The organism is Micromonospora sp. LOL_024, assembly GCF_048060415.1.
Taxonomy (GTDB): domain Bacteria; phylum Actinomycetota; class Actinomycetes; order Mycobacteriales; family Micromonosporaceae; genus Micromonospora.
Genome location: NZ_JBHMIS010000004.1, coordinates 1 through 53,793 on the forward strand (window position 1 = coordinate 1; position 53,793 = coordinate 53,793).

At 70.9% G+C, this 53,793-nt stretch carries 60 protein-coding genes, 1 tRNA gene, 1 pseudogene and 2 riboswitches; of the genes and pseudogenes, 40 read left to right on the forward strand and 22 right to left on the reverse strand.

Annotation, left to right across the window (positions count from 1 at the left end; translation table 11 throughout):
• Positions 1–483 precede the first annotated feature (483 nt).
• From fdh to ACFHWY_RS07105, 8 genes are all read left to right on the forward strand, one after another.
• A complete protein-coding gene (gene fdh, locus ACFHWY_RS07070) occupies positions 484–3,786 on the forward strand; it encodes a formate dehydrogenase (protein WP_416579302.1) in 3,303 nt (1,100 codons plus the stop codon).
• A gap of 116 nt (positions 3,787–3,902) precedes the next feature.
• Positions 3,903–4,745: a 4Fe-4S dicluster domain-containing protein gene (locus tag ACFHWY_RS07075; protein WP_416579539.1), complete on the forward strand. Its 843-nt coding sequence runs from the start codon at positions 3,903–3,905 to the stop codon at positions 4,743–4,745.
• Complete coding sequence (gene nrfD, locus ACFHWY_RS07080) at positions 4,742–5,875, forward strand: NrfD/PsrC family molybdoenzyme membrane anchor subunit (RefSeq protein ID WP_416579303.1); 1,134 nt, start codon at positions 4,742–4,744, stop codon at positions 5,873–5,875. The genes ACFHWY_RS07075 and nrfD overlap by 4 nt, the downstream gene beginning before the upstream one ends.
• 54 nt (positions 5,876–5,929) lie before the next feature.
• A tRNA-Sec gene (locus ACFHWY_RS07085) sits at positions 5,930–6,025 on the forward strand.
• A 20-nt stretch (positions 6,026–6,045) separates the two neighbouring features.
• On the forward strand, positions 6,046–7,347 hold the full coding sequence (selA, locus tag ACFHWY_RS07090; RefSeq protein ID WP_416579304.1) for an L-seryl-tRNA(Sec) selenium transferase: 1,302 nt from the start codon (positions 6,046–6,048) through the stop codon (positions 7,345–7,347).
• 2 nt (positions 7,348–7,349) lie between these two features.
• Positions 7,350–9,107 carry a selenocysteine-specific translation elongation factor gene (selB, locus tag ACFHWY_RS07095; protein WP_416579305.1) on the forward strand — a complete coding sequence of 586 codons (1,758 nt, stop codon included), beginning with the start codon at positions 7,350–7,352 and terminating at the stop codon, positions 9,105–9,107.
• A 61-nt stretch (positions 9,108–9,168) separates the two neighbouring features.
• Positions 9,169–9,366, forward strand: coding sequence for a hypothetical protein (locus ACFHWY_RS07100; RefSeq protein WP_416579306.1), 198 nt, complete (start codon positions 9,169–9,171; stop codon positions 9,364–9,366).
• A 71-nt stretch (positions 9,367–9,437) separates the two neighbouring features.
• Positions 9,438–9,623 (forward strand): hypothetical protein, encoded by a 186-nt coding sequence (locus tag ACFHWY_RS07105; protein WP_416579552.1) that lies wholly within the window; start codon positions 9,438–9,440, stop codon positions 9,621–9,623.
• 6 nt (positions 9,624–9,629) lie between these two features.
• Here ACFHWY_RS07105 and ACFHWY_RS07110 read toward each other — a convergent pair whose 3' ends face one another.
• Complete coding sequence (locus ACFHWY_RS07110) at positions 9,630–10,277, reverse strand: hypothetical protein (protein WP_416579307.1); 648 nt, start codon at positions 10,275–10,277, stop codon at positions 9,630–9,632.
• 127 nt (positions 10,278–10,404) lie between these two features.
• Here ACFHWY_RS07110 and ACFHWY_RS07115 point away from each other — a divergent pair, with 127 nt between their 5' ends.
• Positions 10,405–10,608 (forward strand): hypothetical protein, encoded by a 204-nt coding sequence (locus ACFHWY_RS07115; protein WP_416579308.1) that lies wholly within the window; start codon positions 10,405–10,407, stop codon positions 10,606–10,608.
• On the opposite strand, the gene ACFHWY_RS07120 is transcribed toward ACFHWY_RS07115, so the two are convergent.
• From ACFHWY_RS07120 to ACFHWY_RS07130, 3 genes are read right to left on the reverse strand one after another with little or no spacing between them, the layout of a single operon-like run.
• Entirely contained in the window at positions 10,605–11,090 is a 486-nt protein-coding gene (locus tag ACFHWY_RS07120; RefSeq protein ID WP_416579309.1) for a hypothetical protein, read from the reverse strand. The two genes, ACFHWY_RS07115 and ACFHWY_RS07120, sit on opposite strands and share 4 nt — an antisense overlap.
• The gene (locus tag ACFHWY_RS07125; RefSeq protein ID WP_416579310.1) at positions 11,087–11,302 is read right to left on the reverse strand and encodes a phosphatidylethanolamine-binding protein; all 216 of its coding nucleotides are present in this window, start codon (positions 11,300–11,302) and stop codon (positions 11,087–11,089) included. Before ACFHWY_RS07125 ends, ACFHWY_RS07120 begins: the two co-directional genes overlap by 4 nt.
• A 42-nt stretch (positions 11,303–11,344) precedes the next feature.
• The gene (locus ACFHWY_RS07130; protein WP_416579311.1) at positions 11,345–12,250 is read right to left on the reverse strand and encodes a universal stress protein; all 906 of its coding nucleotides are present in this window, start codon (positions 12,248–12,250) and stop codon (positions 11,345–11,347) included.
• Positions 12,251–12,271: 21 nt separating this feature from the next.
• Here ACFHWY_RS07130 and ACFHWY_RS07135 point away from each other — a divergent pair, with 21 nt between their 5' ends.
• From ACFHWY_RS07135 to gcvP, 15 genes are all read left to right on the forward strand, one after another.
• Complete coding sequence (locus ACFHWY_RS07135; protein WP_416579312.1) at positions 12,272–12,670, forward strand: hypothetical protein; 399 nt, start codon at positions 12,272–12,274, stop codon at positions 12,668–12,670.
• Positions 12,640–13,095 (forward strand): MarR family winged helix-turn-helix transcriptional regulator, encoded by a 456-nt coding sequence (locus tag ACFHWY_RS07140; RefSeq protein ID WP_416579313.1) that lies wholly within the window; start codon positions 12,640–12,642, stop codon positions 13,093–13,095. Before ACFHWY_RS07135 ends, ACFHWY_RS07140 begins: the two co-directional genes overlap by 31 nt.
• Before the next feature lie 287 nt (positions 13,096–13,382).
• On the forward strand, positions 13,383–14,018 hold the full coding sequence (locus ACFHWY_RS07145; protein ID WP_416579314.1) for a CDP-alcohol phosphatidyltransferase family protein: 636 nt from the start codon (positions 13,383–13,385) through the stop codon (positions 14,016–14,018).
• Positions 14,011–14,928 (forward strand): DUF881 domain-containing protein, encoded by a 918-nt coding sequence (locus ACFHWY_RS07150; RefSeq protein WP_416579315.1) that lies wholly within the window; start codon positions 14,011–14,013, stop codon positions 14,926–14,928. Before ACFHWY_RS07145 ends, ACFHWY_RS07150 begins: the two co-directional genes overlap by 8 nt.
• Positions 14,928–15,260, forward strand: coding sequence for a small basic family protein (locus tag ACFHWY_RS07155; protein ID WP_416579316.1), 333 nt, complete (start codon positions 14,928–14,930; stop codon positions 15,258–15,260). The genes ACFHWY_RS07150 and ACFHWY_RS07155 overlap by 1 nt, the downstream gene beginning before the upstream one ends.
• A gap of 9 nt (positions 15,261–15,269) precedes the next feature.
• Positions 15,270–16,214 (forward strand): DUF881 domain-containing protein, encoded by a 945-nt coding sequence (locus ACFHWY_RS07160; protein WP_416579317.1) that lies wholly within the window; start codon positions 15,270–15,272, stop codon positions 16,212–16,214.
• 59 nt (positions 16,215–16,273) lie between these two features.
• Positions 16,274–16,654 (forward strand): glycine cleavage system protein GcvH, encoded by a 381-nt coding sequence (gene gcvH, locus ACFHWY_RS07165; protein ID WP_416579318.1) that lies wholly within the window; start codon positions 16,274–16,276, stop codon positions 16,652–16,654.
• Between the two features lie 215 nt (positions 16,655–16,869).
• Positions 16,870–17,322 carry an FHA domain-containing protein gene (locus ACFHWY_RS07170; RefSeq protein WP_013733916.1) on the forward strand — a complete coding sequence of 151 codons (453 nt, stop codon included), beginning with the start codon at positions 16,870–16,872 and terminating at the stop codon, positions 17,320–17,322.
• Positions 17,323–17,372: 50 nt separating this feature from the next.
• Complete coding sequence (locus ACFHWY_RS07175; RefSeq protein ID WP_416579540.1) at positions 17,373–18,068, forward strand: MerR family transcriptional regulator; 696 nt, start codon at positions 17,373–17,375, stop codon at positions 18,066–18,068.
• Positions 18,069–18,261: 193 nt separating this feature from the next.
• Positions 18,262–18,726: a bifunctional nuclease family protein gene (locus tag ACFHWY_RS07180; RefSeq protein ID WP_416579319.1), complete on the forward strand. Its 465-nt coding sequence runs from the start codon at positions 18,262–18,264 to the stop codon at positions 18,724–18,726.
• 177 nt (positions 18,727–18,903) lie between these two features.
• Positions 18,904–19,500: a MerR family transcriptional regulator gene (locus ACFHWY_RS07185; protein ID WP_416579320.1), complete on the forward strand. Its 597-nt coding sequence runs from the start codon at positions 18,904–18,906 to the stop codon at positions 19,498–19,500.
• A gap of 294 nt (positions 19,501–19,794) precedes the next feature.
• The gene (locus ACFHWY_RS07190; RefSeq protein WP_416579321.1) at positions 19,795–20,292 is read left to right on the forward strand and encodes a globin domain-containing protein; all 498 of its coding nucleotides are present in this window, start codon (positions 19,795–19,797) and stop codon (positions 20,290–20,292) included.
• 177 nt (positions 20,293–20,469) lie between these two features.
• Positions 20,470–21,195: a DivIVA domain-containing protein gene (locus ACFHWY_RS07195; RefSeq protein WP_416579322.1), complete on the forward strand. Its 726-nt coding sequence runs from the start codon at positions 20,470–20,472 to the stop codon at positions 21,193–21,195.
• Positions 21,196–21,308: 113 nt separating this feature from the next.
• On the forward strand, positions 21,309–22,196 hold the full coding sequence (locus ACFHWY_RS07200; protein WP_416579323.1) for an NAD-dependent protein deacetylase: 888 nt from the start codon (positions 21,309–21,311) through the stop codon (positions 22,194–22,196).
• A gap of 55 nt (positions 22,197–22,251) precedes the next feature.
• Positions 22,252–22,349: riboswitch (glycine riboswitch) on the forward strand.
• Positions 22,350–22,427: 78 nt separating this feature from the next.
• On the forward strand, positions 22,428–25,250 hold the full coding sequence (gene gcvP, locus ACFHWY_RS07205; protein ID WP_416579324.1) for an aminomethyl-transferring glycine dehydrogenase: 2,823 nt from the start codon (positions 22,428–22,430) through the stop codon (positions 25,248–25,250).
• A gap of 118 nt (positions 25,251–25,368) precedes the next feature.
• On the opposite strand, the gene ACFHWY_RS07210 is transcribed toward gcvP, so the two are convergent.
• The gene (locus ACFHWY_RS07210) at positions 25,369–25,569 is read right to left on the reverse strand and encodes a DUF5999 family protein (RefSeq protein WP_416579325.1); all 201 of its coding nucleotides are present in this window, start codon (positions 25,567–25,569) and stop codon (positions 25,369–25,371) included.
• A 122-nt stretch (positions 25,570–25,691) separates the two neighbouring features.
• On the opposite strand from ACFHWY_RS07210, the gene ACFHWY_RS07215 reads away from it, so the two are divergent.
• Together ACFHWY_RS07215 and def are read left to right on the forward strand one after the other, a co-directional pair.
• Positions 25,692–26,927 (forward strand): chorismate-binding protein, encoded by a 1,236-nt coding sequence (locus ACFHWY_RS07215; protein ID WP_416579326.1) that lies wholly within the window; start codon positions 25,692–25,694, stop codon positions 26,925–26,927.
• 164 nt (positions 26,928–27,091) lie between these two features.
• Positions 27,092–27,598, forward strand: coding sequence for a peptide deformylase (gene def, locus ACFHWY_RS07220; protein WP_416579327.1), 507 nt, complete (start codon positions 27,092–27,094; stop codon positions 27,596–27,598).
• Positions 27,599–27,675: 77 nt separating this feature from the next.
• On the opposite strand, the gene ACFHWY_RS07225 is transcribed toward def, so the two are convergent.
• Positions 27,676–28,428: a sulfite exporter TauE/SafE family protein gene (locus tag ACFHWY_RS07225; protein ID WP_416579541.1), complete on the reverse strand. Its 753-nt coding sequence runs from the start codon at positions 28,426–28,428 to the stop codon at positions 27,676–27,678.
• A 204-nt stretch (positions 28,429–28,632) separates the two neighbouring features.
• Between ACFHWY_RS07225 and ACFHWY_RS07230 the strand changes: the two genes are divergently transcribed.
• On the forward strand, positions 28,633–29,412 hold the full coding sequence (locus ACFHWY_RS07230) for an endonuclease/exonuclease/phosphatase family protein (RefSeq protein ID WP_416579328.1): 780 nt from the start codon (positions 28,633–28,635) through the stop codon (positions 29,410–29,412).
• 42 nt (positions 29,413–29,454) lie between these two features.
• On the opposite strand, the gene ACFHWY_RS07235 is transcribed toward ACFHWY_RS07230, so the two are convergent.
• Positions 29,455–30,330: a bifunctional 5,10-methylenetetrahydrofolate dehydrogenase/5,10-methenyltetrahydrofolate cyclohydrolase gene (locus tag ACFHWY_RS07235; RefSeq protein WP_416579329.1), complete on the reverse strand. Its 876-nt coding sequence runs from the start codon at positions 30,328–30,330 to the stop codon at positions 29,455–29,457.
• A 25-nt stretch (positions 30,331–30,355) separates the two neighbouring features.
• A riboswitch (ZMP/ZTP riboswitch) is annotated at positions 30,356–30,440 on the reverse strand.
• 117 nt (positions 30,441–30,557) lie between these two features.
• Between ACFHWY_RS07235 and ACFHWY_RS07240 the strand changes: the two genes are divergently transcribed.
• Positions 30,558–31,013, forward strand: a complete 456-nt coding sequence (locus tag ACFHWY_RS07240; RefSeq protein WP_416579330.1) for a DUF1801 domain-containing protein — start codon at positions 30,558–30,560, stop codon at positions 31,011–31,013.
• Here ACFHWY_RS07240 and ACFHWY_RS07245 read toward each other — a convergent pair.
• The 4 genes from ACFHWY_RS07245 to ACFHWY_RS07260 all read right to left on the reverse strand — a co-directional run bounded on the left by ACFHWY_RS07245 (position 31,006) and on the right by ACFHWY_RS07260 (position 36,162).
• The gene (locus ACFHWY_RS07245) at positions 31,006–32,004 is read right to left on the reverse strand and encodes a tyrosine-type recombinase/integrase (RefSeq protein ID WP_416579331.1); all 999 of its coding nucleotides are present in this window, start codon (positions 32,002–32,004) and stop codon (positions 31,006–31,008) included. The genes ACFHWY_RS07240 and ACFHWY_RS07245 overlap by 8 nt on opposite strands.
• Before the next feature lie 437 nt (positions 32,005–32,441).
• Positions 32,442–33,221 (reverse strand): glucose 1-dehydrogenase, encoded by a 780-nt coding sequence (locus ACFHWY_RS07250; protein ID WP_416579332.1) that lies wholly within the window; start codon positions 33,219–33,221, stop codon positions 32,442–32,444.
• Positions 33,218–35,068 carry a glycoside hydrolase family 15 protein gene (locus ACFHWY_RS07255; protein WP_416579333.1) on the reverse strand — a complete coding sequence of 617 codons (1,851 nt, stop codon included), beginning with the start codon at positions 35,066–35,068 and terminating at the stop codon, positions 33,218–33,220. Before ACFHWY_RS07255 ends, ACFHWY_RS07250 begins: the two co-directional genes overlap by 4 nt.
• Before the next feature lie 365 nt (positions 35,069–35,433).
• Positions 35,434–36,162 (reverse strand): SDR family NAD(P)-dependent oxidoreductase, encoded by a 729-nt coding sequence (locus ACFHWY_RS07260; protein WP_416579334.1) that lies wholly within the window; start codon positions 36,160–36,162, stop codon positions 35,434–35,436.
• Between the two features lie 148 nt (positions 36,163–36,310).
• On the opposite strand from ACFHWY_RS07260, the gene ACFHWY_RS07265 reads away from it, so the two are divergent.
• Complete coding sequence (locus ACFHWY_RS07265) at positions 36,311–36,772, forward strand: peroxiredoxin (protein ID WP_416579335.1); 462 nt, start codon at positions 36,311–36,313, stop codon at positions 36,770–36,772.
• Positions 36,773–36,844: 72 nt separating this feature from the next.
• Positions 36,845–37,549, forward strand: a complete 705-nt coding sequence (locus ACFHWY_RS07270; protein ID WP_416579336.1) for a hypothetical protein — start codon at positions 36,845–36,847, stop codon at positions 37,547–37,549.
• Positions 37,550–37,619: 70 nt separating this feature from the next.
• Here the strand turns inward: ACFHWY_RS07270 and ACFHWY_RS07275 are convergent, their stop codons facing one another.
• Both ACFHWY_RS07275 and ACFHWY_RS07280 read right to left on the reverse strand, forming a co-directional pair.
• Positions 37,620–38,093 (reverse strand): OsmC family protein, encoded by a 474-nt coding sequence (locus ACFHWY_RS07275; RefSeq protein ID WP_416579337.1) that lies wholly within the window; start codon positions 38,091–38,093, stop codon positions 37,620–37,622.
• On the reverse strand, positions 38,090–38,557 hold the full coding sequence (locus tag ACFHWY_RS07280) for a MarR family winged helix-turn-helix transcriptional regulator (protein WP_416579338.1): 468 nt from the start codon (positions 38,555–38,557) through the stop codon (positions 38,090–38,092). The genes ACFHWY_RS07275 and ACFHWY_RS07280 overlap by 4 nt, the downstream gene beginning before the upstream one ends.
• 93 nt (positions 38,558–38,650) lie before the next feature.
• Between ACFHWY_RS07280 and ACFHWY_RS07285 the strand changes: the two genes are divergently transcribed.
• Positions 38,651–39,091, forward strand: coding sequence for a hypothetical protein (locus tag ACFHWY_RS07285; RefSeq protein WP_416579339.1), 441 nt, complete (start codon positions 38,651–38,653; stop codon positions 39,089–39,091).
• Positions 39,092–39,115: 24 nt separating this feature from the next.
• Here the strand turns inward: ACFHWY_RS07285 and cydB are convergent, their stop codons facing one another.
• Both cydB and ACFHWY_RS07295 read right to left on the reverse strand, forming a co-directional pair.
• Positions 39,116–40,114: a cytochrome d ubiquinol oxidase subunit II gene (gene cydB / locus ACFHWY_RS07290; RefSeq protein ID WP_416579340.1), complete on the reverse strand. Its 999-nt coding sequence runs from the start codon at positions 40,112–40,114 to the stop codon at positions 39,116–39,118.
• A 16-nt stretch (positions 40,115–40,130) separates the two neighbouring features.
• Positions 40,131–41,534, reverse strand: coding sequence for a cytochrome ubiquinol oxidase subunit I (locus tag ACFHWY_RS07295; protein WP_416579341.1), 1,404 nt, complete (start codon positions 41,532–41,534; stop codon positions 40,131–40,133).
• A gap of 175 nt (positions 41,535–41,709) precedes the next feature.
• On the opposite strand from ACFHWY_RS07295, the gene ACFHWY_RS07300 reads away from it, so the two are divergent.
• The 4 genes from ACFHWY_RS07300 (at position 41,710) to ACFHWY_RS07315 (ending at position 45,721) form a co-directional block, all read left to right on the forward strand.
• On the forward strand, positions 41,710–42,489 hold the full coding sequence (locus ACFHWY_RS07300) for a lysophospholipid acyltransferase family protein (RefSeq protein WP_416579342.1): 780 nt from the start codon (positions 41,710–41,712) through the stop codon (positions 42,487–42,489).
• Between the two features lie 208 nt (positions 42,490–42,697).
• A complete protein-coding gene (locus tag ACFHWY_RS07305; protein ID WP_416579343.1) occupies positions 42,698–43,468 on the forward strand; it encodes a glycerophosphodiester phosphodiesterase in 771 nt (256 codons plus the stop codon).
• 24 nt (positions 43,469–43,492) lie between these two features.
• Positions 43,493–44,887, forward strand: a complete 1,395-nt coding sequence (locus ACFHWY_RS07310) for an MFS transporter (RefSeq protein WP_416579344.1) — start codon at positions 43,493–43,495, stop codon at positions 44,885–44,887.
• Between the two features lie 123 nt (positions 44,888–45,010).
• Positions 45,011–45,721 (forward strand): thymidine kinase, encoded by a 711-nt coding sequence (locus ACFHWY_RS07315; RefSeq protein ID WP_416579542.1) that lies wholly within the window; start codon positions 45,011–45,013, stop codon positions 45,719–45,721.
• A 178-nt stretch (positions 45,722–45,899) separates the two neighbouring features.
• On the opposite strand, the gene ACFHWY_RS07320 is transcribed toward ACFHWY_RS07315, so the two are convergent.
• The 3 genes from ACFHWY_RS07320 to ACFHWY_RS07330 all read right to left on the reverse strand — a co-directional run bounded on the left by ACFHWY_RS07320 (position 45,900) and on the right by ACFHWY_RS07330 (position 47,436).
• Positions 45,900–46,358 (reverse strand): hypothetical protein, encoded by a 459-nt coding sequence (locus tag ACFHWY_RS07320; protein WP_416579345.1) that lies wholly within the window; start codon positions 46,356–46,358, stop codon positions 45,900–45,902.
• A gap of 106 nt (positions 46,359–46,464) precedes the next feature.
• Positions 46,465–46,884 (reverse strand): DUF6069 family protein, encoded by a 420-nt coding sequence (locus ACFHWY_RS07325; protein ID WP_416579346.1) that lies wholly within the window; start codon positions 46,882–46,884, stop codon positions 46,465–46,467.
• Positions 46,885–46,965: 81 nt separating this feature from the next.
• Complete coding sequence (locus tag ACFHWY_RS07330; RefSeq protein WP_416579347.1) at positions 46,966–47,436, reverse strand: MarR family winged helix-turn-helix transcriptional regulator; 471 nt, start codon at positions 47,434–47,436, stop codon at positions 46,966–46,968.
• 143 nt (positions 47,437–47,579) lie between these two features.
• Here ACFHWY_RS07330 and ACFHWY_RS07335 point away from each other — a divergent pair, with 143 nt between their 5' ends.
• Positions 47,580–48,359, forward strand: a complete 780-nt coding sequence (locus ACFHWY_RS07335) for an FkbM family methyltransferase (RefSeq protein ID WP_416579348.1) — start codon at positions 47,580–47,582, stop codon at positions 48,357–48,359.
• Between the two features lie 41 nt (positions 48,360–48,400).
• Here the strand turns inward: ACFHWY_RS07335 and ACFHWY_RS07340 are convergent, their stop codons facing one another.
• Complete coding sequence (locus ACFHWY_RS07340) at positions 48,401–48,826, reverse strand: Hsp20/alpha crystallin family protein (protein WP_416579349.1); 426 nt, start codon at positions 48,824–48,826, stop codon at positions 48,401–48,403.
• A 125-nt stretch (positions 48,827–48,951) separates the two neighbouring features.
• On the reverse strand, positions 48,952–49,950 hold the full coding sequence (locus ACFHWY_RS07345; RefSeq protein ID WP_416579350.1) for a tyrosine-type recombinase/integrase: 999 nt from the start codon (positions 49,948–49,950) through the stop codon (positions 48,952–48,954).
• Positions 49,951–50,041: 91 nt separating this feature from the next.
• Between ACFHWY_RS07345 and ACFHWY_RS07350 the strand changes: the two genes are divergently transcribed.
• The gene (locus ACFHWY_RS07350; protein ID WP_416579351.1) at positions 50,042–50,674 is read left to right on the forward strand and encodes an HNH endonuclease; all 633 of its coding nucleotides are present in this window, start codon (positions 50,042–50,044) and stop codon (positions 50,672–50,674) included.
• Between the two features lie 159 nt (positions 50,675–50,833).
• A pseudogene (locus tag ACFHWY_RS07355) lies at positions 50,834–50,986 on the forward strand (class I SAM-dependent methyltransferase); the annotation flags it as partial.
• Positions 50,987–51,051: 65 nt separating this feature from the next.
• Here ACFHWY_RS07355 and ACFHWY_RS07360 read toward each other — a convergent pair.
• Complete coding sequence (locus tag ACFHWY_RS07360) at positions 51,052–51,618, reverse strand: DUF6817 domain-containing protein (RefSeq protein ID WP_416579352.1); 567 nt, start codon at positions 51,616–51,618, stop codon at positions 51,052–51,054.
• 109 nt (positions 51,619–51,727) lie between these two features.
• Here ACFHWY_RS07360 and ACFHWY_RS07365 point away from each other — a divergent pair, with 109 nt between their 5' ends.
• Both ACFHWY_RS07365 and coaD read left to right on the forward strand, forming a co-directional pair.
• A complete protein-coding gene (locus tag ACFHWY_RS07365; RefSeq protein WP_416579353.1) occupies positions 51,728–52,123 on the forward strand; it encodes a class I SAM-dependent methyltransferase in 396 nt (131 codons plus the stop codon).
• A 280-nt stretch (positions 52,124–52,403) separates the two neighbouring features.
• On the forward strand, positions 52,404–53,009 hold the full coding sequence (gene coaD / locus ACFHWY_RS07370) for a pantetheine-phosphate adenylyltransferase (protein ID WP_416579354.1): 606 nt from the start codon (positions 52,404–52,406) through the stop codon (positions 53,007–53,009).
• 48 nt (positions 53,010–53,057) lie between these two features.
• On the opposite strand, the gene lexA is transcribed toward coaD, so the two are convergent.
• The gene (gene lexA / locus ACFHWY_RS07375; protein ID WP_416579355.1) at positions 53,058–53,702 is read right to left on the reverse strand and encodes a transcriptional repressor LexA; all 645 of its coding nucleotides are present in this window, start codon (positions 53,700–53,702) and stop codon (positions 53,058–53,060) included.
• Positions 53,703–53,793 lie beyond the last annotated feature (91 nt).

Here is a 53,793-nt window from a genome sequence, read left to right on the forward strand (position 1 = left end):
GGGAGCAGCAGGCCGCCGACCTCGTCGCCGAGCACTGGAACAGCTGACCCGAGCACCCCGCTGACCCAACAGACACTGCTGGCCGGCACCCACGAGTGCCGGCCAGCAGCGTGTCCCCGTACCACACCAGCTACCCGGCCGGTCGCGGCCGACATCGGCCGGGTGCATGTTGAGAAGGGGGCCCTTCCTTGCGCATGGTCGTGTGCTGGCGGTCACGGTGGGGGTAGGAATAGGCGAAGCGGGTAACCTGTTGACTCGGATGTCGGTGTGAACCAGTGTCCCCGGGCCTCACCTAAATTGCCTTCGCGGAATACCGTTCGGCTGGAGCCGCGTTGCGCCACTCGCCGAGAGGCGACCTGCACACCGACGTCCGCCGCCTCCGCGCCCGATTCGGGCGCGGAGGCGGCGTCTTGTGCGACTTGGGCCGAGGTGGGTCGCCGAGCGGGGCCGGCTGCCCTAAGGTCGAGACCGGAGGTGTCGAGCATGCGGCTGCGGGAGGTGCTGCTGGGCTGGCCGGTCTACCGGCAGCTTACCGGCGGCGATCCGTTGGGCCGGGGTGCGGCGGCGCGGTCCGCCCGGACGGCGGGGTTGACCTCGCGTACCGGGGACGCCGATCGGGTGGCCCGCTCGGTCTGCCCGTACTGTGCGGTCGGTTGCGGTCAGCGGATTTTCGTGACCGACAACCAGGTCACCCAGATCGAGGGCGACCCGGACAGTCCGATCTCCCGAGGCCGGCTCTGCCCGAAGGGGGCGGCCAGTAAGAGCCTGGTCACCAGCCCGCTGCGGCAGACCACGGTGCGCTACCGGCGGCCGTACGGGACCGAGTGGGAGGACCTCGATCTCGACACCGCGCTCGACATGATCGCCGACCGGGTGCTGGCCGCTCGGGCGCAGACCTGGGAGGACGTCGACGCGCAGGGGCGACCGCTCAACCGCACCCTGGGCATTTCGAGCCTGGGCGGGGCCACGCTGGACAACGAGGAGAACTACCTCATCAAGAAGTTGTTCACCGCGATGGGGGCGCTCCAGATCGAGAACCAGGCCCGTATTTGACACTCCGCCACCGTCCCCGGTCTGGGGGCCAGCTTCGGTCGCGGTGGCGCGACGGATTTCCAGCAGGACGTGGCGAACGCCGACGTGATCGTCATCCAGGGTTCGAACATGGCCGAGGCCCATCCGGTGGGCTTCAGCTGGGTGATGGAGGCGAAGCGGCGGGGGGCCAGGGTTTTCCACGTGGACCCGCGGTTCACCCGCACCAGCGCGGTGGCTGACGCGTACCTGCCGATTCGCGCGGGGACGGACATCGCGTTGCTCGGCGGGGTGGTGAACCACATCCTCGCCAACGAGTTGGACTTCCGGGAGTACGTGCTGGCGTACACCAACGCGGCCACGATCGTGAGCGACGACTTCGTCGACGCCGAGGACGCCGATGGCCTGTTCTCCGGGTTCGATGCGGCGACCGGCAGCTACGTGCAGGACAGCTGGCAGTACGCCGGCCACGAGCGGGACTCCGGCAGCGGTCACACGGCCGACGAGCGCGACACCGCCGCCGGTCTGCGTCACGAGTCGCACGGTGCGCCGGTGGCCGGCCAGGCGGACCGGGACGAGACTCTGCGGCATCCGCGCTGCGTCTACCAGATCCTGAAGCGGCACTTCGCCCGCTACACGCCGGAGATGGTGGAGCGGGTCTGTGGTGTGCCTCGGGAGAGGTTTCTGGAGTTGGCGCGGGCGTGGACGGAGAATTCCGGTCGGGAGCGCACCGGCTGCCTGATCTATTCGGTGGGCTGGACGCAGCACACGGTCGGGGTGCAGTACATCCGCACCGGGGCGATCATCCAGCTGTTGTTGGGCAACGTGGGTCGGCCGGGTGGCGGGGTGCTGGCGTTGCGCGGGCACGCCAGCATCCAGGGGTCGACGGACATCCCGACGCTGTTCAACCTGCTGCCCGGCTACCTGCCGATGCCGCATCACGCCCAGCATCCCGACTTCGACGCCTGGGTGGACAGCATTCGGCATCCGGGCCAGAAGGGCTTCTGGGGCAATGCCCGCGCCTACGCCGCCAGCCTGTTGAAGGCGTACTGGGGGGACGCGGCCACGCCGGACAACGACTTCTGCTACGGCTACCTGCCCCGGCTGACCGGCGATCACGGCACCTACCAGCAGGTTCTCGACATGATCGACGGCAGGATCAAGGGCTACTTCCTGCTCGGCCAGAATCCGGCGGTCGGTTCGGCTCACGGCCGCGCGCAACGGTTGGGTATGGCCAACGTGGACTGGTTGGTGGTCCGCGACCTATTCATGATCGAAAGCGCGACGTTCTGGCAGCGCGGCCCCGAGGTGGCCACGGGTGAGATCGTCCCCGAGCAGTGCCGTACCGAGGTGTTCTTCCTACCGGCCGCCTCCCACGTGGAGAAGGAGGGCACCTTCACCCAGACCCAGCGGTTGTTGCAGTGGCGGGAGAAGGCGGTCGACCCGCCCGGTGACGCCCGCTCCGAGCTGTGGTTCTTCTACCACCTTGGGCGGAGGCTGCGGGAGCGGCTGGCCGGCTCGGCGTTGCGCCGCGATCGGGCGCTGCTGGATTTGGTCTGGGAATATCCCACACACGGTCCGTACGCCGAGCCCGACGCCGAGGCGGTGCTGCGTGAGATCAACGGGTACGACACGAGCACCGGCCGCCCGCTGTCCGCGTTCACCCAGGCGCGTGACGACGGTACGACCGCCGTCGGCTGCTGGATCTACACCGGCGTGTACGCGGACGGGGTCAACCAGGCGGCCCGGCGTCGACCCGGGCAGGAGCAGGACTGGGTGGCCGCCGAGTGGGGCTGGGCGTGGCCGGCGAACCGCCGCATGCTCTACAACCGCGCCTCCGCCGACCCGCAGGGCCGGCCGTGGAGTGAGCGCAAGCGTTACGTGTGGTGGGACGAGCGGGCCGGGCGGTGGACCGGTCGCGACGTGCCGGACTTCGAGGTGACGAAACCGCCGTCGTACCGGCCTGCGGAGGGTGCGACGGGCCCGGCCGCGTTGGCCGGTGACGACCCGTTCGTCATGCAGTCCGACGGTAAGGGCTGGCTGTTCGCGCCGAGCGGTGTGCTGGACGGGCCGCTGCCCACCCACTACGAGCCGGCCGAGTCACCGGTACGCAATCCGCTCTACGCCCAGCAGGCCAACCCGACCCGCAAGATGTACGCGCATCCGGTCAACTCGACAAACCCGAGTCCGCCGCAGGAGCACAGTCAGGTCTTCCCGTACGTGTTCACGGTCAGCCGGCTCACCGAGCACCACACCGCCGGCGGGATGAGCCGTACGGTGGCGCCGTTGGCGGAGCTGCAGCCGGAGATGTTCGTCGAGGTGTCGCCGGAGTTGGCCGGGTTGGCCGGGTTGACCCGGCTGGGCTGGGCGCATCTGGTCAGTGCCCGGGCGGTAGTCGAGGCGAGGGTGCTGGTCACCGACCGGCTCAGGCCGCTGAGGGTGGACGGGCGGGTGATCCACCAGTTGTGGCTGCCGTACCACTTCGGGTTCGAGGGGCTGGTCACCGGTGATTCTGCCAACGATTTGTTCGGCATCACCCTCGATCCGAACGTGTTGATCCAGGAAAGCAAGATCGGCACCTGTGACGTCCGGCCGGGTCGCCGGCCCACCGGTGGTGCCCTGCGCGTGCTGGTGGAGGATTACCGCACCCGGGCCGGCATTGTGCCGGGTACCACGCCGCCGGCGCTCACCTGCGGCGTGCCGCAGGCTCCGGCCGATGCCGATGCCGATGCCGGCGATGGGAAGGGGGACCGGTGACGGTCGATCCGCAGGACCGGGTGACGTTGGTGTCCACCGACCCGAGCGGCGTCGGTGATCCGGCGTCTGGTGGTGATCCGGTGTCGGCCGCCGGCTGGGTCGACGCGCCACCGAGGATGGGTTTCTTCACCGACACCAGCGTCTGTATCGGCTGCAAGGCGTGCGAGGTGGCCTGCAAGGAGTGGAACGGGGTGCCCACCTCCGGCTTGGACCTGCTCGGCATGTCGTACGACAACACCGGCGCGCTCACCGCGAACTCCTGGCGGCACGTCGCGTTCGTCGAGCAGCCGGGCCCGGCTGCTCAGCATCCCGCCACCCCGGGCTCGGCGGAGTTCCTCGGCATGCCGGCCGCGGGACCGCCCGGGCGTACCGGCAGCGCGCAGGGACGCGGCGACTTCCGCTGGCTGATGATGTCCGATGTGTGCAAGCACTGCACCCGGGCCGGCTGCCTGGACGTCTGTCCGACGGGTGCGTTGTTCCGCACCGAGTTCGGCACCGTCGTGGTGCAGGAGGATATCTGCAATGGCTGCGGCTACTGCGTGTCGGCCTGCCCGTACGGTGTGATCGACCGGCGGGCCGGTGACGGGCGGGTGTGGAAGTGCACGCTCTGCTACGACCGCATCGGCGCCGGGCTCACCCCGGCGTGCGCGCAGGCCTGCCCGACCGAGTCCATTCAGTATGGTCTGCTGGACGAGCTGCGGGAACGGGCTGCCAGCCGGGTCGCCGTCCTGCACGAGCGGGGGGAGTCACAGGCGCGGCTCTACGGCCACGACGCGGATGACGGTGTTGGCGGCGACGGCGCGTTCTTCCTGCTGCTCGACGAGCCCGAGGTGTACGGCCTGCCGCCCGATCCGCAGGTCCCCACCCATGATCTGCCGAGGATGTGGCGACGTGCGGGGCTGGCGGCCCTGGCCATGACGGCCGCGGCCGTCGGCGCGTTCCTCGGTGGCCGGCGGTGAATCCGGACCGGCCGGCCGCGGGCGAGCGGTTCCGCCGCTTCCGTGACCGCCTGCGGGCGGGCACCGGCGGAGGAGATGTTCTCTTTCAGCGGGCCGGGCCGGGCGCTGCGCCTGCCGCACCGGTCGGGGCGAGGACGCCCACGGCCCGGGGTGGGCGGCGTGGGCGCGGTGGTGAGGAACTGGCCGTGCCTCGGGCGGAGTTCTCCTCCTACCACGGGCGGCCGATCCTCAAGCCACCGGTGTGGACCTGGGAGATCGCCGGCTACCTGTTCACCGGTGGACTCGCGGCTGGCTCGTCGCTGCTCGCGGCGGGTGGGCAGCTCACCGGTCGGGCCGCGGTGCGCCGCACCGGTCGGGTGGCCGCGCTGGCCGCCGTCGGCGCCAGCGCCGTCCTGCTGGTGAAGGACCTGGGCCGGCCGGAGCGGTTCCACCACATGCTGCGGGTGGCGAAGCCGACCTCGCCGATGTCGGTGGGTACCTGGATTCTCGGTGCCTACGGCCCGGCCGCCGGGTTCGCGGCCGTCGCCGAGGTGGCGCCGCTGCTGCCCGAGTGGGGTCCGCTCGGGCTGGCTCGCCGGGTGTTGCCACCGGTGGGGCGCTTCGCCGGGCTGGCGGCCGCGGCGGGCGCGCCGGCGCTGGGCACGTACACGGCGGTGTTGCTGGCGGACACGGCCGTCCCGTCGTGGCACGAGGCGTACCCCCATCTGCCGTTCGTCTTCGCGGGCAGTGCCCTGGCCAGCGGCGCGGGCGTGGGGCTGCTGGCCGTGCCGCCGGCCGAGGCCGGGCCGGCCCGCCGGTTGGCGGTCCTCGGCGCCGGCCTGGAACTGTTCGGCGCGCATCGGGTGGAGACGCGTCTGGGTCTGCTCGGCGAGCCGTACCGCACCGGTCGGCCCGGCCGCCTGTTGCGGGCCGGCCGGGCCCTGACCGTCGTGGGGGTGGCCGGCGCGGTGCTGGGCCGGCGTAGCCGGGTCGCCTCGGCGCTGTCCGGTGTGGCGTTGCTGGCCGCGTCGGTGGCCACCCGGTTCGGTGTCTTCCAGGCCGGCGTCGCCTCGACACGGGACCCGAAGTACACCGTGTTGCCGCAGCGGGAACGTCTCGACCGGCGGCGGTCGGCCGGAGCCGACGGGTAGGCGCGGTCCGGCTCGGCCGCACGGCCGGCGCCGAGCTGTGATCCAATGCTCGGTGGAGGCGTTCAGGCGGCTGGTGCCCCTCCCGGTCTTCAACACCGGTGTGGTCCGGGACCCGGGCCAGGCGGGTTCGATTCCCGTCCGTCTCCGCCAGGCTGCGAGAAGAGGACGCGATGGGTGATGGCGGCGACCCGCGGCGTCGGGTTCCGCGTACCGACGCGCTGTTGGCGCGGCCGCGGCTGGTGGCGGCCGCTGTCCACCTGGGTCGCGACCGGGTCAAGGCCGTTGTTCGGCAGGCCCAGGACCGGGCCCGCCGCGGTGAGATCACTCCCGACGAGGTACCCGAGGTGGCGTTGGCCGCCCTGCCGTCGGCCGGGCCGCGGGCGGTGCTCAACGCCACCGGCGTGGTGCTGCACACGAACCTCGGCCGGGCCGTGCTCTCCGACGCGGCGATAGCGGCGGTCACCACCGCCGCCGGGCACACCGACGTAGAGCTGGACCTGAGCACCGGGCGGCGGGCCCGTCGAGGCCGGGACACGATGGCCGCCCTCGCCGCCGCCGTACCGGCGGCCGAGGCGGTGCACGTGGTCAACAACGGTGCCGCCGCCCTGGTGCTCGCGGCCACCGCGCTCGCCGCCGACGCGGAGATCGTGGTCAGCCGGGGCGAGTTGGTGGAGATCGGTGACGGTTTCCGTCTGCCTGATCTGCTGATCAGCACCGGTGCGCGGCTGCGGGAGGTCGGCACCACCAATCGGACGAGCGTGTCCGACTACGCCGCCGCTGTCGGTCCCCGCACCGGTTTCGTCCTCAAGGTGCACCCGTCGAACTTCCGGGTCACCGGGTTCACCTCCGCGGTGCCGGTGCGGCGGCTCGCCGCGCTCGGTGCGCCGGTGGTCGCCGACATCGGTTCCGGGCTGCTCGTCCCCGACCCGCTGCTGCCCGACGAGCCGGACGCGGCGAGCACCCTGCGCGACGGTGCAGCCCTGGTCACCGCCAGCGGCGACAAGCTGCTCGGCGGTCCGCAGGCCGGGTTGTTGCTGGGCGCCGCCGAGTTGGTCGATCGGCTGCGCCGGCATCCACTGGCCCGGGCGTTGCGGGTGGACAAGTTGACCCTGGCCGCCCTGGCCGGCACCCTCGGTGATCGGGCCACCCCGACCCGGTGGGCCCTGCACGTCGACGCGGCGGCGCTGCGTGAGCGCACCGAACGGCTGCGCGACGCGCTTGTCGCCGACGGTCGAAAGGTTGAGGTGGTGCCGTCTGTGGCGGTGGTCGGCGGTGGCGGTGCCCCCGGCGTCGAACTGGACTCGTGGGCGCTGAGCCTGCCCGAGCGGTACGCCGTGCCGCTGCGCACCGGTGAGCCTCCGGTGCTGGGCAGGGTGGTTCGCGGCCGGCTGCTGCTGGACCTGCGCTGTGTGCCGGAGCGCGCCGACGAGGGTGTGCGCGCCGCGGTGCTGGCTGTGCCGGGAGACGACTGACGATGCTGGTGGTGGCGACCGCCGGACACGTCGACCACGGCAAGTCCACGCTGGTGCGGGCGCTGACCGGGATGGAACCGGACCGGTGGGCGGAGGAACGGATCCGGGGCATGACCATCGATCTGGGATTCGCCTGGACGGCGCTGCCCTCGGGCGGCACCGTCGCGTTCGTCGATGTGCCGGGGCACCAGCGGTTCGTGCCGAACATGCTCGCCGGCGTGGGGCCGGTGCCCGCCGCCATGGTGGTGGTGGCGGCCGACGAGGGCTGGATGCCGCAGTCCGCCGAGCACGTGGCGGCGTTGGACGCGCTTGGCGTCGGGTACGGCCTGCTGGTGGTGACCCGCGCGGACCTGGCCGATCCGGGGCCGGCGCTGGCCGGTGCCCGGGCGCGGCTCGCGACGACCTCGCTGGGCGCGGCGGAGGCAGTCGCGGTCAGCGCGGTCACTGGCGTGGGTCTGCCCGAGCTCCGTGGCGCTCTCGACCGGCTGGCCGCCCGGCTGCCGGCCCCGGCGGTCGACGGGCCGGTCCGGCTCTGGGTCGATCGCAGCTTCACGGTTCGTGGCAGCGGCACGGTGGTCACCGGCACCCTTGGTGCCGGCCGGCTGCGGGTCGGCGACGAACTGGAGGTGGCCGGCGCAGGTGAACCGGTCCGGGTGCGGGGCCTGCATCGGCTGGGCGCGCCCTGCGGCGAAGCCGGGTCGGTCGCCCGGGTGGCGGTCAACCTGCGTGGCGTGCCCCGGGATCGGGTCCGCCGCGGTGACGCGCTGCTGAGCCCGGGCCGGTTCCGGGCGACGGACCTGGTCGACGTGCGGCTGGCCGGCGATCCGGTGGCCGACCTGCCGGCGACACTGACCCTGCACGTGGGTTCCGCCGCCGTGTCGGCACGGGTGCGTCCGCTGGGCGTGGACACCGCCCGGCTGCGGCTCGGTCGGCCGCTGCCGCTGCTGGTGGGGGACCGGGCGTTGCTGCGTGACCCGGGCAGCCGTCGGCTGGTCGGCGGGGTCACGATGCTGGACGTGTTGCCGCCGCCGCTGGGTCGCCGGGGCGCGGCGGCGGCCCGGGCGGATGTGCTGGCCGGCTTGGACGGCCGCCCCGACCTGACCGGCGAGTTGCGCCGCCGGGGTCTGGTGCGGGCCGGGGACCTGGTTCGGGCGGGCGTGCCGGTGACTCTCGCCCCGGTGGTGGGGGACTGGCTGGCAGATCCGGAGCACTGGCGGCGGCTGGCCGAGCGGCTCTCCGTCGCCGTCGCCGATCACGCCCGCCGGCATCCGCTGGAGCCGGGCATCCCAGTCGAGGTGTTACGTCAGCATCTGGGCCTGCCGGTGCGGGCGCTGGTGGAGGCGCTGGTACGGCCGCCGTTGTCGCTGTCCGTCGGTCGGGTGGTGGCCGCCGGGGCCGATCCGTTGCCCGAGCCGGTGGCCCGCGCGCTCGCCCTGGTCGGTGACGACTTCGCGGCACATCCGTTCCGTGCCCCGGACGTCGACCGGCTCGCCGCCGTCGGGCTGGGTACCCGGGAGATCGGTGCGGCGGTCCGCGCCGGTGTGCTGCTGCGGCTGACCGGCAACGTGTTGTTGCTGCCCGGTGCGCCGCGGCAGGCGGCGCGGGTGCTGGCCGGCCTGCCGCAACCGTTCACGCTCAGCGCCGCGCGGCAGGCCCTGGACACCACTCGCCGGGTGGCGGTGCCGCTGCTGGAGCTGCTGGACCGCCGCGGGTTGACCCGCCGGCTGCCCGACGACGCCCGGACGGTGGTCACGGACTGAACCCGGCACGGATCGGGCGCATCGCGGGTGCGGGGCGGTGGTGGACGCCTACCGTGACCTCATGGACCCTTCCGCCATCTGGCGGGACAAGCAGCACCGGTGGCGGATCGAGGCGTACCGGGCACCGGATCTCCGGTTCGCCGTCTTCGCCACCAACGGCACCACCGAGTCGGCGCCGCTGTGGCTGTTCGGCATGTCGGCGTTGGCCCGCTGGCTGATGAGCCACAAGATTTCGCTGGACGATTTGGAGGTCGACTGAGGTGTCGCCCGGACGGGGGACATTGTGGTGGTCGGCCGAGATGGCCGCGCGGGCGCCCTACGGTACGAGCTGTGAAGGACCAAGGCATCCGGAAGGTCGTCGCGGTGCTGGCCGGCCTTGCCGTGATCTATTTCGGGACCACCGGTCGTTCGTCGGAGGAGGGCAGCGGAATCTCCGGCGGGCTGGTGGTCTTGGCGCTGCTCGCCGCCCTGCTGGTCTGGCACCTGACCAGGCCCGGTGGTAACGCGGCGAAGTGACGACGTTCAGCGGGCCGACCCGGCACGGCTGTTCTGCCCCGCCGGCTCCTCGCCGAGCGCCACCCGGACCAGCGCCGTGGCGAGCCGCCCGAAGTCGGCCTCGTCGACCAGCCCGGCCAACCGGTCGGTGGCGGTGTTCAGGCCCAGCCGCTTCGCGCCGGCGACGGCCCGACGGTCGACGTACGGGCGCAGGTCCGGCCAGACCGCCTGTACCTCGCGCAGGAAGATGTCGGCGCCGGTGGGACCGATGCCGGGGAACTCCGTCAGCAGGCGACGCAGCGCCGGCTGCTGCCCGCCCGCTTCCCGGTGCAGCCGTCGCAGGTCGCCGCGCCAGCGCTCCAGGCAAATCCGGGCACCGGTGCCGAGCATTGTCGCGGTCCGCTCGTCGTAGCGTCGGTAGTGTGCGCGTCCCAGCGCGTCGACCCGCTGCTGCCAGCTCGCCGCCTCCATCGCCTGCGGGGTGCCGTAGCCGGTTGCGAAGAGTTCCCGTGCCGCCGTCACTCCCAGCTGTGCCCGGATCCGGGTGCTGAGCAGGGTGACGAGGACCAGCAGCTGGTACAGCGGCGCGGGCCGGTCGGCGAGCGTGATGCCAGCCTCCTCGGCGTACGTGCGGCGGGTCAGCAGATTTCGTACCACCGTCTGTTGGTCGCCCATCGGGTGGGTGTACCCGCACCGGGACCAGCTATGACCGCCGCACCGGAATGGGGCCCTCGGCGGTGGGTAAGCAGCCGGTGGACGCGGCGGCTGCCGCGTTGGCCGTAACCGGCGATGGGAGACGACCGTGACGAACCCGCAGCAGCAGGAGCTTCGGCGTAACGCGCAGGGTGCCACGAGCCAGGACAGCAAGGGTCCCGGACCCACGGGCCATCCCCGCAACCGCGGCACCTCGTCCGGAGACTCCGGCCGCCCGGTTCCCCGCGGGCAGGTGTCGCCGTTCGGCCCGGCCGCCCCGCCGGTGGCCGAGGACGACAGCGAGCGCCGCTAGTCCCTGGTGGTGTCTGGTCGCCCTGACGGTCGCAGCCGGTTCCAGGTGGTTGCGGCCGCCAGGCCGTACACGATGTGTGGGACCAGGTCGGCGACCCAGTCGGTCCGCCGCCAGGTCCGCGGGTCGGTGACGCCGAGCAGCGTCAGCGAGCCGTCGGTCAGGGTCATCACGCCGCCGCCGAGCAGCGCGGCGGCCCGCAGCAGCGGCTGCCGTCGACCGCGGGTCAGCATCGCGAAGCCGACCGTCGCGGCCATGCCGAGCCCGTAGCCCATCAATGCGCCGAGGCCGGAGCGACGACTTGCCGCCTGTTCGCTCGACCCCAGGTTGACATGGGCGGCACTGGCCAGCTTGTCGGCAATCTCGTCCGGTGTCTGGCTGGCCGGGCGAGCCCGGGCGGTGATGTCCAGGTAGGTCACGATGTTGAGGGCCGTGGTGCCGACCGCCCCGGCGATGAGGCCGTCGGTCAGGTCGGCGGCTTTCACTTCTTCGGGTCTCCCGGTTCACGGTTGCCCTTGGGGCCGTAGGTGCGTTCGCCCCGCACGATGCCGCGCTGGCCCCGATCGCCCTGCAGGATCCGGTTGGCGGCCTCGTCGGCCTTCTGGTCCGGCACCCGCCGGCCGGAGCCGTCGATCGCGTTGCGGAGTCGGGCGCGCTGCTTGTCGTAGGCGTTGCTGCCCGGTCGAGGTCCTGACATCACTGTCTCCCCTGGTCGTCGCCGGTGTCGTCCGCGGCCCGTCTACCCGCCTGGGCCGTCGCCAACCCCGCCGTCAGCGCCGCGAGGTGGGCGCACCACCGCGACCGGACAGTGGCTGTGGTGCAGCAGCGACTGGCTCACCGACCCCAGCAGCAGCCCGGTCAGTTCGCCGCGCCCCTGACCCCCCAGTACCAGCAGCTGCGCCTGCGCGGAGGCGTCGGTGAGCACCTTCGCGGCCCGGCCGCGCACGGAGCGCCGGGTGATCGGCGTCTGCGGGTACCGCTCGGTCAACCCGGCGATGGACTCGGCGACCGTCCGGTCCTCCTCGGCCCGCAGCTGCGACTCGTCGTACACCAGCGGCTGCATGTCGCCCGGTCCGGTGGAGACCGGATGCCGGTAGGCGTGCAGCGCGATCACCTCGGCGCCGCGGTGCGCCGCGGTCCGTACGGCGAAGTCGACGGCGTGTCGGGACAGCTCGGAGCCGTCCACACCGACCACGACCGGGCCGTCGGGCTGCTGCGCGCCGCGAGCGACCAGCACCGGGCAGTCGGCGTACGCGGCCAGTTTCACCGCGACCGAGCCGACCACCAGCGCGGTGAATCCGCCCAGACCTCGGTCACCGATCACGATGAGTTCCGCGCCGGGCGCCTGGTCGAGCAGCAGCGCTGCGGGTTCGCCGTCGATGATTTCGCCGGTGACCCGCAGCCCGGGTGCGATCGTCTCCGCCTCGTCCACCGCGTCGGCGACCAGTTGTTCGGCCTGCCCGCGCAGCCCGCCGTCGGTGGCCGGCCGGATCGGGGAGTGCAGCAGGGGCCAGATGAACGCGTGGATCACCCGCAGCGGCCGGTGTCGCCGGGCCGCTTCCGCTGCGGCGAGCCGGACGGCGGCGAGCGCCGGCCCGGAGCCGTCCACACCGACAACCACCGCCGCGCCGCTGGCCGAGTTCACCGCCACCTCCGCTGTGGGCCGATGTCGAGACCGGTTTGGGTCAGTATCGCCGCCGGTGGTGGTCAGCGGGGCGATACCGGCGAGCGGGGCGATGTCGGTTCGTTGGCGGCGGCCGCGTTCGCCGGGTTGCTCGGCCGTTGGGAGCCCACGGCGGAAGGGCGTCGCACCAACGTGGCGACCCTGCTGCTCGAACTGGAGGGCGTGACCGGCCGGCGGACCGACGGGGAGCGGGCGATGGTCCGGTCGATGCGGGCCACGCGGTTGCGGTCGCCGACCGACGCGGTTGGTACGGTGGTGCGCGAGTTGCAGGCCTTCCACGCCGACGCCGATCTGCGTGACGACGCGGTCGTGGTCTGTCTGGACTGGCGGGGTCTCGCCCGGACAGTCCGATGGGTGACGAGCGGCGGAGCGCTCGGGTAGAGATCAGCGGGACGAGCGCAGGGGATGTCGAGCACACCGCTGTCTCCCGGCACCGGCTCTCGGTCTCGCCGACGCAGCTCCGGGTCCTGTCGCTGCTCAAGGACCGCCCCGAGATCAACGTCAATGGACTGGCGGAGCTGTTGGACGTGGTGCCCTCCTCGGCCAGCCGGCTCTGTGACCGGTTGGAGGCGATCGGTCTGGTGCGCCGGATGGCTGAGCCCAGCGATCGGCGCGAGGTGCGCCTGACGCCGACCGCCGCGGCGGAGTCGCTGCTGGGGGAGGTGCGGTCGCGGCGGCACGAGGCGGTGCAGGCCGTGCTTGACCGGATGCCCGCACGAGTGCAGCAGGACCTGTTACGGGCGTTGCAGGCGTTCGCGCAGGCGTCGGCGAGCGCTGGAACGGACGCCTCGGCGCGCAGCGCCTGAGCCCTCCTGCCCCAGTCATCCTAGGACGGGCTACGAGTCGTAAGGCCCGTCACGTCCGTCGACCTCGACACTTTGGCACACCCATCGCCGGACACCGCAGGTACGCAGTCGGCCCGTATAGTGGCAGCGCATCCGGCGGCCCTCGTGATCATCGACGGTGGACGACGGGCCGGGGAGGTCCCAGATCGGGATCCGGGGGTTGCCGGCGTCAGCCGGCTGGACAGCGCGCACGACGCTGCTTGGCGGACCAGGGCCGCGGTGGCCGAGCGTGTCGCGGAGGAGGTTCGGTGTCGCGTCGGGCGGAGCAACCGCAGGCCCGTGACGGCATTGCTCAGCAGCCCGCCGACCGGGTGCTCACCTGGCCCAACCTGATCAGCTTCTTCCGCCTGCTGGGCGTCCCGGTCTTCCTCTACCTGTTCCTGGTGGCACGCGCCGACGTGGCCGCTGTCGTGGTCCTGGCCGTCGGTGGCACCAGCGACTGGATTGACGGCTGGATCGCCCGACGGATGCGACAGGTCAGCCGCCTCGGCGAGCTGCTCGACCCGCTCGCCGACCGGCTCTACATCCTGGCCACCCTGGTCGCGTTCACCGCCCGCGACGTGGTGCCCTGGCAGTTCACCGTCGCGCTACTGGCGCGGGAGCTGCTGCTGCTTGGCTCACTCGCCGTGCTGCGCCGGCACGGCTACGGGCCGCCGCCGGTGCACTACGTTGGCAAAACCGCCACGTTCCTGCTACTGGCCGCGTTTCCGATCCTGCTGCTCGCCGCTGCCGTACCCACCGTCTCGGCTGGCGCCGAGGCCGTGGGTTGGGCGCTGGCGTGGTGGGGTCTGGTGCTCTACTGGGCCGCCGGGGCGCTCTACGTGATCCAGGCACGTCGGCTGGTGCGGGCGGTACGCGGTCGCGAAGGAGGCCGGCATGAGTAGCGAGTCGGGCGAGGGCCGGCGCAGCGCACGGGCGTTCACCCCCGATTTCCTCACCGAGTTGTTCCATAACCCGTTGGATCCGGGTTATGCCGACGCCGCAGCCCACCGGGCGAAGACGGGGCGTCCGGCGCGGCCGGGCTGGTCGGTCGGTCCGATCGGCGTCGCCGTGATCGTGTTGCTCGGCTTCCTGTGCGCGGTGGCGTACCGGCAGACCATGGCCGAGGAACCGGGGCGCGCGCAGGCGCGTTCCGGCCTGGTGGCCCAGATCAAGCAGCGGCAGGACGAGACGGACGCGTTGTCGGCGCGGGCTGACGAGCTGCGGGCGGAGGTCAGCCGGCAGCGGGAGGCGGCGCTGGGTGGTTCCCAGGCCGCGCGGCTGCGGGACCTGGAGGCGAGCACTGGTCTGGGACGGGTCCGGGGAGACGGCGTGGTGGTTCGCCTGGCGGACGCCCCGAAGGGCCACGATGTCGTTGTCGGTGCCAACGTCGGTCCGCCGCAGGTCCTCTACAACGATCTGCAGGCGGTGGCCAACGACCTGTGGGGTGTTGGAGCGGAGGCGATCGCGATCAACGGGCAGCGGCTGACGGCGACCTCGACGATCCGCAACGCCGGCGAGGCGATCCTGGTGGACTTCCGGCCGGTGACCGGGCCGTATGAGGTGTCGGCGATCGGTCCGGGCTCGATGCGCAAGCTGTTCGAGTCCAGCAGCAGTGCGTTGACGTTGCGCAAGGTGGCTCAGGTGGCCGGGCTGTCGTTCGCTGTGCGGGACGCCGACGACCTCACTTTGCCGGCGGCTCCGGAGTCGCGGCTACGCTACGCGGAGCCTGCGGCGAGTCCGAGTGTGTCGTCGTCGGGTGGTGACGGGCCGTTCGGTCCGGGTACGTCTTCCAGCCCCTCCGGAGGTGGTTGATGATCGCGGTGCTGGCTCTGCTGGTTGGTGTGGCGCTCGGGCTGTGGCTCGACCCGACGGTGCCGGCGGCCTTGCAGCCGTACCTGCCGATCGCGGTGGTGGCCGCGTTGGACGCGGTCTTCGGTGGGGTTCGGGCGAAGCTGGACCGGATCTTCGACGACAAGCAGTTCGTGGTGTCGTTCATCTCGAACGTGCTGGTCGCGGCGCTGATCGTGTACCTGGGTGACCAGTTGGGGGTGGGCGGGCAGTTGTCCACTGGTGTGGTGGTCGTGCTGGGAGTTCGTATCTTCGGCAACGTGGCGGCGATCCGCCGGCACCTGTTCCGGGCGTAGGTTTGTGGCGTGAGTGACGAGCACACGGAGACGGGCACAGGGTGGCCGCAGCCGGCGGGGCCGGCCCGCCCGGAGGGCCCCGCGGGGGAGCCGGATCCGCGTCCGGATGCGCCGGATCCGGATGAGTTGGGTCCGTTGTCGCCCCGGGAGCGGCCGGTTGACGATGACAGCGACCCGCCGTTGACGGATCGTGACGATGCGGTGCCGCCGGCGGGTGGTGTGGCGGCGGGGCTCGGTGCGGCGGGGGCGTTGTTGCGGCGGTTCAGTTCGGCGGCGGTGATGATCGCGGTGTTGCTGGTTCTGTTGGGTTTCACCCTGGCGGTGCAGTTGAAGACGACGTCGACGGATTCGTCGTTGGCGGCGGCGCGGCAGGAGGATCTGGTGCGGATCCTGTACGACCTGGAGGCGCGGGAGTTCCGGCTGCGGCAGGACATCGCGGCGTTGGAGGAGAGCCAGCGGCAGTTGCGCTCGGGTGAGCAGGGTCGGCAGGCGGCGTTGGAGGAGGCGACCCGGCGGGCGGACGAGTTGGGGATCCTGGCGGGTTCGTTGCCGGCGCGGGGGCCGGGTCTGGCGGTGCGCTTCCAGGCGGGTGCGGCCAAGCCGACCTCGGCGGTACGGGTGCTCGACGCGGTGCAGGAGTTGCGGGGTGCTGGCGCGGAGGCGATGCAGATTTCCGGTGGTGATCGTGCGACGGTGCGGATCGTGGCGTCGACGTATTTCCTCAACGGGGAGAACGGGTCGTTGATCGTGGACGGGCGGCGGCTGACGGGGCCGTTCGTGATCACGGTGATCGGGGATGCGTCGACGATGCGTACGGCGCTCAACATTCCTGGTGGGGTGGTCGCGCAGGTGGCGGGCGACGGCGGTAACGTGATCGTTGAGGACCGTGAGGTTGCTGAGGTTTCGGCGCTGCACGTGCCCCGCCCGCTGGAACACGCCCGTCCGGTTGCTTGAGAGGCCGGCCGGGGCCGGCACCGGTCGGTCCGGTGTCGCGATGGATGAGGACGCTGCTGGTGATTCCTGAGGATCTGCGTTACACCGCCGAGCACGAGTGGGTGGCTTCCGCTGGTGGCGGGGCCGTTCGGGTCGGCATCACCCATTTCGCGCAGGACGCTCTTGGCGACATCGTGTTTGTGCAGTTGCCGGAGGCCGGTGTGGTGGTGGCGGCCGGTGAGTCGTTGGGTGAGATCGAGTCGACCAAGAGTGTGTCGGAGATCTACGCTCCGCTGGCCGGTACGGTGTCGACGCGCAACGAGGCGCTGGTCGACACGCCGGAATTGATCAACTCGGATCCGTACCGTGGGGGTTGGTTGGTGGAGATCACCGTGGCGGACCCGGCGGTGGTGGACGGGCTGTTGAGCGCGGACGCGTATCGCGAGTTGACCGAGAGCTGAGCGTTTCCTCTACCGGCGGGTCGGTTTCTGTGCCGCGCGTCCGGTTGCCCTGATTTTCGGCGCTGGCTAGGCTCGCCCAGTCGACCGAGAAACCATTAGTTGAGCGTCGCGGACAGCCTTTCGGGGCGTGGAGAGCCAGCCGCCGGGTGGATAGCAGCCCGGCGGCCAGATCCGCCGTTCCGACGCCGACCGAAACAGATCCGTGAGGTGGTCCCATGACTCGCCCAGGCGACGAGTTCCCCCCGCTCGACGTCACGTCGACGCTCAATCTCGGTTCGCTCGAGGAAGCGTTGGAGGGGCCGGACACCGATGTGGTGCCGAGCCGGATGTCTGGTTCGCTGCCGCCGGGGATGGCGCTGCTGGTGGTCCGGCGTGGTCCGAACGCGGGCGCACGGTTCCTGTTGGACCATGATGTGACGACCAGCGGGCGGCATCCGGACAGTGACATTTTCCTCGATGATGTGACGGTGTCGCGTCGGCATGCGGAGTTCCATCGTGACGGTGGGACGTTCACGGTGCGGGACGTGGGCAGCTTGAACGGCACGTATGTGAACCGGGAGCGGGTCGAGGCGGCGACCTTGACCAACGGTGACGAGGTGCAGATCGGCAAGTTCCGGGTGGTGTTCATCGCCGGTCCGCGCCCGGAGGGGGAGGCCGGCCGGGGGTGAACGAGCCTGCGGCCTCCAGGTCGTCCGGGGCGGGGCGCGCCGAGCCGTTGATGAGCATCGGCGAGGTGTTGGCCCAGTTGCGGGCGGATTTTCCGGACGTGACGATTTCGAAGCTGCGGTTTCTTGAGGCTGAGGGCTTGGTGGAGCCGCAGCGGACGGCGGCGGGTTACCGGAAGTACGGCTGGGATGATGTGGCGCGGCTGCGGTTCGTGTTGACCGCGCAGCGGGATCAGTATCTGCCGTTGCGGGTGATCCGGGAGCAGTTGGCGCAGTGGGATGCCGATGGTGCGGCGGAGCGGTCGCGCCCGTCGCTGGTCGCGGTGGGTGCCGATGGTGAGGTGCCTTGTCGTGCGGTCGCGCCGGTGGAGTCGGCGCCGGTGCGGCTGGACCGGACGGAGTTGGTGGCGCGCAGTGGGCTCGACGAGTCGGTGTTGGGCGAGTTGGAGCGGCTTGGGCTGGTGGTGTCGGATCCGCCGGGTTGGTACGACGCCGACGCGTTGATCATTGCGGAGGCGGTGGCGGGTCTGGCGGCGTATGGGATTCAGCCTCGGCATCTGCGTGGTTACCGGACGTCGGCTGATCGGGAGGTCGGCTTGTTCGCGCAGTTGGTGGCGCCGTTGGCCCGGCAGAGTGATCCGGCGGCGCGGGCGCGGGCGGCGGAGACGGCACGGGAGTTGGTGGCCCTGTCGCAGCAGCTGCATGCGGCGCTGGTGCGGGTGGGGTTGCGGTCGACGTTGGGTCGTTGAGGTCGACGTTGGGTCGTTGGTCGGCGTGTGCGGTACCGGTGGCGGTGTCGGGGCGTGGCGTAGGCTTGCGGGGGTACCCCACTTCTGGCATGGACGTGGTGCGGGCAACGCGTGGGATCGCCTTCTCGCGGTCCGTGTACGGTGCAGGGAAGGGCGCGGTGCGGGCGTAGGTGACAACGACACGGAGGCGGCGGTGCGCGAGCTGAGCGTGGTCGGGGTTCGGGTGGAGTTGCCCAGTAACCAGCCGATCGTCCTGCTCAGGGAGGTCGAGGGGGACCGCTATCTGCCGATCTGGATCGGCGCGGTCGAGGCGACGGCGATCGCTTACGAGCAGCAGGGTGTCAAGCCGGCGCGTCCGTTGACCCATGATCTTCTGCGGGATGTGTTGGCGGCGTTAAAGGCGCCGTTGCAGGCGGTGGAGATCACCGAGTTGAAGGAGAACGTGTTCTTCGCTGATCTGTTGATTGGTGACGGGGTGCGGGTGTCGGCTCGGCCGAGTGATTCGATCGCTCTGGCGTTGCGGGTCGGTGCGCCGATTCGTTGTGCGGAGGAGGTCCTCAGTGAGGCGGGGATCGTGATTCCCGACGAGCAGGAGGACGAGGTGGAGAAGTTCCGGGAGTTCCTGGAGCAGGTGCGTCCGGAGGACTTCGCGGGCTGAGTCTGGTCCCCGGCCGGCGGCGTGACCGTCGGTGATGATGGTGGTCATCGTTGTCGATGCGCGGCGTGTCGCGTCGGTTCTCCGTGGTAACCCCTGGCGGTCGCTATAGGGTTGCTGTGTCGAGGGGTGCGCGTCCCGGAAACGACGTCGTACCGCACTGACGGGGAGGTTGTCCGGATGCACGAGCCGCGAGATTCCGATCCGGGAACGGGACTGGACGAGCTGGGTGGGACGCCTGGTTCGGCAACTGACGGTGACGGTGCGGTGGGGTACCGGGGTGTGACGGCGTGCCAGGCGGTGGGGATCAGCTATCGCCAGTTGGATTACTGGGCGCGTACGACGTTGGTGGTGCCGAGTGTGCGGGACGCGTCGGGTTCGGGTACGCAGCGGTTGTACTCGTTCCGCGACCTGGTGGTGTTGAAGGTCGTGAAGCGGCTGTTGGACGCCGGGGTGTCGTTGCAGAACATTCGTAAGGCGATCGATGCGTTGCGGTCGCGTGGGGTGGAGGATCTGGCGGGCATCACGTTGATCTCTGATGGGACGACGGTGTACGAGTGTCGTTCTCCGGAGGAGGTGGTCGACCTGTTGCAGGGCGGCCAGGGGGTGTTCGGCATCGCGATCGGTGGTGCCTTCAAGGAGATTCAGGGTTCGTTGTCGCATCTTCCGGCGGAGCCCGCGGCGGTGGCCGTGGCGCAGGAGCCGGAGGCGGCGCCCGTAGGGGGCCAGGTGGGCGACGAGTTGGCGGCGCGGCGGGCGCGGCGTAGGGCCGGCTGAGGGTTTTCGGTTCGCGGTGTCGTCGGGCGGACGGATCGACCGTGACGGTTACCGACGAGACCGCCCCTGCCTCGCATTACGAGCGTATTGGTGGCGCCAGTTCGGTCAAGGCGGCTGTGGAACTGTTCTACGAGCGGGTGCTCGCCGACCCGGAGGTGGCCGGCTACTTCGCCGATGTGGACATGGCGGGTCAGCGTCGGCACCTGGCGCTCATATCGTCACCGACGTGCAGGCGGTGCTGGCGCAGGTGCAGGACCAGGTGGTGGCGTCCGGGGACCCGGCGGGCGCCTGAGCGTGGACGTCTCTCGTCTCAAGCAGAGTTGGTCCCTGGTGGTCGCGAACGGCGACCAGGTGCCGCTCTACTTCTACTCGACGCTGTTTCTGGCGTATCCCGAGACCCGGCCGATGTTCCCGACCAACATGGCGGGACAGCGGGATCGGCTGGTCAACGCGCTCGGTCACATCGTGTCGCAGGTGGACCAGGTGGATCGGCTGGTCGGGTTTCTGCAGGATCTCGGCGCCGACCACCGCAGGTTCGCGGTGCGGGTGGAGCACTACCCGGCGGTGGGGGAGGCGTTGCTGGCGACGGTGCGGCATTTCCTCGAGGCTCCGTGGTGGGTGGCGGAGATCGTCGGGCATGAGCGGCGGGCGTTCGACGTGGCGGTGTTGACGCTGCGCCCGCAGTACCTGTTGCCGTTCCACCCGGGTCAGTCGGTCGGTGTGTCTCATCCGGCGGTGCGGTCGTGTACGGGTTGCGCCGTTGAAGGCGCTGGTGGAGCAGGTGGCCGCTGAGGGGTCGCGGCGTCGGGTCGATGTGTATGTGGGTGCCCGCTCGCGCAGCGAGTTCTACGACGTCGACGCCCTCGACAAGAGGGTCGCGTCGTGTCCCTGGTTGACGGTGACGCAGGTGGTGGGGTTGGACCTGAACCGGCCGGGGGAGTGCGGGCCTGACGATTCTGGAGGTGCCCGGTGAGTGAGCCCCGCAGCCGTGAGTGGCAGGCCGGTACGGTGAGCGCGCCTGCGGTCGGCAGGTACGACGGTGTGCAGGTCGCTGGCGGCGGGCAGGTGCGGATGACCGCTGACCGGGTGCGACGGTGGGAGTTCGGGTCGTCGTCGTTGGGTCGGCGTGGCTTCGACCACGCCGACGTGGACCGGTTCCGGATGCAGGTGGCCGACGAGTTGGATCTGCTCTCGACGCAGGTGGCGAATCTGCGGGCGGAGAACGAGCGGCTCAACGATCACGTGGAGTTGCATCGGCACGGGGTGATCCCGAGTTCCGGTCCGGCGCCGAAGGCACCGGCCGCCAAGGAGGTGAATCTGCTCTCGGCGGCGCAGCGGGAAGCCGAGCAGATCATCGCGCAGGCGCACGACTACGCCCGGCGGGTCGCCGAGTACGCCCGCACCCAGTACGAGAGTTACGTGCGGGCGGCGGTGGAGCAGGCCCGGCAGGAGGCGGAGCGGGCGGTGCAGGACTACCACGTGGCGGCCGGGCCGACGTTCGACGACGGGGTTGCCGCGCGGGAGGCACTGCGGATCTACGGCGAGATGATGGTGTCGCACATGCAGGCGGCGGCGCGACACCTCGACGATGGTAGCGAGCAGTTGGCCCGCACGATGGAGCGCATCGGGCAGCCGCAGTCACCGGCGGTCGGCGCCGGGCCGGCGCGGTCGTTGCCGCGTCATCAGCAGCGTTGATGTGGGCGCTGCCGGTGTGTGCGGCAGCGTTGACCTGGTCGGTGTGACCGGTGGTGTCGGGCCGGCGCTCGGCGGGTTCGTCGGCGGTGCCCTGGCTGGGGCACCATGGTCGGGTGGACGAGGTGATCGAGCCGGTGGCGGGCCTGGTGGCCGGTGGTGGCGTGGTGGTGCTCAGCGGGGCCGGACTGTCCACCGATTCGGGCATTCCCGACTATCGGGGTCCGAGTGGTGTTGCCCGCCGGCACACTCCGATGACGTATCAGACGTTCGTCGGCGACGCGGCGGCGCGCCGCCGGTACTGGGCCCGTAGTCATCTGGGGTGGCAGCTGATCGCGGGGGCGGCACCGAACGACGGGCACCGGGCGGTGGCCCGGCTGCAGCTCGGCGGGCTGGTCAGCGGGGTCATCACGCAGAACGTCGACGGCCTGCACACGGCTGCCGGCAGCCGTGACGTGCTGGAGCTACACGGCCGGCTGGATCAGGTGGTCTGTCTGGGTTGCGGGCAGGGCACGGCGCGGCTGGACCTGGATCGGCGGTTGCGGCGGGTCAACCCGCAGTTCGTGGCGGCGGCCGGCGCGACCAACCCCGATGGTGACGTGGATCTCGACGACGTCCAGGTGGCGGGGTTCCGTACCGTCGACTGCCTGGGTTGTGGTGGTGTCCTCAAGCCTGACGTGGTGTTCTTCGGTGAGACGGTGCCCGCCGTCCGGGTGCAGCGGTGTTTCGCGATGGTGGAGCAGGCTCGGCTGCTGTTGGTGCTGGGTTCGTCACTGACGGTGATGTCGGGGCGTCGGTTCGTGGTGCGGGCGGTGCGGCACGGGGTGCCGGTGGTGATCGTCAACCAGGGTCCGACCCGTGGTGACGTGCACGCCGCGCTGCGGGTGGACGCCCCGTTGGGTCGGCTGCTGCCGGTGCTGGCCGGTCGGCTGCTCGGCGACGGGTCGCCGGCCGGCGCGGCCGCCACCACCGGGCCGGTGGCGTCGGCCGCTGTCGGGCGGTAGGGCGGGGGGTTGGCTGCGGGCCGCCGGGCCCGCTGGTAGCGTTGATCTCGCCGGTAGCACCGACGCGGGAGAGACCGCCTGGCGGCAGCCGGGCGGCGCCGAAGGGGCAAATCCTCCCCGGAACCTCTCAGGCAGAAGGACCGCGTCGGTCAGGCACTGTGGAGCGCCCGTGGGTGTGACAGAGGGGGAGGGCCGACCCGTCGACCCCCGCCCCCCGCAGGAGCGCCGCCCATGACCGCAGAGAAGTTCGCCGACCGTCACATCGGTCCGGGTCCCGACGACGAGAGCCGGATGCTCGACGCCGTCGGGTACGCCTTGATCGACGAGCTGATGGACGCGGCGATCCCCGAGGTGATCCGCTGGCACGGCCGGCTGGATCTGCCGGAGCCGGCCAGCGAGCGTGAGGCCCTGGCCGAGTTGCGGGAGATGGCCGGCCGCAACACCGTCGCCGTGTCAATGATCGGGTTGGGTTATCACGGGACCCACACGCCGGCGGTGATCCGCCGCAACGTGCTGGAGAACCCGGCCTGGTACACGGCGTACACGCCGTATCAGCCGGAGATCAGCCAGGGTCGGCTGGAGGCGCTGCTGAACTTCCAGACGATGGTGTCCGACCTGACCGGGTTGGCGACGGCGAACGCGTCGATGCTCGACGAGGGTACGGCGGCGGCGGAGGCGATGACGCTGGCGCGGCGGGCGTCGAAGAGCAAGAGCCCGGTGTACGTGGTCGACGCGGACACCCTGCCGCAGACCATCGCGGTGATCGTCGGGCGGGCCGAGCCACTCGGAATCGACGTGCGGGTGCTCGACCTGGACGTCGAGGCGTTGCCGGCGGACTTCTTCGGCGTGCACCTGCAGTTCCCGGGCGCGTCCGGGGCGGTGCGTGACCATGCGCCGCTGGTGGAGGCCGCGCACGCGGCCGGTGCGTTGGTGACGGTGGCGGCGGACCTGCTGGCGTTGACGCTGCTGCGCGCGCCGGGGGAGATCGGGGCCGACATCGCGGCCGGCACCACCCAGCGTTTCGGGGTGCCGATGGGCTTCGGTGGGCCGCACGCCGGATACCTGGCGGTGCGTGCCGGGTTGGAGCGGATGTTGCCGGGGCGGCTGGTCGGGGTGTCTCGTGACGGTGCCGGAGATCCGGCGTACCGGCTGGCGTTGCAGACACGTGAGCAGCACATCCGTCGGGAGAAGGCGACCAGCAACATCTGTACCGCGCAGGTGCTGCTGGCCGTGATGGCCGGCATGTACGCGGTATACCACGGCCCGGACGGCCTGCGGGCCATCGCGGCGGGTACCGGCGAGATGGCGGCCCGGCTGGCGGCCGGGCTGCGCGCCGGCGGGGTGGACGTGGCCGACGTGCCGTTCTTCGACACGGTGACGGCGACCGTGCCGGGCCGGGCCGCCGAGGTGGTCGACGCAGCCGCACGGGGTGGGGTGAACCTGCGGCTGGTCGACGCCGACCGGGTCGGGATCTCCTGCGACGAGACCACCACCGCCGGTCACCTGGCGGCGGTGTGGGCGGCGTTCGGCGTCGCGCCGGTCACCGGCGAGGTGGGCACCGGGCTGCCGGTGGGACTGGCCCGGACCAGTGACTTCCTCACCCACCCGGTGTTCCGGTCACACCGCTCGGAGACGGCGATGTTGCGGTACCTGCGCCGGCTGGCCGATTTCGACTACGCGCTGGACCGGGGCATGATTCCGCTCGGTTCGTGCACGATGAAACTCAACGCGACCACCGAGATGGAACCGGTGAGCTGGGCCGAGTTCGCCCACCTGCACCCGTTCGCCCCGGCCGAGCAGACCGCCGGCTACCGGCAGCTGATCGGCCAGTTGGAGCGGTGGCTGGCGGAGCTGACCGGCTACGACGCGGTCAGCGTGCAGCCCAACGCCGGTTCGCAGGGAGAGTTGGCCGGGCTGCTGGCGATCCGCGCGTACCACCGTGACCGTGGGGAGCAGCACCGCACCGTGTGTCTGATCCCGTCGTCGGCGCACGGCACGAACGCCGCGAGTGCGGTGATGGCCGGGATGCGGGTGGTGGTGGTCGGCTGCGACGACGACGGCAACGTCGACATGGTCGACCTCGACGCGAAGATCGCCGCCAACCGGGACGACCTGGCAGCGATCATGGTGACGTACCCGTCGACGCACGGGGTGTACGAGACGGGCATCGCGTCACTGTGCGCGAAGGTCCACGACGCCGGCGGGCAGGTGTACGTGGACGGGGCGAACCTGAACGCGTTGGTCGGGTTCGCCAAGCCGGGACGGTTCGGCGCGGACGTGTCGCACCTGAACCTGCACAAGACGTTCTGCATCCCGCACGGTGGTGGTGGGCCGGGTGTGGGTCCGGTGGCGGTGCGGGCGCACCTGGCGCCGTTCCTGCCGGGGGACCCGGCCGGTGCGCCGGTGGCGGGTCGGCCGGCGATCGCGGCGGCCCGGTACGGGTCGGCGGGGATCCTGCCGATTCCGTGGGCGTACCTGCGGATGATGGGCGCCGACGGGCTGGCCCGTGCGACGGGGGTGGCGGTGCTGGCGGCCAACTATGTGGCGGTGCGGCTGCGGGGGCACTTCCCGGTGCTGTACGCGGGCAACAAGGGCCTGGTGGCCCACGAGTGCATCCTGGATCTGCGGCCGTTGACGAAGGCGACCGGGGTGAGCGTCGACGATGTGGCGAAGCGGCTGATCGACTACGGGTTCCACGCACCGACGATGTCGTTCCCGGTGGCGGGGACGCTGATGGTGGAACCCACCGAGAGCGAGGACCTGACCGAACTGGACCGGTTCTGTGACGCGATGATCGCGATCCGGGCGGAGATCGACAAGGTTGGTTCGGGTGGGTGGCCGGCGGGTGACAATCCGCTCGTCAACGCGCCACACACGGCGACGATGCTCGCCGGGGACGAGTGGCCGCACCCGTACCCACGGTCGGTGGGTGGCTGGCCCTCCGGGGTGGATCGGGTGGCGAAGTACTGGCCGCCGGTGCGCCGGGTCGACGGTGGGTACGGTGACCGGAATCTGGTCTGCTCGTGTCCGTCACCGCAGGCGTACGAGGAATGACCGGGCGCCGGGGGCGCCGCACGGCGGCCCCGGCACCGCGCCGACCTGGTAGTGGTGGTCCCTGACCGGGGGACTAGCCTGGGTCGGCGCGGAAGGATGGCGTGACGGATCGTGATTGTCAGGCGGCGAGCGCGTGTCGGGCGGGGCCGCGGTGCGGTGCGATGCTGCTGCCGTCGGGGAGCAGTTCGCCGGTGTCCTCGAAGATGATGACGCCGTTGCAGAGCAGGCTCCAACCCTGCTCACGGAAGCAGGCGATGACCTTGGCGGCTTCCCGGTCGATGGCGTCGGCGGAGGGGCAAATGGGTTGGTGCTGGCACATCGGGTTCTCCGGACTGTGGGGGCACTGTGTCATGGTTCACATGACCAGTGACGCACAGTACCAAGCGAAAGCGCGCCACATCGAGCAGATGTGCGCGTGGTGTGCGGGAATCCGCTGAACGGATGACCAACAATCGTCCGGACGTCGTGGAAGCGCTCCCACTCGTGGTTGCCGATCCGCCCGCCGCACCCGAGCCGTGCCGGGGACGCCTCGTCGAACGCGCCCGCTGGCAGTGGCGTCCGGCCGACGGCGGAGACCCCGCCACGCGCACCGAGGAATTCCTCGCCGCCCACGGCCTGCGCCTGCACGACCTGGCCCGCCCGGCGACCCGCCACGACCCCGACGGCGTCTGCGGCGCCGCGCTCTACGTCTCCGCCGCCGCCGGCGCCCTACTGGCCGGCGGCGCCCCCGGCGCCGCCAACCCCGCCGACCTGCCCGAGGTGGTGGCCGTCGTCTACGGCCACACCACCGCCGCCCCGGCCCGCCCACAGCCAGCCACCCCCTGGTGGCGCGGCACCTGGACCGAGAGCTGGCAACCCCACCAGCACGCCGCCGCCGTCACCGCCGTCCGCGACGCCATCGGCCGCGGCGAGGTCTACCAGGTCAACCTGGTCGGCCACGCCGCCGCCACCTACACCGGCGACCCGCGCCCCGCCCTGGCCCGCCTCGGCCGCCTGCCCGGAGCCCGCTACGGCGGCCTACTCACCGGCCCGGGCTGGGCCATCGGCTGCGCCAGCCCCGAAACCCTGATCGAACTCCGCCACGGCACCCTGACCACCCGGCCCATCAAAGGCACCCGCCCGGCCACCACCGCCGGCCGCGCCGACCTGCTCGCCTCCGCCAAGGAACGCGCCGAACACATCATGATCGTCGACTTGGAACGCAACGACATGGCCCGCATCGCCCGCACCGGCAGCGTCCGCGTCGACGACCTGTTCGCGGTCCGCCGCTGGTGCGACCTGTGGCAGGCGGAGTCAACGGTACGGGCCGACGTCGCCGACGGGCTCGGCCTAGCCGACCTGCTGCGCGCCGTCTGCCCCGGCGGATCCGTCACCGGCGCACCCAAGCTGGCCGCCCTGGACCGCATTGCCGACCTGGAACCCGTCGGCCGCGGCGCCGGCATGGGCGCCCTCGGCTGGGTCGGCCACGACCACCTAGACCTGGGACTGACCATCCGCACAGCCGCCATGGACGCCCACGCGGTACACGTGTGGGCCGGCGGCGGCATCACCTGGGACAGCGACCCCGACGCCGAGGTCGCCGAGGCGGCGGCGAAGACCGCCCCGGTGCGCGCCACCCTGGACGCTGCTGGCAGCACACCGAGAGGGACACGCCCGTGGCCCACCAGCCGCCCCTGATCATGATCGCCGACCGACGACCTGCGCTCCCGGCTGCTCCAGCCCATCACCGACCCGACCGCCGCGAACCCACGAGACCTGGCACCGCCTGATGCACGGCGAACCCGGCTTCCCCCGCCCTACTGGCACCCACCCCACCACCCACGGCCGGTAGCCTCACCCACATGACGATGCGCGACATCCGAATCATCGGAGACCCGGTGCTGCGCACCCCCAGCGAACCGGTGACCCGCTTCGACACCGAACTGCGCACCCTGGTCACCGACCTGATGGACACACTGCTCGGCGCACCCGGCCGCGCCGGCGTCGCCGCACCGCAGATCGGCGTCAACGCCCGAGTCTTCGTCTACGACGCCGACGGACACCGCGGCCACATGATCAACCCGACCCTGGAACTGTCCGACGAACTCCAGGACGACGACGAGGGCTGCCTGTCCATCCCCGGGCTCTACTTCCCGACCCCACGCGCCCTGCACGCCACCGCGCACGGCCTCGACCAACACGGCGAACCCCTCACCATCGCCGGCAGCGGCTTCCTCGCCCGCGCCCTGCAACACGAAACCGACCACCTCGCCGGCCGCCTCTACGTCGACACCCTGCACGGCGACACCCGCCGCCGTGCCCTACGGGAGATCCGCGCCGGCCGCTTCGACGCATCGCGTAGCGGCTGAACCCGCCGGCTCCGGAACCCGGTCATGGTCCGCCCGGACCGGCATCAGCCCACGATCCCCCGCGCGGGAGGTGCCGCTCACCCGGCCAGCCACTGGTCATAGCCGAGCTTCGCCACCAGGGCGAACACCACCACCAGCAGCACCGCCCGCACGAACCCCGACCCGCGACGCACCGCCATCCGGGCACCCACCGCCGCCCCCGCGATATTGCACACCGCCATCGCCGCCCCCAACAGCCACCACACGTGGCCGGTCGCCGCGAACACCACCAACGCACCGGCGTTGGTGCCCGCGTTGACCACCTTCGCCATCGCCGAACCGTGCAGAAAATCCGCACCCACCAACGCGGTGAACGCCACCACCAGAAACGTGCCGGTACCCGGACCGATCAACCCGTCGTAGGTGGCGATACCCACCCCCGCCACCAACACCACCGCCACCACCCGCACCCGGGTCCGCCGCCGCGGCACCGCCCGCACCCCCAGCCGGGGACGCAGCACCACGAACAACGCCACCGACACCAGCACCACCAACACCACCGGCCGGTACGCCGACGGCGGCACCGCGCCGGCCAACGCCGCACCCAACCCGGCGCAGAACACCGCCAGGGCAGCCGCAGGCCCCACCACCCGCCAGTCGATCGTGGTGCGGCGGGCGAACGTCACCGCCGCCGTCGACGTTCCCGCTATCGCCGCCAACTTGTTGGTGCCCAGCGCGGTGGCCGGCGGCATCCCCGGCGCCGCCACCAGAAGCGCCGGCAACAACAGCAACCCGCCACCACCGACCACGGCGTCCACCCAACCGGCCAACGCGGCGGCGGACAGCAGCATCGCGATCGTCCACCCGTCCAACTCCACAAGCCGCAATTCTTCCCACCAGGGCGTACGCCGCGCCGCCGGCTGTGGCCAGCCTCACCGGTCACGCCACCGCCGCAACCAGATCCCCAACACAGCGACGGCCACGAAAACCAGCGTCGAACAGAGCAACACCCGCACCATCGGGCAACTGTGCCACCGCGTCGCTAAGGTGACACGGTGCGCCTGGCCACGTTCAACCTGCTGCACGGCCGGTCCCTGCACGACGGCCTGGTCGACCCGGCCCGACTGGCCACCGCCGTCGCCGCCCTCGACGCCGACGTCCTCGCCCTACAGGAAGTCGACCGCGACCAGTCCCGCAGCGGCCAACTCGACCTGACCGCCGTCGCCGCGCAGGCCCTCGGCGCGGCCGAGCACCGGTTCGCCGCCGCCGTGGTCGGCACCCCCGGAGTGGCGTTCCGCCCGCTGACCCACGACGACGACGGCCACGGCGAACCCTGCTACGGCGTCGGCCTGGCCACCCGCCACCCGGTGCTCACCTGGCGGGTGACCCGACTGCGCCCCGCCCCCGTGCGCTCCCCGGTGTACGTGCCCGGCCCCGGCGGCGGACTGGTCCTGCTCCGCGACGAACCTCGGGTGGTGCTCGCCGCCGTGCTGGACACCGCGCACGGCCCGCTCACCGTCGCCGCCACCCACCTGTCCTTCGTGCCCGGCTGGAACGCCCGCCAGCTACGCCAGATCGTCCGGGCGCTACGCACCCTGCCCGCACCACGGATCCTGCTCGGCGACCTGAACCTGCCCGCCTGGGCCGCCCGCACCGTCTCCGGCTGGCACCTGCTGGGCCGCCGCCCCACCTACCCGGCCGGGCAGCCGCGCGTCCAACTCGACCACGCCCTCGCCGACCGGCAGGGCTTCGACCGACTGCCGCCGGTCACCGCCGTGCGGACCCCGTCGTCGACCATCTCCGACCACCGCCCCCTGCTGGTCGACCTCGGCTGAAAGAAACCGACAGAGGGCGGTACGGCCGCCACCACCGACGCCCTACGACTGTTCCACCACACCAACCGCTGACCGGGCCGCCCTCAACGCGTTGCGGAACAACATCGCCACCGTCACCGGACCCACCCCACCAACCCGCGGCGTGATCGCCCCCGCCACCCGGCCACACGAAGGATCCACATCCGGCAACAACCGCCGCCCCGCGTACCGCACCCCACCGCCGACCACCACCGCCCCCGGACGAACATGCTCCGGCCGCACAATGCCCGGCACCCCAGCCGCCGCCACCAGGATCTCCGCCCGACGGGTGTACCGCGGCCAGTCCGCCACCCCGGTATGCACCACCGTCACCGCCGCGTCCGCCGTCGGCCGCCTCTGCGCCAGCAGCATCGCCAACGGCCGACCCAACGTCGCACCCCGCCCCAGCACCACCACCTCACGGCCTGCCACCGACACCCCGTGGTACGCCAACAACGCCTCGATCGCCGCCGGCGTACACGGCAACGGGCCCGGTAACCCCAACGCCAGCCGCCCCATGTTCACCGGATGCATCCCGTCGACGTCAGAATCCGGCTCCAGCGTCTGCAACGCCCGGTCGTAGTCGAGGCCCCCGGGTATCGGATACTGCAGCAGCACACCGTGCACATCCTGATCCGTGTCGAAATCGGCCAGCACCGCATGCAGATCGGCCTGCGACGCCGAGGCCGGCAACCGCACATGCGGCGAGGCGAAACCCAGCTTCGCCGCCTGCCGCTGCTTGATCCGGATGTAACCGGCACTGGCCTGGTCGTCACCCACCAGCACCGTCGCCAACGCCGGAGTCACCCCCGCCGCCCGCAGCCCCACCACACCCTCGGCCACCTCGGCCAGGATCGCCTCCGCCACCGGCCCACCCGGCAGCAGCCGCGCCGCGCTCATCACCATCGACATGGTCCACCCCACCCGTGGAGGCCCAGGCGGACGACCTCCACGACGAGAGCTTCCCGATGGTCCATCCCATCCCCGGTGCCGCCAGTCGCGTCACCGCCAGTCTGCGTGTCGACATCAGCGGCGAGCAAGGATCGATCAGGAACCGAGAAGATCAGGGTCGCCACGCACGTTAGCGTCGGCGGCAGCAGCCCGATCACGACCAGGAGAGTGCAGCGATGAGCGCGACCAAGAGTGAGAAGAGCACCGACGGCTTCTCCGAGCAGGAACGTGCCGCCATCAAGCAACGCACCGCGGAACTGAGGAAGGAGACAAGCCCCGGGCGTGGCAAGAAGGCCGCGGCCGACGAACTCGACGTGCTGTCCAAAATCGCCGAGATGGAGCCGTCGGACCGCGCGGTGGCCGAACGCATCCACGTCATCGTCACCACCAACGCCCCGGAGTTGTCACCGAAGCTGTGGTACGGACAACCGGCCTACGCCAGGAAGACGAAGGTGGTGTGCTTCTTCCGTAGCGGACACGCCGACAAGGAGCGCTACTCGACCTTCGGCTTCACCACCGAGGCCAACCTCGACGACGACAGCGGCCTCTGGTCCACCTCACTGGCCGTCACCGAACTGACCGACGAAGCCGAGAAGACGATCACCACCCTGGTCAGGAAGGCGGTCAGCTGACCGGCCGCACCAGACCCGCCAACGCCCGGTTCGTGCGATTCGCTCGCGCCGCCTCCCGCTGCTGACCCGCGGTCACCTCGATGTACGTCTGCGACGACGCCAACGATGCGTGCCCCAGCAACCGCATGATTTCCGCCGCACCCGCCCCGTCCTCGGCCAACCGTGTCGCGAACGTGTGCCGCAGCGCGTGCAACCGCGCTCCGCGCGGCACCCGGTCGCCGATGCCGGCTCGCCGGAAGCAGGACTCCACCAGATACTGCAACCCACCCCGACGCAGCGGCTCACCCCGCCGATCCACCAGCAGCGGCGAATCCGGCCGCACCTTACGCGAACCGAACCGGCGCGCCCGGCTGTCCAGATAGCCCGTCAGCACCGCGTCCAGGCCCGGCTCCACCGGCACCGTTCGAGGCCGCCCGCCCTTGCCGGACACCTCCATCCGACGTTCGCCGGGCCGTCCACCGAGCGAACCGACCCGCAGAGCCAGCAGCTCCGACAGCCGCAACCCCGCACACAGCGCCACCGCGAGCACCGCCACGTCCCGTTCCGGCCACGGGTCACGCTGCCGACCCTCGGCCCGCGCGGCCGCGGCGAGCAGGTGCTCGGGAGTCTCCTCGCCGCGCAACGGCTTGGGTTGGGGAAGCGGAGCCCGAGGACGCCCCACCGCCGGCATCGGATTTCCCGGCACCACCTGCTCGGCCACCAGGAAGGAGAAAAATCCGTTCCACGTCGACCAGGCCCGCCCGACCGAGGTGGCGGCCCGGTCGGTGGCGAACCGGGCGAAGGCGGCCCGGATCAGCCTGGGGGAGAGGGCCTCGACGCACAGGTGGTCAAGGGGGAGTGCGGGGGTGGCGAGCTGCGCGGCGAGCACGGCCACGCTCGTCAGGTCCCGCCGGTACGCGTCCTGGGTGTGCGGGGAGGGCTTGCGGGTGGCCCGTGCGGTCAGGAACTCCTCGATCAGCGCGACAACCATTTTACGCCGAATATCATGCATAATAGGCATTATGCATGATATTCGCATTGTGGGCGACAGGGGGCGCTGTCCACCCTCGAAGGGGAGCCGTGCCGGCGACAGGCGCACCACGATCCGGAGCGGGGGGGCCTGTGGTCGGGTCTCCGCGCGGGGGGCCGCGGCTTGCGGGTACGCGAGAGGTCGTCCTGCTCCGGTGGCGTGCGGAGCACGACGACGACCTCCGGCGGCCGGCGGCGACCCTTGATCTGCGGTGGCTGCGACGTAGGTGGTCGTCCTTGCCGGGTCCGTCGGGCTCCTGCTCTAGTACACCCCGACACGAAGTTCGTCCAGCGGGCCCGACCGTAGCGAGGGTGTGTTCTCGGCGCGGGCTGTCACCGCCGAGAACACACCCTCGGTGCAGGTGTGGGGCACCTCGACGCGCCAGCTTTACATAATGTGGATTATCGAATCCAGGATGGTCAGGCGCCCTGGCCCTGGTTCTGCATCAGGCCGCCGTCCACGAAGTACGTCGACCCCGTCACGTAGTCGGCATCGGCGCTGGCCAGGAAAACCGCCACCCTGGCGACCTCCAGCGGCTCCGCCGCCCGCTTCCACGGGATGCTCTGCACCTGCTCCTCACGGTACTCGGGATCGTCGATCGCCTGCTGGTTGAACGGCGTGAGCACCATCCCCGGACCGACGTTGTTGACGTTCATGTGCATCGGTGCGACCTCTAGGGCGAGGCTCTTGGCGAACTCCAGCAGCGCTCCCTTGGTGGTGTCGTAGTCCGCGCCGCCGGCCCGGGCGACCTCCTGGTGGATGGAGGTCGTGTTGATGATCTTCCCGTGTCCGCCGTGGTCACGACGGTGCCGCACGAAGCGCCGGGAGCAGAAGAAGGCGCCGTAGACGTTGACCCGGATCGCCCGGTCGAACGTCTCGGTGTCCAGGTCGGCGACCGGAGTGCCGGAGGCGTCCACGCCGGCGTTGTTCATCAGGATGTCCAGCGTGCCGTACTCAGCGATGGCCTCGTCGAACATCGCCTCGACCTGGTGTTCGACGCTGATGTCGCCCTGCACCACGACGGCCCGCCGGCCGGCCGCCTCCACCTCTGCCTTCGTGTGGTTGGCGCCGGCGTGGTCGTGCAGGTAGTGCACCACGACGTCGGCACCCTCCCGGCCGAACTCGATCGCCGTGGCCTGCCCGATTCCGGAGTCGGAGCCGGTGATCAGGGCGGTCTTGCCTTCGAGGCGTCCAGTCATGTGGGTGCTCCTTCCGTGCTGCCCGTGCCGGCTGGCATGGGCTGTTGTGTCTTGCCTGCCGCGTCGCGCCGTTGAATGGCCTCGGTGAGCTGGCCGGCGGCGTTGATCAGTCCGATGTGCGAGAAAGCCTGCGGGAAGTTGCCGAGATGTTCCCCGGTGGTCGGGTCGATCTGCTCCGCGAAGAGCCCAAGGTCGTTGGCCCGGCCGGCGAGTTGCCGGAACAGGCGCTCGGCGCGGTCTACCTCGCCGGCCTGGGCCAGGCAGGTGACCAGCCAGAAGGAGCAGATGACGAAGCCGGCGGGGTCGCCGTCCCACCGGCGTAGCAGCCCGTCGTGGGAGAGTTCGCGTTCGACCACACGTATCGTGGAGCGCATCCTCGGGTCCCCGGCCGGTAGGAAACCGACCAGCGGCATGATCAGCACCGAGGCGTCCAGGCGGTCGGAGTCGAAGGCTCCGGTGAAGGTGCCGAGTCGTTCGTTCCAACCCTGGTTGAGTACGGCTTCGTGAATGTCGTCCCGGGCCGCGGCCCAGCGGGCCACAGCTGACTGGTCGCCCAGCCGGCCACCGAAGCGGACGGCCCGGTCGAGCGCCGTCCAGCACTGCACCTTGGAGGAGACGTAGTGCCGCTCGGTGTCTCGGGCCTCCCACATGCCGGAGTCCGGTCGACGCCAGTCCAGTACGGCCTGGTCGGCGAGGTCGTACAGCAACTGCCGCACGTCCGGCGTGATCGGGTCGAGGTAGTGGCGCATCAGCCAGGCCGCGTCGAGGACCTCGCCGAGCACGTCGCTCTGCCGTTGTTTCCAGGCGTCGTTGCCGACGGTGACCGGCTGGCTGTGGGCGTACCCGGTGAGATGGTCGAGGTGGTGCTCGGTGAGGTCCCGCTCCCCCTGCACGCCGTACATGATCGGCACCGGCGCGTCGCCGACGCGTCCGGTGGCGTTGGCGACCCAGGCGAAGTGTCGGTCGACCTCGTCGGGGCAGGCGGCCCGCCAGAGGGCCTGGAGGGTGAGGCTGAAGTCGCGTAGCCAGACGAAGCGGTAGTCGTAGTTGCGGTCTGCTCCCGGCTGCTCGGGCACCGAGGTGGTCGCCGCCGCGATGATCGCGCCGCTGGGTTGGTAGGTCATTCCCTGTAGGACGATGGCGCTGTGCCGCACCTGTTCGCCGAAGAGGCCGCCGTACTGCTGGCGGTGTAGTTCGGCCCAGGACTGCCAGCCGGCGACGGCGTTGGTGATCACTTGGTTCGCGTCCGGTAGGGACGGTGGACCGGAGTCGTAGGTGGGCGCGTGTGCGAGTGTGAAGCGGCAGGTCTCCCCCGCGCGGACGGTGAAGCTGGCGGTGGCGTCGCCCTGTTGGCAGCGCAGCGGGACGTCGCCGCGCAGGCTCAGCCGGTCGGCGCCGACGCTCGCGTCGATGATGCCGTCGTGGTCGTCGAGGTAGGCGGTCACCCGCCCGTATTCGAACCGCGGTCGGTAGTGCAGGCGTATCGGCACTTCGCCGGAGAGGCCCTCGACGAGTCGGGCCAGTACGTGTGGCGAGCGCATGCCGATGTCGTGGCCGCGTGCGCCGGATTCCAGGGCGAGGGCGTCGGTCAGCGCCACCCGGCCGTGCCGGGTGGTGAAGACGGTACGCAGCACGAGGGTGCCTTCGACGTAGGACCGTTCGGTGGTGAATGGGCCTTCCGGTTGGATGGACCAGTGGCCGGCGTCGTCGTCGAGGAGCCGGGCGAAGACCGACGGCCCGTCGAATCGTAGGGGGCACCACCAGTTCACCGAGCCGGCGCGGTCCACCAGGACAGCGCTGAGCCCGTCGGCGAGGAAGCCGTGTTCACCGATGCGTCCGCTGTCCACGCGGGTGTCTACCCGGCTGTAGGGGGCGGCATTCCTCGGGCGGGCGTCGGGTGTCTGGCGTGCCGACGGCGGGTTGGGCCGGTGTCGACGTCGCAGCCGGAGTTGCTGGTGACTCGGACAGTCGAGTTGGCCCGGGCGACGCACCGGTCGCCGGAGGCGTTGGTCGCGGCGTGCGTGACGGCGGCCTGCGGGTCCTGGTCGGTGGCGGGGGCGTCGGGGACGGTCCTGCTTGATGTGGCGGTCGAGATGGTGGAGCTCGCACAGTGGGTGTGTGGGCCTGCGTCACGGTTGGTGGGGCTGCTGGCCCTGCTCGTGGACGGGTGGCGGGGGTCGGCCTGGAGCCCGGTCGGGCGGTGGCGGTGTGGTCAGAGGCCGCCGGCGACGCGGATGATGGCGCCGGTGGTGTAGGAGGCGTCGGGGCCGAGTAGCCAGGCGATGGCGGCGGCGACCTCGTCGGGTTCGCCGGGGCGGCCGAGCGGGATGCGGCTGGCGGCGCGTTCGGGCCGGTCGGGTTGGCCGGAGAGGGCGTGGATGTCGGTGCGGATGATGCCGGGGGCGACGGCGTTGACCCGGATGCCGCGGGGGGCGAGTTCCTTGGCCAGGCCGATGGTGAGGGCGTCGGTGGCGGCTTTGGTGGCGGCGTAGTGGATGTACTCCCCTGGGCTGCCGAGGGTGGCGGCGGCGGAGGTGATGTTGACGATGGCGGCGCCGTCGCTCATCCGGCGGGCGGCCTGTTGGGCGCAGAGGAGGTAGCCGACGAGGTTGACGTCGATGACGTCGCGCAGGTCGGTGGGGCGCAGTTGGGTGAAGGGTCCGATCTGGCTGGTGATGCCGGCGTTGTTGACGAGGCCGGTGATCGGGCCGAGTTCGGTGGCGGCGTCGAAGAGCGCGGTGACCTGGTCGGGGTCGCGGGTGTCGGTGGGTATGGCGATGGCGCGTACGCCGGTGGTGTGTAGCTCTTTGACGACGGTGTCGGCGGCGGCGTGCTTGCGGCGGTAGCTGAGGGCGATGTGGTGGCCGGTGCGGGCGAGGCGGCGGGCGGTGGCGGCGCCGATGCCGCGGCTGCCGCCGGTGATGACGGTGACGGGCCTCAATGGTCCTCCCCTGCCCGACTGGTGTCGGGGACGTTACCGTGGCGGTCGCGTGGCTGGGCGCAGGTGTGGTCGAGCGCACGGCGGGGGCCCGTGGGTTGCCGGTGATCGGCTCAGGTTTGTTGGTGACGGTGTCGAGCGAGGAGTGCGTGTGGCGGGTGTGGGTGTCGGTGACCGGGTCGAGGACTTCGAGTTGCCGGACGAGACGGGTCGGCTCCGGCGGTTGTCGGAGTTGCTGGCGGCGGGGCCGGTGGTGTTGTTCTTCTATCCGGCGGCGATGACGCGGGGCTGTACGGCGGAGAGTTGTCATTTTCGGGATCTGGCGGCGGAGTTCGCGGCGGTCGGGGCGCAGCGGGTGGGGATCAGTCGGGATTCGGTGCGGCGGCAGGCGGAGTTCTCGCGGCTGCACAGTTTCGACTTTCCGCTGTTGTCGGATCCGGATGCGGTGGTGGCGGATCGGTTCGGTGTGCGGCGGCGGCTGCCGTTGGGGCCGTTGGGTACGAGGCGGATGACGTTTGTGATCGGGGTCGATCGGCGGATCGTCGAGGTGGTGCACAGCGAGCTTGGTGTGGACGAGCATGCGGATGGGGCGTTGCGGGCGTTGGGGGGCTGATCTTCGGGCTGTCGCCGGTGGCTGGTATCAAGGCAGGCGGCTGAACATGTGTACGAGGGAAGAGGTTGTGTGATGGGTGCCGCTGGCCAGGGTTTGTCCGATGACGAGGTGCGCGGCATCCGGGAGGCGTTGAGCGCGGGCCGGAAGCCGAAGGTGGTGTTCACGGCTGCGGCGGGTCAGGTCGCCGGCCAGTTGGGTCAGGTGGTGGAGTTGACTGATCCGACGGTTTCCGACGAGTTTGTGGTGGTGCGGTTCGGGCGTGACGAGTTGCCGTTCTCCCCTGCTGATGTGGCGGTGGCGCCGCGGGGTGCGGGGCGCCGGCCGGTCGAGCCGAAGGTGGAGCCGGCGTCGGGTGAGCCGGCGGTGGTGGAGCCGGAGTTCGTGTTGGATCGGGTGCCGCAGCCGCGTTGGGAGGAACCGAAGGTGGAGGTTGTGGAGGCGAAGGTGGAGGTTGTGGAGGCGAAGCCGCCGGCGAGGCGGGCGGCGAAGGTGGTTAAGCCGAAGGGGCCGGCGGGGCTGACGGTCACGTTGGCCTACGCCGAGGGTGAGTGGACGGTGGCGGCGCAGCAGGGCGGGAAGGTGTTGGCCAAGCCGTATGTGTTGAAGCCGGCGGAGGCGCTGCGGATGGTGGCGTTGGTGGACGTGCCGGGGGTTCACGAGGCGGTGGAGCAGATTCTGTCCGCGGAGCGGTCGGAGGCGGAGCAGCAGGCGGTGAAGCTGCGGGCGGAGTTGGCGGAGATCGAGGCCCGGTTGGCGGAGTTGCGCGAGGCGAGCTGACCGGCGGTTGTGCTGAGCGCCCGGCCGTGGAGCTTCGCGGCCGGGCGCAGGCGATTCCGGTGCCGCGGCTTCAGGTGGGGCGGGCGGTGGTGGGTTCGTGGCGTACCGGGAAGTTGACGGAGTTGGCGATGAAGCAGGCGCGGTGGGCGTCGGCGTGCAGGGCGGTGGCGGCGTCGACGTTGTCGGGGTGGGCGACGGTGACCTGGGGGTGCAGGACGACTGCGGTGAAGTGGCCGGTGCCGGTGTTGTCGGTGGTCATGGTGCCGGTGGCGTGGTCGACGTAGTCGGTGACGGTGACGCCGTTGACGGCGCACAGGTGCAGGTAGGCGAGCATGTGGCACTGGGACAGCGCGGCGAGTAGCAGCTGTTCGGGGTTCCAGCGGGTGGGGTCGCCGCGGAAGGTGGGGTCGGAGCTGCCGGCGATGGGTGGGCGGCCGTCGGTGGTGACGTCGTGGTCGCGGCGGTAGTCGCGGTAGCCGCTGGTGCCGGTGCCGAGGTTGCCGGTCCAGGTGACGGTGGTGGCGTACTGGTGTGCGTGGGTCATCTGGTCGGCCCTTCGGTGCCTGTGTGGTGGGTGAGGAGGATACCGAGCAGGTGGACGAGTTCGTGGCGTTGGGCGGGGTCGAGGGGGGCGAGTAGGGCTTCCTGGGTGGTGTCGAGGGCCTGCTGTAGGTGGGTGAGTTCTCGGCGGCCTGCGGGGGTGATGCTGACGAGGTTGCGGCGTCGGTCGTCGGGGTCGGGTTCGCGGCGGACCAGGTGGCGGCCGGCGAGGTCGTTGAGGGTGCTGACGACGTCGCTGCGGTCGATGCCGCTGCGCCGGCCGAGGTGGGCCTGGCTGGCGGGGCCGGTGTCGTCGAGGGCGGCGAGTAGCCGGTAGTGGTAGCCGCGGGCGTGGTGGCGGTCGAGTGCGGCGCTGATCAGGCGTGCGGCGTGGGCGGCGGTCTGGGTGAGCAGCCAGCTGGGGGTGGTGTGGAGGCGGTGTGGTGGGGTTGTGTCGGTGGGCTGCATGTCTCGGACTCTACGCCTCATCGTTGGCCGCACCCACAATCAGTGTTACGTTGGTGGCGCCAACATTGGTTGAACCAACGGGATGGAGTCCTCATGTCCAGCACTCTCAACGGTCAGCTGCTCGGTCGGACCCACTACGCCACCCGGGCGGTGCTGGAACGGGAGCTGACCCGCCTCGGGCTCACCTTCGGCCAGTCGCTGCTGCTCAACATGCTGGCGGCCGCCGATGGTCCGGTCCCCCGCGCCGAGGCGGCCCGGCAGCTGACCGACGCGCTGAAGCTCAGCCCGGCAGCCGCCCACACCACGCTCGCCGAGCTGGTCGCGGCGACGCTGGTGGCGCCGATGACGCAGGACGCCTCCCGGGTTACGGTGACACCGGCGGGACGGCAGTCGCAGCGCCTGGTCGCCGCGGCGACCGGTGAGATCGGTAAGCGGCTCTGGGCCGGCCTCGCGGCCGAGGACCTGGCCGCCGCCGCGCGGGTCCTGGATGCGGTGCGGCGCCGCGCCGAGGCCAGCCTGGCCTCGGCGGCCTGAGGGATCCGGGCCGGCCCGCGCCGCTCAGTGCGGCGGGATGTGGGCCACCCCGATGCGCTTGCGGAACACCCAGTAGGTCCAGCCCTGGTAGGCCAGCACGATCGGGGTGAAGAAGACCGCCACCCACGTCATGATCGTCAAGGTGTACGGGGTGGAGGCGGCGTTGGTGGCGGTCAACGTGCCGGACGGGTCCAGGGTGGAGGGCAGGACGGTGGGGAACAGCGCGGCGAACAGGGTCGCCACTGCCAGGGCGATCGCCACCGCCGTGCCGGTGAAGGCCCAGCCCTCCCGGCGTACCTTGGCGGCGGCGAGCCCACCGAGCAGTGCGAGTGCGGCGCCGACGGCGAGCACGACGGCGGCGGGGCCGGAGCGGATGGTCAGCGTCCAGCTCAGGAACGTCACCGCGAGGACGGCGGCGGCGACGCCGAGGCGCACGGCGAGGGCGGCGGCCCGGTCCCGGATGTCGCCGACGGTCTTGAGGGCGACGAAGACGGCGCCGTGCGTGGCGAACAGCGCCGCAGTGCTCGCGCCGCCGAGCAGGGCGTACGGGCTCAGCAGGTCGAACAGGCCGCCGACGTACTCGTGGTCGGCGTCCAGCGGTACGCCGCGCAGGATGTTGGCGAAGGCGACGCCCCACAGCACCGCCGGGATCAGCGAGCCGAAGAAGATCGCGGCGTCCCAGCGGCGTTTCCAGGACGCCTCGGGCCGCTTGTGGCGGTACTCGAAGGCGACGCCCCGGGCGATCAGGGCCAGCAGGATCAGCAGCAGGGGCAGGTAGAAGCCGGAGAAGAGGGTGGCGTACCACTCCGGGAAGGCGGCGAACATGGCGCCACCGGCGGTGATCAACCAGACCTCGTTGCCGTCCCAGACCGGGCCGATGGTGTTGATCATTACCCGGCGTTCGCGGTCGTCGCGGCCGAGTACGGGCAGCAGCATGCCGACGCCGAAGTCGAACCCTTCGAGGATGAAGTAGCCGGTGAACAGCACGGCGACAAGGAGAAACCAGACGGTGGTCAGTTCCACGACGGAGCTCCGGAGGTCAGTAGGCGAAGGCGAGTGGGCGGTCGGCGTCGTCAGGTCCCGGGGCGGGGGTGATTTCGGGTATGCCGGCCCTGGCGTAGCGGATCAGCAGCTTCACCTCGATGACGGCGAGGGTGGCGTAGATGAGGGTGAAGGCAGTGAAACTGGTGAGCACCTCGGCGAGGGAGACGCTGCGGGAGACGCCGTCGCGGGTGAGCATCTCGCCGAAGACGATCCACGGCTGGCGGCCCATCTCGGTGAAGATCCAACCGAAGGAGTTGGCCAGCAGCGGCAGGATCGGCATGGCCAGGCCGGCGCGCAGCAGCCACCCGCTGCGTGGGGTGCGACCCCGGCGCTGGCTCCAGAGCACCAGCAGGGCGATGGCGGCGGCGGCGAGCCCAAATCCGATCATGATTCGGAAGCTCCAGTAGGTGACCGGAATGATCGGGGTGTAGCTGCCCGCGCCGTACTGGGCGGTGTAGGCGGCCTGCAGGTCGTCGATGCCCTGCACGGTGCCGTTGGGGTCGCCGGTGCCCAGGTAGGACAGCAGGTACGGAATCTTGAGGGCGAACAGTTCCCGGGTGCCGTCGAGGCTGCCGACGGTCAGCACGGAGAACGACGCGGGGCTCTCGGTGGCGTAGAGCCCTTCGGCGGCGGCCATCTTCATCGGCTGCACCTGGGTCATGATCTTGCCCTGGATGTCGCCGGTGATCACGACGACGGTGGCGGCGGCCAGGGTTACCCAGGAGCCGAAGCGGGCCGCGAACCGGTACGCCGGGGTGTCGGGGCTGTCGTGGTGGCGGATCAGGTGCCACAGGGCGACGGCCACCAGTAGCGAGCCGGCGACCAGGAACGCTCCGGCGATGGTGTGCGGGAAGGTGATCAGGGCGACCTTGTTGGTGAGCACGGCGCCGAAGTCGGTGAGTTCGGCGCGACCGCTGTCGGGGTTGATCCGGTAGCCCACGGGGTTCTGCATGAACGAGTTCGCGGCGAGGATGAAGTACGCCGACAGGTTGGTGCCGATCGCCGCGGCCCAGATGCTGGCCAGGTGCAGCCGTCTGGGAAGCCGGTCCCACCCGAAGATCCACAGGCCGATGAAGGTGGATTCGAGGAAGAAGGCGACCAGGGCCTCGATGGCCAGGGGGGCGCCGAAGATGTCACCGACGAAGCGGGAGTAGTCGCTCCAGTTCATACCGAACTGGAATTCCTGCACGATGCCGGTGACCACGCCCATCGCGAAGTTGATCAGGAAGAGTTTGCCGTAGAACCTGGTGAGCTTGAGGTACTTCTCGTCTCCGGTGCGGTGCCACAGGGTTTGCAGGATGGCGACCAGGACGGACAGTCCGATGGTCAGCGGCACGAAAAGAAAGTGGTAGACGGTGGTGACACCGAACTGCCAGCGGGCGACGTCCAACGCGTCCACCTGCAACCCCCAGCTGCTGAAACTACGAGACGTAGTAAATACTACAACCCGTCGTAAGGCGATCGGCGGGGCGGGCGGCCCAAAGCGGGTCGGGACCGATGACCCTGCTCACCGCTGCCGCACGATCCGCCCTGCACATCGGCGTGTCAGGCCGCCGTGCGACCATCTCCCGCTGATGGACACGGCCCACTCCCCCTGGCGGCCGCCGCCGATCTGGCGTGCCGCGCTGCTGCTCGCCCGCGTCGTCGTCGGGCTGCTGGCCCGGCTGGAGGTCACCGGAGACATCCCCGCCCGGCTGCGGGGCGGGCCACTCATCCTGGCCGCCAACCACATCAGTCCGTTCGACCCGGTCGTGCTCGCCGCCGCCTGCCGGGCCCGCCGGGTCGCGCCGAGGATCATGGCCACCGGCGGCCTGTTCCGCGCCCCGGTGCTCGGCGCCGCCATGCGCAGCGCCGGTCACATCCGCGTCGACAGGGGTACCAGCGGCGTGCACCGGGCCCTGGCCGACGCCGCCGCCGCGGTCGGTGCCGGCGCACCGATCCTGGTCTACCCGGAGGGCCGTATCGGGCTGGACCCCGGCATGTGGCCCGAACGCGGCAAGACCGGCGCCGCCCGGCTCGCCCTGACCTGCGGCGCACCCGTCATTCCCGTCGCACAGTGGGGATCCCACGAGGTGCTGCCCTACCAGGCCCCCAAGGGTCTGCTGCGCGGCCTCGCCCGCGCGATGGTACGCCGCCCGACGGTACGGGTGCACTTCGGCGACCCGGTAGACCTCACCGAGTTGACCCACGGCGTGCCCGGCGGCGCCCGACGCGCCACCGACCGCATCATCGACGCCCTGACCGACACCCTCGTCCCGCTGCGGCCGGACGAACCCGTCCGGCCGCGGCACGTTGACCCGGGTCGCCCGGTCGACTCCAGCCGCGCCCACCGGCGTCGACCAGCCGCGGGCTGAGCCGCCCCGTGCCGCGCTGCCGTCGCTGTCACCGCGGCCAGCCGCTGCCGGACGCCACCGCGGTGTCGTGCCGACACGGGGCGCACCCGCCGCAGGCGGTCACGTTGCGCCTCGTCGACAGCGGCCAACCGGCCGCGACCGACAGGTGGCACGCCCCCGTCGCCGGCCGGTCGCCCGCAGGTCACCGGTGCCCGGCATACTGCGCTGCGTGCCACCGACCGGTCACCCCTACCTCGACGCTCCCGCTCCGCTGGCCTTCGCCCACCGCGGCGGCGCCGCCGACGGTGACGAGAACACCACCGCGGCGTTCGCGCGGGCGATCGACCTCGGCTACCGGTACGTGGAGACCGATGTGCACGGCACCGCAGACGGGGTGGCCGTGGTGTTCCACGACGACACCCTGCAACGGATCACCGGGCAGCGCGGCCGGGTGGGTGGGCTGCGCTGGGTCGACCTGGCCTCGGTGCGGGTCGGTGGCGCGGTCGCGGTTCCCCGCCTCGACGAGGTGCTGGACGCGTGGCCACAGGTGCGGTTCAACATCGATGTCAAGTCCGACCGGGGGGTGGCACCGACGGTGGCGACGGTCGCCAGGGCCGGCGCGGGTGACCGGGTGTTGCTGGCCTCGTTCAGCGACAGCCGGCTGGCCCGGCTGCGGGCACTGACCCACGGTCGGGTGGCCACCGGTCTCGGGGTCCGTGGGGTGGCCCGGCTGCGGTGGGCCTCGCTGAGCGGCCGGCCGGTGGGGCTGCCACCGTCGGTGGTGGCCGCGCAGGTGCCGGTGCGCTACGGCCGGGTGCCGCTGGTCGACCGTCGGTTCCTGTGGATGGCCCACCGCCTGGGACTGCAGGTGCATGTCTGGACGATCGACGAACCTGCCGAGATGCACGAGTTACTTGATCTTGGTGTTGATGGCATCATGACCGATCACGTCGGCGTGCTGCGCGACGTCTACCGCAGCCGCGGCCACTGGGCCGCCTGAACGACCGGGCAAAGGACCCCCACCATGGCCGAGACGGCGACGCCTGCCGCGCAGGACAATCCACCACCGATGAGCACCCGCCGGGAACGCACCGGCTGGTACTTCTACGACTGGGCCAACTCGGCCTTCCAGACCACGGTCATCACGGTCTTCCTCGGCCCGTTCCTGACCAGCGTCGCCAAGGTCGCCGCCGGGTGCGACCTCGACGCAGACGACTGCGTCGGGTACGTCTACCCGCTGGGCATCAAGGTGGCGGCCGGCTCGTACTACCCGTACCTGATCTCGCTGTCGGTGCTGCTGACGGTCTTCGTGCTGCCGGTGATCGGCGCGATCGCCGACCGGTCGCTGCACAAGAAGGGGCTGCTGGCCGCCGCGGCGTTCACCGGCGCCGCGGCGACCGTCGGCATGCTCTTCGTCACCGGGGACCGCTACCTGCTCGGCGGTGCGCTGTTCATGGTCGCCAACATCAGCTTCGGTGCGGCGATCGTGGTCTACAACTCGTTCCTGCCGCAACTCGGCGGGCCGGACGAACGCGACGCCATCTCCAGCCGCGGCTGGGCGTTGGGCTACCTCGGTGGCGGCCTGCTGTTGGCGCTGAACCTCGTCGCGGTGCAGTCGTTCGACAACGGCACCGCCGAGCGCACCCTCGACCTGGCCCGCTGGTCCATCGTCTCGGCCGGCCTGTGGTGGGCGGCGTTCACCCTGGTGCCACTGCGGTGGCTGCGCGAGCACCCCACCGCCGCCGCGCTCGACGCCGCCGGGCGTGGCAACGTGCTCACCGACGGGTTCCGGCAGCTCGGCCGCACTCTGCGCGAGATCAAGGCGTACCCGCTGACGCTGTTCTTCCTGCTGGCGTTCCTGGTCTACAACGACGGCATCCAAACTGTCATCACGCTGGCCAGCCAGTACGGCACCGAGGAGTTGCGGCTGGGCCAGAGCACACTGATCGTGACGATCCTGCTGGTGCAGTTCCTGGCCTTCGGCGGCGCGCTGGGCCTGGGCGCCCTGGCCGCGCGGGTCGGGGCATGGAAGACCGTCCTGCTGAGCCTGGTGCTGTGGACCGCGGTGATCATCGCCGCGTTCCGGCTGCCCGCCGAGGCGCCGCTGCCGTTCATGGTGCTCGGCGCGGGCATCGGTCTGGTCCTCGGCGGCAGCCAGGCGTTGAGCCGATCGCTGTTCAGCCAGCTGATCCCCGCCGGCAAGGAGGGCGAGTACTACGGCTTCTACGAGATCAGCGACAAGGGCACCAGTTGGCTCGGGCCACTCGCCTTCGGCCTGGTGTTCCAGCTCACCAACTCCTACCGGGTGGGCCTGGTCTCCCTGTTGATCTTCTTTGTGGTCGGTTTCCTGTTGTTGCTGGCCGTGCCGATCCGTCGGGCGATCGTCGCCGCCGGCAACACCCCACCCCGGGTGCTCTGAGCGGCCGGTCCGGCCGACCGGTGGAGCGATGATCGACACCACCGGCCGGGCCATCCGCGCCAGACCGTGGTTCCCGCACTAGGCTGCCGGTCCGTGACGACCGACAATTCCGTACCGACCTGCCTGGCCCGGCCCGCACTGCCCGGCGAAGGCGACGCACCTGCCGAGTGCCTCGCCGCCCGCGGTGCGAACGGGCGGCCGGCTCACGCCGCCGCGCTGCGGTTCTACTGGGGGCCGATGGACTGCGGCAAATCCACCATGGCGTTGCAGATGAACTACAACCACTCCCGGCAGGGACGTCGGGGCCTGGTCACCACCCGCATCGACCGTTCACTGGGCCCGCAGGTCACCACCCGCATCGGTCTGGCCCACGAGGCGGTCGAGGTGACCGACTCACTCGACCTGCGCACCCTGGTCCGCGCCGCGTGGGCCGACGGGGTACGGGTGGACTACCTGATCTGCGACGAGGCCAGCTTCTACTCGGTCGAGCACGTGGAACAGATGGCCGAACTGGTCGACAGCTACGACGTCGACGTGTACGCCTTCGGCCTGGCCACCGACTTCCGCTCGTGCCTGTTCCCGGCCGCCCAACGGCTGTTCGAGCTCGCCGACTCGGTGGCCCGTATCCAGGTCGAGGTGCTCTGCTGGTGCGGCCGGGAGGGCCTGCTCAACGCGCGGGTCGCCAACGGTCGGGTGGTCCGCGAGGGCGAGCAGGTCGTCATCGGTGACACGGCGGACACCGTGGAGTCCGCCGACCTGCGCTACCAGGTGCTCTGCCGGCGGCACCACCGCCACGGCGACCTCGGTCCCCGTGGCGGCGCGCCCAGCGCCTGAACCGCCCCTGTCGGCACGTTCCCTCGACGGCCTACCCGAGCACGCACCGCTGACCTCGGTCTTCTCCGCGGAGGACGTCGGGGTGCCGATGCGGCCGGCGAAGGCACTGGCCGCACAGCGCGAGGAGCGGATGTCGGGCTGGGCGGCTGGTGGAGTCCACCGAGCGGTCTCGGTGTGATCAGTACGGGTCGCCGCACACCCGCCAGCCGGCGTCCTCCCGCACCACCGACAGGTCACGCTGCTCGGTGTCGCCGCTGTCGCGGGTCAACCGTACCGTGACCGTGCCGTGCGGCCGGCCGCCGGTGGTGGCCACCGACACGTCCAGGATCTCGTAGTCGCGCACCACCGGCGGGGTGCGTACCCAGCTGGTGAAGCCGAGCTGGCTCCACCGGGTACGGGAGTCGGTGCAGAGCCGCTCGTAGGCGCTGCCGGTGTCGCCTGCGGTGACCTCCCGCAGGAATCCTTCCGCGGTCTGCCGGACGGGGCCGGCGGCCTGGGTGACGAGCTGCACGTTCCAGGCGCCCAGCCCGGCGACCCCGATGCAGCACAGTGCCATCGCGGCCCCGGCGAGGACGAGCCCGGTTCGGACCGGTTGCCGTCGCCGTGCCGGTCTGCTCCACGGCTGCGCAGCGTCCACACCAGTCGACGGTAGAGAATCAGCCGCCCCGCCGGGTGCGAAAGCCGGACGGTCCGTCGCGGCGAGCCGCGCAGGTGATGCTCCGACTCCCGCCCCGGCGGACGGGTCAGTTGCCGCGCCTGGGCAGCAGGGCGATCAGGGCGGCCGGCACCACCAGGTGCATCGCGCCCAACGCGAGCTTGGCCCCGGTCGTGGCCTCGACCTGCAGGAGAGGCACGAACGACAGCAGCGTGACGGCCGCCGCGAGGCTGAACCAGATGGTGGTGGCCCGGTGCCTGGCAAACCGTTCCAGGAGGGCGAGTGTCGCCCAGCCCAGCAGCGCCGAACCGAGGGAGATCACGATCACCGGGATGAGGTTGACGACCACCTCGGGCTGATCCGGACTGCGTACCGCGTAGTTGACGCCGAAGAGGGCGCCGACGAGCCAGGTCGCAGCGCTGGCACCGACGGCTGCGAGCACGCCGAGTGCCCGGCGGCGCAGGTACGGGGTGGTGCTGCTGACGGGGTCCAGGGTGGTGCCGGTCATGGATCGCTCCTCGATCGGGGACATCGACCTCCGCGACACTACCAGAATGTCCTGTGTCAAACTATCCCGCGTGGGATCACTTTAGCAGATGGAGCCGGACGTCCCGCACGCTCCGGCTCCGCGGAGGCGCTCGTCGACGAGACGCCGGATCGCCCGCACGAACACCTCACGCTCCTCGTCCGGCAGGGTGGCGAGCACGTCCCGATCGAGGCGGGCGGCGATATCCTGCGCCTGGCCGAGCACCTGCTCTCCCGCCGCGGTGACCTCGACCAGTCGGGCCCGCCGGTCGGTCGGTGACGGCACGCGTCGAGCCAGCCCGGCGGCCTCCAGGTGATCCAGGGTCACCACCATGGTGGTCTTGTCCACCCCGCACAACTCGCCGATCTGCCGCTGGGTCAGCCCGCCGGCACGGGCCCGTGCCAGCACGCAGTGCGCCCGCGGTGAGATGCCCAGCTCGGCCAGGCCGGCGGCGTGCTCGGCCCGAAGCGTGTGGCTGGCCCAGCTGAGCAGGAACATCAGGTCCGACGGTCGACCCGGCGACGGGGTGGTCATGCGCCGAGGCTAACAAGATGTTCCGGGCCGGGATCGTTGCCGGTCAGCTAACAGTTCGGCTCGGCCCGCTGGGCGCGTCACGCCGGGTGACCGGAGCCCGGGGAACGTCACGGTCGCCGGACAAGACGGGCTAAGGTGCTGCGATGGGTACGCACTCCGCCGCAGTCGAGGCACTCAAGGCCGACCCCGCCACCGCCTCGCTACGCCGGTCGCTGGAGGTGTACTACGGCGACCCCGGACGCGACGCGGCGATGGATGCCTTCTACGCCCGCTTCGTACGCCCCGGCGACCTGGTCTTCGACGTCGGCTCGCACGTGGGCGACCACGTCGGCAGCTTCCGCCGGCTCGGCGCGCGGGTCGTCGCCGTGGAACCGCAGCCGCTGTGCCTACGCGCGTTGCGGGCCCTCTACGCCGACGACGACCAGGTCACCCTGGTCGAGGCGGCCTGCGGCGGGCAGCCCGGCCGGATCGGCTTCCTGGTGAACTCCGCCAACCCGACCGTCTCCACCGCCTCGACCGACTTCGTCGCGGCGGCCGCCAACGCCGGCGGCTGGGAGGGGCAGGTCTGGGACGGGCGGATCGAGGTGCCGGTCACCACCGTCGACATGCTGATCGCCGAGCACGGGCCGCCCGCCTTTGTCAAGATCGATGTTGAGGGGTTCGAGGACGCGGTGCTCGCCGGCCTCAGCCGGCCGCTGCCCGCACTGTCGTTCGAGTTCACCACGATCGAGCGGGCGGTGGCGTCGCGGTGCCTGCGCCGGCTCGCCGCGCTCGGCTTCGACGGCTTCGACGTGGCGCTCGGCGATCACAAGGCGCTGACCCTCGGGCGGTGGGTCTCCGCCGAGGAGATGGCCGCCCACCTGCTCGACCTGCCGCACGAGGCAAACTCCGGCGACGTGTACTGCGTCAGCCCGCCCCGCTGATCCGGCTGTGGGGGCCGGGCGGGACGCCCGGCCCCCACCACTCAGCTCTTGATCTGCCTGGGGCCGTTGCCGGTGGCGCTGATGGTGACCCGGCGTGGCTTGGCGCGTTCGGCGACCGGGATCCGCAGCGTCAGCACCCCGTTGTCGTAGCCGGCTTCGAGCTTGTCGGTGTCGAGGGTGTCACCGAGGAAGAGCTGCCGGCTGAACACGCCCATCGGGCGTTCGGCGGCGACGAGTTCGACGGTCTCGGCGGCGGGCCGACGACGTTCGGCGCGGACGGTCAACACGTTGCGCTGCACGGTGCAGTCGATGCTGTCCGGGTCGACGCCGGGCAGGTCGAAGGCGGCGTAGAAGTGGTCGCCGTCGCGGTAGGCGTCCATGTGCATGACCGCCGGGCGGCTGGTGGTGCCGAAGAGTTGCTCGGTGAGCCGGTCGATCTCACGGAAGGGGTCGGTACGCATCAGCATGGTGTGCCTCCTCGGTTTCCTCTGGCCGAAGGTCTCGTCAAGTTGAGTCCGACCGACTCAACTTTCATTACTTATTTAGCGCGTCGTCGTCCGGTCGTCAAGTCGGGCAGCCGTACCGGCTCCGGTCAGGCACGGCGGCGGGCCCGGGCGGCCCAGATCACGTACGCCGGGTCGCGGTCGAGGTTGTGCCGGTCCCGGTCGTACCGGCGGGTGGTGCGCGGGTCGGCGTGACCCATCGCGTCCTGCACGTCCTCCAGCGGCACCCCCTCCGCGCGGGCCGTGGTGGCGAAGGCGTGCCGCAGCGAGTGCGGCGACAACCGTGCCCACGCGGCAATCCCGGCGCTTCGAGCAAGCCTGCGGATCAGCCGGAACACCGAGTGCCGGTCGAGGCGGGTTCCGCTGGCGGTGGCCAGCAGCGGCCCGGTGAGCTCGTGGACCGCCACGCCCAGCCCGGCGGCCCGCTGGGCCAGGTAGGCGTCCACCGCGTACGCCGTGCCGGGAGTCAGTGCCCGGCGGCGTGGACGGCCACCCTTGCCGACGAAGCGCACGCTGCGGTGTCCCCGTTCCGCGCCGAGGTCGGTGACGTCCAGCGAGACCAGTTCCCCGACCCGCAGCCCGAGATCGGCCAGCAGGGCCACGGCGGCGCGGTTGCGCGCCGCCGTCGGTCCCGTCTCGGCATCCGCGGCGGCGAGCAGCGCGTCCACCTCGTCGGGGGCCAGGCCGACAGTGGCCGAGTGATCGCGATCGATGCGGGGCCGGTCGGCGTCGCCGACCGGGTTGGAGTCGACCGCACGTAGCTTGACCAGGAAGTCGTACCAGCTGGACAGCGCGGACAGCTTGCGGGCCACCGTCGCCGGGGTCATCGGACGGCCGGTCCGGGCGACCAGGGTGCCCTCCAGCGCGCGGCCGTACTCGTTGACGTGCAGGAAGTTCGCCCGCAGCGGGTCGAGCTGGCGGGCACCGCACCAGGCCAGCCAGCCGGCGACGTCGCGGCGGTACGCGTCGCGGGTGTGCTCGCTCAACCGCCGGTTGCGCAACCACGCGTCGGTGACGGCCATCGGCCCGTCGGGCAGGGCCGGGTGGGCCGGCGGGAGATACAGCACCGGAGTGTCGTGCGGACGCATGCGAAAAATGCTCTCAGCTCCGACTCGGGTTGCCGATCAGGCGCGCCGACGCCTCATGATCGCGATATGGCCACCTGGAGGCTTGGTTCACATGCGGCGTCGTGTCGCCCACTCAGGACTGCTGTTCCGCCCACCCGGCTGGAACAGGGAGCAGGGCGAGGTCGGGGATGCCGCGGCAAACAGCCCAAACGGCGCCGTCGCACCCGACCCGTACCCTGACGCGGTGCTGTCCCAGATCAACGGTCTGTCCCGACACTTCACCGAGACCACTCTCCGGGCATACCTGCTGAGCCGCTCGGAGCGCACCGACAGGGGATGCCTCATCGTTCGCGGCTATGGCTGCCAGCGTGGCGTCCACCAGAAGCTCGCGGGCAGGGCGTGGGCACACATCGCGGCGTACGTGGTCCTTGTCGGCGGCTACGACCCTGCTCTGGAGATCCACCACGACTGCGGGGTGCCGGACTGCATCGAGCCGACCCATCTGCGCCAGCTCAGTCACGCGGACAACTGCCGACAACGGACCCAGCGTCCGCGCTGCCGCAGTGGGCATGAGCGGGAGACCGAGCCGGCGACGGGCCGCCTGCGGCAGGTCTGCCGGACCTGCAACCGCCTGGCGCAGCAACGCTGGCGTGAGCGCCAGGCGGCAGAGATCGCCGCAGCCCGTGCGGCGTACGGGCGAGCTGCGGATCCAGGAGCCTGGACGCCACCAGTCCCGCATCGTTGACGCGGTAGCCGTGGAGTTCGGCCGGGTCTGCCCAAGCAGGTGGAATCGACGTCCGTTGTTCCGCTGTGCCCGTGGAGTTTTGTCTGATGACCAGGTCGCCGCGTACGAGCGGTTCGTCGGTGAGGCGAGTCCCGACACGTTGACGCGCCGCGGGACCCGATGCGGTTGCGGCCCGCGCTACCCCCCAGGCAAGCTTCCCGTCTCCGGATTTTGGACGCCGGCTGCGGCGGCGGCCGCTATGCGGCCGAGCTGGTCGGCCGGGGAGCCGAGGTCGTGGCGGTGGACGGCAGCACGACGCTGGTCGGGCACGCCCAGGCGTTGCTCGGGGATTGCTGGCCTCGGTTAACCAGGTGCGATCTGGGGGCCGGTACGGACCGTCAATTCTGGGCCCTCGCAGAAGTGCTTTGGTTGCCTTCACCGAGGAGTCGCTGCACCTTACTGCTGACCTGCGGGGATGCGATCGGAGCCCAGGCGGCGAACAGGGACCGGAAGTACGCGCCGTACTTCTCCACGGTAGAAGGATCTTGCTCGATGACGTCCAGTTCGTTGACGATGGTGAGATCCACGAAGGGTCGCATCTGGCCGGGGCTCAGGTGCCACGTCTGATCGGTGAAGCGGTCGACGACCTCACCGATTGTCGCCAGCTCTCGCCAGGTCCGCCTGCGGTCGCAGGCCCCGTACAGATCAACCAATGCCTCAGCGTCGTCGCCGATGAGGTTTCGCAGCGTGGCTCGATTGTTCCAGTCAAGCAGCGTCACATCGAAGCCGTCCGTGCCGTAGACGGCATGCGCGAGACCGGCCAGTTGCGTGTCGACGCCACACTCCAGCTCAGCGAGACGGTCATGCACCCGGCACAGGTGGGCGTAGAGAGTGCCGCCGGGGTGCTGAATTGTCCCAGCTCCACGCTGCCGTAGCCAGCGCCGCACGTCAGAGTCCGCACCCATGGAGTGACCTTACGCAAACCGCACCTGGCCGGCAGTCCGTCAGCCTGGGCGGTTCGTCCCACCTCTGCACTCTTGCTTCCTCGGGTGCCCAGGCAGTTGGGTCAAAGGCATGGCTCGGATCACGTACGACACCGCGGACGCCGCGGCGTTCGAGGCGACCCGTCACCTCACCGACGACGGACTCTCGGCCTGGCGGGAAGCCGTGACCCGGCACCTTGACCCCCATGCAGGCATGCGAATACTCGACCTCGGCTCGGGCACCGGAATGTGGGCGCGAGCCTTCATTGACTGGTACGACATCGAGGTCACCGCAGTCAATCCCTCCGAGGCGATGCGCGCCCGCTCGATGTACCAGCCTGTCGTGCATGGCGACGCCGAGCGCATCCCGCTCGACGACGACAGCGTCGACGCCGCCTGGATCTCCACGGTCATCCACCACGTGCCAGACCTGAACCGTGCAGCCCGAGAACTACGCAGGTCGTCCGCCCCGACAACCCGGTGCTGATCCGCTCCGCGTTCGCCGGCCGACACCAAGCAATCACCCTGTTCCGCTACTTCCCCGAAGCCATCCGTGTGCTCGACACCTACCCCAGCGTGGCCGACGTCGAGGCAGCCTTCACTGCCGCCGGGTTCGTCACGGTCGGCCTCGAACAGGTCCCACAGGTAACCGCGACCTCACTACGCGAGGCTGCGACGGCACTGCGCCGCGAGGCACACACCTCTGCAACTGATAAGCGACGACGCGTACGCCGCAGGTCTGGCCCGACTGCGCAAGGCAGCGCAACGTGAGACCGGACCCGTGGTCGACGCCCTGGACCTCCTCGTCCTCACCTGAGCAGCAAAAAGACCTTGAGAAGATCACAGACAATCGTGGCAATGTGGTTGGGGTCGCGGTGACTGCTACATCGGATCGTGGAGTGGCGCCCGCGCGCGTCTCGTTGGCGGTTTATCCAGGCACGTTCGATCCGTTCACCCCGGGACACCGCGACCTGGTGGCCCGCGCTCGGGTGATGTTCGATCGGATCATCGTGTTGCTGGCGGTGAACGCGGACAAGCAACCAACCGCCGGGGCCACGGCTAGGGCCGTACAGGTGCGCGACGCCATGCCGGCAGCCTGGGACAACGTCGAAGTGGACACCTGGACCGGCCTGACCACTGCCTACTGCCTCCGCCGCAGCGCCACAGTCATCGTCCGCGGCGTACGCACGGCCGCGGACCTTGGCTACGAGTACCAGCTTGCCGCGATGAACGAGCAACTCGGCATTCAGACCATCTGGTTGCCCACCCGTCCGCACCTGGCCGCCATTTCATCCACAGCCGCACGCGCACACCGATCGGCACAGTCGGCCCGCCGGTCGCATAACGCTGAAAGTGAGACTCAGCTACCGTAAGCCATCCGTCCAGCGTTGATTCTCTGTCGCCGCTACGGGCGGACACGCTCAGCTACGACGCAACACGCAGACCACCTTGCCGAGGATCACCGCGCGGTCACCGGGGATGACGGGGTAGCGCGGGTTGCGGGGTAGCAGGTCCACGGCGCCGTCCCGGATGCGCAAGACCTTGACGGTGGCCTTGTCGTCAATCATGGCGGCGATGATGTCGCCACTGTCGGCTACCGCTTGCTGCCGCACCACGACGACGTCCCCGTCTGCGATGCCAGCTTCGACCATTGAGTCTCCGCGGACATGCAGCGCGAACAGCCTTCCGTGGCCGACGAGCTTCCTGGGCAGGGTCAGGACTTCCTCGACGTACTCCTCGGCCAGAATGGGAGCGCCGGCGGCGATCGAGCCCAGCAGCGGAACCTGAACACCAGAGAGCGCGCCACCAGTGGCGTCTGAGCGTCGCGATGGGCGGGCGTCAACAGCGCGTGGCCCGTGTGCGGCCCGGCGCAGGAAGCCGCGCTGTTGGAGAACCTTCAGATGGTGCGCTACCGATGATGGAGAGCCGAGTCCGACTTCAGCGCCGATCTCGCGCACCGTCGGTGGATACCCATAGCGCTCGACCCACTGACGTATCACGGCCAAGATCTGTCGTTGACGAGGACTCAAGCCGGGCAGGTCCGGAGGCAGCCCCGATGTTGTCATCCTCGGACGATACCCCCACGTTCGATCAGATGTGCTAATCGGCCCGCGTCGCCAGCACGGCCTATCAGGACGTCACCCCCGAGTTCGGTTC

Excerpts from the sequence above, each read along its gene's own strand:
- ACFHWY_RS07075 (WP_416579539.1), top strand. The coding sequence starts at position 3,903 with ATGGGTTTCTTCACCGACACCAGCGTCTGTATCGGCTGCAAGGCGTGC.
- selA (WP_416579304.1), top strand. The coding sequence starts at position 6,046 with ATGGGTGATGGCGGCGACCCGCGGCGTCGGGTTCCGCGTACCGACGCG.
- selB (WP_416579305.1), top strand. The coding sequence starts at position 7,350 with ATGCTGGTGGTGGCGACCGCCGGACACGTCGACCACGGCAAGTCCACG.
- ACFHWY_RS07100 (WP_416579306.1), top strand. The coding sequence starts at position 9,169 with ATGGACCCTTCCGCCATCTGGCGGGACAAGCAGCACCGGTGGCGGATC.
- ACFHWY_RS07110 (WP_416579307.1), bottom strand. The coding sequence starts at position 10,277 with ATGGGCGACCAACAGACGGTGGTACGAAATCTGCTGACCCGCCGCACG.
- ACFHWY_RS07125 (WP_416579310.1), bottom strand. The coding sequence starts at position 11,302 with ATGTCAGGACCTCGACCGGGCAGCAACGCCTACGACAAGCAGCGCGCC.
- ACFHWY_RS07135 (WP_416579312.1), top strand. The coding sequence starts at position 12,272 with ATGTCGAGACCGGTTTGGGTCAGTATCGCCGCCGGTGGTGGTCAGCGG.
- ACFHWY_RS07140 (WP_416579313.1), top strand. The coding sequence starts at position 12,640 with ATGGGTGACGAGCGGCGGAGCGCTCGGGTAGAGATCAGCGGGACGAGC.
- ACFHWY_RS07150 (WP_416579315.1), top strand. The coding sequence starts at position 14,011 with ATGAGTAGCGAGTCGGGCGAGGGCCGGCGCAGCGCACGGGCGTTCACC.
- ACFHWY_RS07155 (WP_416579316.1), top strand. The coding sequence starts at position 14,928 with ATGATCGCGGTGCTGGCTCTGCTGGTTGGTGTGGCGCTCGGGCTGTGG.
- ACFHWY_RS07170 (WP_013733916.1), top strand. The coding sequence starts at position 16,870 with ATGACTCGCCCAGGCGACGAGTTCCCCCCGCTCGACGTCACGTCGACG.
- ACFHWY_RS07175 (WP_416579540.1), top strand. The coding sequence starts at position 17,373 with ATGAGCATCGGCGAGGTGTTGGCCCAGTTGCGGGCGGATTTTCCGGAC.
- ACFHWY_RS07185 (WP_416579320.1), top strand. The coding sequence starts at position 18,904 with ATGCACGAGCCGCGAGATTCCGATCCGGGAACGGGACTGGACGAGCTG.
- gcvP (WP_416579324.1), top strand. The coding sequence starts at position 22,428 with ATGACCGCAGAGAAGTTCGCCGACCGTCACATCGGTCCGGGTCCCGAC.
- ACFHWY_RS07210 (WP_416579325.1), bottom strand. The coding sequence starts at position 25,569 with ATGTGCCAGCACCAACCCATTTGCCCCTCCGCCGACGCCATCGACCGG.
- ACFHWY_RS07215 (WP_416579326.1), top strand. The coding sequence starts at position 25,692 with ATGACCAACAATCGTCCGGACGTCGTGGAAGCGCTCCCACTCGTGGTT.
- def (WP_416579327.1), top strand. The coding sequence starts at position 27,092 with ATGACGATGCGCGACATCCGAATCATCGGAGACCCGGTGCTGCGCACC.
- ACFHWY_RS07225 (WP_416579541.1), bottom strand. The coding sequence starts at position 28,428 with ATGCTGCTGTCCGCCGCCGCGTTGGCCGGTTGGGTGGACGCCGTGGTC.
- ACFHWY_RS07235 (WP_416579329.1), bottom strand. The coding sequence starts at position 30,330 with ATGAGCGCGGCGCGGCTGCTGCCGGGTGGGCCGGTGGCGGAGGCGATC.
- ACFHWY_RS07240 (WP_416579330.1), top strand. The coding sequence starts at position 30,558 with ATGAGCGCGACCAAGAGTGAGAAGAGCACCGACGGCTTCTCCGAGCAG.
- ACFHWY_RS07245 (WP_416579331.1), bottom strand. The coding sequence starts at position 32,004 with ATGCATGATATTCGGCGTAAAATGGTTGTCGCGCTGATCGAGGAGTTC.
- ACFHWY_RS07250 (WP_416579332.1), bottom strand. The coding sequence starts at position 33,221 with ATGACTGGACGCCTCGAAGGCAAGACCGCCCTGATCACCGGCTCCGAC.
- ACFHWY_RS07270 (WP_416579336.1), top strand. The coding sequence starts at position 36,845 with ATGGGTGCCGCTGGCCAGGGTTTGTCCGATGACGAGGTGCGCGGCATC.
- ACFHWY_RS07275 (WP_416579337.1), bottom strand. The coding sequence starts at position 38,093 with ATGACCCACGCACACCAGTACGCCACCACCGTCACCTGGACCGGCAAC.
- ACFHWY_RS07280 (WP_416579338.1), bottom strand. The coding sequence starts at position 38,557 with ATGCAGCCCACCGACACAACCCCACCACACCGCCTCCACACCACCCCC.
- ACFHWY_RS07285 (WP_416579339.1), top strand. The coding sequence starts at position 38,651 with ATGTCCAGCACTCTCAACGGTCAGCTGCTCGGTCGGACCCACTACGCC.
- ACFHWY_RS07300 (WP_416579342.1), top strand. The coding sequence starts at position 41,710 with ATGGACACGGCCCACTCCCCCTGGCGGCCGCCGCCGATCTGGCGTGCC.
- ACFHWY_RS07310 (WP_416579344.1), top strand. The coding sequence starts at position 43,493 with ATGGCCGAGACGGCGACGCCTGCCGCGCAGGACAATCCACCACCGATG.
- ACFHWY_RS07325 (WP_416579346.1), bottom strand. The coding sequence starts at position 46,884 with ATGACCGGCACCACCCTGGACCCCGTCAGCAGCACCACCCCGTACCTG.
- ACFHWY_RS07330 (WP_416579347.1), bottom strand. The coding sequence starts at position 47,436 with ATGACCACCCCGTCGCCGGGTCGACCGTCGGACCTGATGTTCCTGCTC.
- ACFHWY_RS07335 (WP_416579348.1), top strand. The coding sequence starts at position 47,580 with ATGGGTACGCACTCCGCCGCAGTCGAGGCACTCAAGGCCGACCCCGCC.
- ACFHWY_RS07340 (WP_416579349.1), bottom strand. The coding sequence starts at position 48,826 with ATGCTGATGCGTACCGACCCCTTCCGTGAGATCGACCGGCTCACCGAG.
- ACFHWY_RS07345 (WP_416579350.1), bottom strand. The coding sequence starts at position 49,950 with ATGCGTCCGCACGACACTCCGGTGCTGTATCTCCCGCCGGCCCACCCG.
- ACFHWY_RS07350 (WP_416579351.1), top strand. The coding sequence starts at position 50,042 with ATGCGGCGTCGTGTCGCCCACTCAGGACTGCTGTTCCGCCCACCCGGC.
- ACFHWY_RS07360 (WP_416579352.1), bottom strand. The coding sequence starts at position 51,618 with ATGGGTGCGGACTCTGACGTGCGGCGCTGGCTACGGCAGCGTGGAGCT.
- ACFHWY_RS07365 (WP_416579353.1), top strand. The coding sequence starts at position 51,728 with ATGGCTCGGATCACGTACGACACCGCGGACGCCGCGGCGTTCGAGGCG.
- lexA (WP_416579355.1), bottom strand. The coding sequence starts at position 53,702 with ATGACAACATCGGGGCTGCCTCCGGACCTGCCCGGCTTGAGTCCTCGT.